Origin of the sequence: Massilia sp. WG5 (assembly GCF_001412595.2) — a bacterium.
Lineage (GTDB): Bacteria > Pseudomonadota > Gammaproteobacteria > Burkholderiales > Burkholderiaceae_D > Telluria.
On the sequence record NZ_CP012640.2, the window covers coordinates 4043614 to 4099140 of the forward strand.

General features: G+C 67.1%; 52 protein-coding genes (1 of these 52 only partly in view). 21 read left to right on the plus strand and 31 right to left on the minus strand.

The genetic code is table 11. The annotated features are described in order from the left end of the window. Nucleotides 1–126: the 3' portion of an ATP-binding protein gene (locus AM586_RS18070; RefSeq protein WP_047826523.1), read on the plus strand. The gene continues 2703 nt to the left of window position 1, outside the view; 126 of the gene's 2829 nt are visible here — the last part of the coding sequence; its start codon lies beyond the left edge, outside the window; the stop codon is at nt 124–126. Between the two features lie 53 nt (nt 127–179). Here the strand turns inward: AM586_RS18070 and AM586_RS18075 are convergent, their stop codons facing one another. From AM586_RS18075 to AM586_RS18085, 3 genes are all read right to left on the minus strand, one after another. Further along, nucleotides 180–1106, minus strand: a complete 927-nt coding sequence (locus AM586_RS18075) for a DUF535 family protein (RefSeq protein ID WP_052234452.1) — start codon at nt 1104–1106, stop codon at nt 180–182. 92 nt (nt 1107–1198) lie between these two features. After that, entirely contained in the window at nt 1199–1705 is a 507-nt protein-coding gene (locus tag AM586_RS18080) for a hypothetical protein (RefSeq protein WP_047826524.1), read from the minus strand. Then, nucleotides 1702–2220, minus strand: a complete 519-nt coding sequence (locus AM586_RS18085; protein WP_047826525.1) for a hypothetical protein — start codon at nt 2218–2220, stop codon at nt 1702–1704. The genes AM586_RS18080 and AM586_RS18085 overlap by 4 nt, the downstream gene beginning before the upstream one ends. A 101-nt stretch (nt 2221–2321) precedes the next feature. On the opposite strand from AM586_RS18085, the gene AM586_RS28615 reads away from it, so the two are divergent. After that, on the plus strand, nt 2322–2492 hold the full coding sequence (locus AM586_RS28615) for a hypothetical protein (RefSeq protein WP_197416512.1): 171 nt from the start codon (nt 2322–2324) through the stop codon (nt 2490–2492). A 77-nt stretch (nt 2493–2569) separates the two neighbouring features. Here AM586_RS28615 and AM586_RS18090 read toward each other — a convergent pair whose 3' ends face one another. Next, nucleotides 2570–7033, minus strand: a complete 4464-nt coding sequence (locus tag AM586_RS18090) for a translocation/assembly module TamB domain-containing protein (RefSeq protein WP_047826526.1) — start codon at nt 7031–7033, stop codon at nt 2570–2572. Next, nucleotides 7033–9009: an autotransporter assembly complex family protein gene (locus AM586_RS18095; protein ID WP_229411278.1), complete on the minus strand. Its 1977-nt coding sequence runs from the start codon at nt 9007–9009 to the stop codon at nt 7033–7035. Before AM586_RS18095 ends, AM586_RS18090 begins: the two co-directional genes overlap by 1 nt. Nucleotides 9010–9091: 82 nt before the next feature. Here AM586_RS18095 and queC point away from each other — a divergent pair, with 82 nt between their 5' ends. Together queC and AM586_RS18105 are read left to right on the plus strand one after the other, a co-directional pair. After that, entirely contained in the window at nt 9092–9805 is a 714-nt protein-coding gene (queC, locus tag AM586_RS18100; protein WP_047826527.1) for a 7-cyano-7-deazaguanine synthase QueC, read from the plus strand. Between the two features lie 4 nt (nt 9806–9809). Further along, nucleotides 9810–10553 carry a metallophosphoesterase gene (locus AM586_RS18105; protein WP_047826528.1) on the plus strand — a complete coding sequence of 248 codons (744 nt, stop codon included), beginning with the start codon at nt 9810–9812 and terminating at the stop codon, nt 10551–10553. Here AM586_RS18105 and AM586_RS18110 read toward each other — a convergent pair whose 3' ends face one another. Further along, nucleotides 10554–10940, minus strand: a complete 387-nt coding sequence (locus AM586_RS18110; protein ID WP_047826529.1) for a hypothetical protein — start codon at nt 10938–10940, stop codon at nt 10554–10556. A 255-nt stretch (nt 10941–11195) separates the two neighbouring features. Between AM586_RS18110 and AM586_RS18115 the strand changes: the two genes are divergently transcribed. The 3 genes from AM586_RS18115 to AM586_RS18125 all read left to right on the plus strand — a co-directional run bounded on the left by AM586_RS18115 (nt 11196) and on the right by AM586_RS18125 (nt 14065). After that, nucleotides 11196–11405, plus strand: coding sequence for a hypothetical protein (locus AM586_RS18115; RefSeq protein ID WP_047826530.1), 210 nt, complete (start codon nt 11196–11198; stop codon nt 11403–11405). Nucleotides 11406–11506: 101 nt separating this feature from the next. After that, nucleotides 11507–11998: a hypothetical protein gene (locus tag AM586_RS18120; RefSeq protein WP_047826612.1), complete on the plus strand. Its 492-nt coding sequence runs from the start codon at nt 11507–11509 to the stop codon at nt 11996–11998. Nucleotides 11999–12100: 102 nt separating this feature from the next. Further along, nucleotides 12101–14065, plus strand: coding sequence for a GAF domain-containing protein (locus tag AM586_RS18125; RefSeq protein WP_047826531.1), 1965 nt, complete (start codon nt 12101–12103; stop codon nt 14063–14065). Between the two features lie 18 nt (nt 14066–14083). On the opposite strand, the gene AM586_RS18130 is transcribed toward AM586_RS18125, so the two are convergent. From AM586_RS18130 to AM586_RS18140, 3 genes are all read right to left on the minus strand, one after another. Further along, a complete protein-coding gene (locus AM586_RS18130; RefSeq protein ID WP_052234453.1) occupies nt 14084–16288 on the minus strand; it encodes an ATP-binding protein in 2205 nt (734 codons plus the stop codon). 88 nt (nt 16289–16376) lie between these two features. Continuing rightward, entirely contained in the window at nt 16377–17882 is a 1506-nt protein-coding gene (locus AM586_RS18135) for an HD domain-containing phosphohydrolase (protein WP_047826532.1), read from the minus strand. Between the two features lie 187 nt (nt 17883–18069). Next, nucleotides 18070–18807, minus strand: coding sequence for a DNA-formamidopyrimidine glycosylase family protein (locus AM586_RS18140; protein ID WP_047826533.1), 738 nt, complete (start codon nt 18805–18807; stop codon nt 18070–18072). A gap of 159 nt (nt 18808–18966) precedes the next feature. On the opposite strand from AM586_RS18140, the gene AM586_RS18145 reads away from it, so the two are divergent. The 3 genes from AM586_RS18145 to AM586_RS18155 all read left to right on the plus strand — a co-directional run bounded on the left by AM586_RS18145 (nt 18967) and on the right by AM586_RS18155 (nt 22578). Beyond that, the gene (locus tag AM586_RS18145) at nt 18967–19464 is read left to right on the plus strand and encodes a DUF3016 domain-containing protein (protein WP_047826534.1); all 498 of its coding nucleotides are present in this window, start codon (nt 18967–18969) and stop codon (nt 19462–19464) included. A gap of 126 nt (nt 19465–19590) precedes the next feature. Further along, a complete protein-coding gene (locus AM586_RS18150; RefSeq protein WP_047826535.1) occupies nt 19591–21981 on the plus strand; it encodes a catalase in 2391 nt (796 codons plus the stop codon). Nucleotides 21982–22092: 111 nt separating this feature from the next. Then, entirely contained in the window at nt 22093–22578 is a 486-nt protein-coding gene (locus AM586_RS18155) for a DUF3016 domain-containing protein (protein ID WP_229411279.1), read from the plus strand. A gap of 16 nt (nt 22579–22594) precedes the next feature. Here the strand turns inward: AM586_RS18155 and AM586_RS18160 are convergent, their stop codons facing one another. From AM586_RS18160 to AM586_RS18200, 9 genes are all read right to left on the minus strand, one after another. Further along, nucleotides 22595–23551, minus strand: a complete 957-nt coding sequence (locus tag AM586_RS18160; RefSeq protein WP_156328270.1) for a hypothetical protein — start codon at nt 23549–23551, stop codon at nt 22595–22597. Nucleotides 23552–23566: 15 nt separating this feature from the next. Continuing rightward, entirely contained in the window at nt 23567–24058 is a 492-nt protein-coding gene (locus AM586_RS18165; RefSeq protein ID WP_047826537.1) for a hypothetical protein, read from the minus strand. Nucleotides 24059–24072: 14 nt separating this feature from the next. Next, entirely contained in the window at nt 24073–24678 is a 606-nt protein-coding gene (locus AM586_RS18170) for an RNA polymerase sigma factor (RefSeq protein ID WP_047826538.1), read from the minus strand. A 65-nt stretch (nt 24679–24743) separates the two neighbouring features. After that, nucleotides 24744–25187 (minus strand): thioesterase family protein, encoded by a 444-nt coding sequence (locus AM586_RS18175; RefSeq protein WP_047826539.1) that lies wholly within the window; start codon nt 25185–25187, stop codon nt 24744–24746. A 19-nt stretch (nt 25188–25206) separates the two neighbouring features. Then, complete coding sequence (locus tag AM586_RS18180) at nt 25207–26544, minus strand: M20/M25/M40 family metallo-hydrolase (protein WP_052234455.1); 1338 nt, start codon at nt 26542–26544, stop codon at nt 25207–25209. A 74-nt stretch (nt 26545–26618) separates the two neighbouring features. After that, a complete protein-coding gene (locus tag AM586_RS18185; RefSeq protein WP_047826540.1) occupies nt 26619–26936 on the minus strand; it encodes a hypothetical protein in 318 nt (105 codons plus the stop codon). After that, on the minus strand, nt 26933–27769 hold the full coding sequence (locus AM586_RS18190) for a hypothetical protein (protein ID WP_373887953.1): 837 nt from the start codon (nt 27767–27769) through the stop codon (nt 26933–26935). The genes AM586_RS18185 and AM586_RS18190 overlap by 4 nt, the downstream gene beginning before the upstream one ends. A gap of 10 nt (nt 27770–27779) precedes the next feature. Continuing rightward, a complete protein-coding gene (locus AM586_RS18195; RefSeq protein ID WP_047826542.1) occupies nt 27780–28337 on the minus strand; it encodes a DUF882 domain-containing protein in 558 nt (185 codons plus the stop codon). Between the two features lie 112 nt (nt 28338–28449). Continuing rightward, nucleotides 28450–30546: an MASE4 domain-containing protein gene (locus AM586_RS18200; RefSeq protein WP_052234456.1), complete on the minus strand. Its 2097-nt coding sequence runs from the start codon at nt 30544–30546 to the stop codon at nt 28450–28452. Between the two features lie 205 nt (nt 30547–30751). Here AM586_RS18200 and AM586_RS18205 point away from each other — a divergent pair, with 205 nt between their 5' ends. Both AM586_RS18205 and AM586_RS18210 read left to right on the plus strand, forming a co-directional pair. Then, on the plus strand, nt 30752–33511 hold the full coding sequence (locus tag AM586_RS18205; protein ID WP_109370485.1) for a pitrilysin family protein: 2760 nt from the start codon (nt 30752–30754) through the stop codon (nt 33509–33511). Nucleotides 33512–33670: 159 nt separating this feature from the next. Beyond that, nucleotides 33671–34063: a hypothetical protein gene (locus AM586_RS18210; RefSeq protein WP_047826543.1), complete on the plus strand. Its 393-nt coding sequence runs from the start codon at nt 33671–33673 to the stop codon at nt 34061–34063. Nucleotides 34064–34102: 39 nt separating this feature from the next. Here AM586_RS18210 and AM586_RS18215 read toward each other — a convergent pair whose 3' ends face one another. Next, complete coding sequence (locus AM586_RS18215) at nt 34103–35809, minus strand: M1 family metallopeptidase (protein WP_047826544.1); 1707 nt, start codon at nt 35807–35809, stop codon at nt 34103–34105. Between the two features lie 146 nt (nt 35810–35955). Here AM586_RS18215 and AM586_RS18220 point away from each other — a divergent pair, with 146 nt between their 5' ends. Then, the gene (locus tag AM586_RS18220; protein ID WP_047826545.1) at nt 35956–36546 is read left to right on the plus strand and encodes an isochorismatase family protein; all 591 of its coding nucleotides are present in this window, start codon (nt 35956–35958) and stop codon (nt 36544–36546) included. A gap of 27 nt (nt 36547–36573) precedes the next feature. Here AM586_RS18220 and AM586_RS18225 read toward each other — a convergent pair whose 3' ends face one another. Together AM586_RS18225 and AM586_RS18230 are read right to left on the minus strand one after the other, a co-directional pair. After that, the gene (locus AM586_RS18225) at nt 36574–36858 is read right to left on the minus strand and encodes a hypothetical protein (RefSeq protein ID WP_047826546.1); all 285 of its coding nucleotides are present in this window, start codon (nt 36856–36858) and stop codon (nt 36574–36576) included. 128 nt (nt 36859–36986) lie between these two features. Continuing rightward, complete coding sequence (locus AM586_RS18230; RefSeq protein ID WP_047826547.1) at nt 36987–37973, minus strand: LLM class flavin-dependent oxidoreductase; 987 nt, start codon at nt 37971–37973, stop codon at nt 36987–36989. A gap of 123 nt (nt 37974–38096) precedes the next feature. Between AM586_RS18230 and AM586_RS18235 the strand changes: the two genes are divergently transcribed. Next, nucleotides 38097–39359, plus strand: coding sequence for a serine hydrolase (locus AM586_RS18235; RefSeq protein WP_229411281.1), 1263 nt, complete (start codon nt 38097–38099; stop codon nt 39357–39359). A gap of 147 nt (nt 39360–39506) precedes the next feature. Here the strand turns inward: AM586_RS18235 and AM586_RS28190 are convergent, their stop codons facing one another. Next, complete coding sequence (locus AM586_RS28190) at nt 39507–39896, minus strand: hypothetical protein (protein WP_162600558.1); 390 nt, start codon at nt 39894–39896, stop codon at nt 39507–39509. Between AM586_RS28190 and AM586_RS28195 the strand changes: the two genes are divergently transcribed. Next, the gene (locus tag AM586_RS28195; RefSeq protein WP_162600559.1) at nt 39862–40272 is read left to right on the plus strand and encodes a hypothetical protein; all 411 of its coding nucleotides are present in this window, start codon (nt 39862–39864) and stop codon (nt 40270–40272) included. The genes AM586_RS28190 and AM586_RS28195 overlap by 35 nt on opposite strands. Before the next feature lie 83 nt (nt 40273–40355). Here AM586_RS28195 and AM586_RS18245 read toward each other — a convergent pair whose 3' ends face one another. From AM586_RS18245 to AM586_RS18270, 6 genes are all read right to left on the minus strand, one after another. After that, nucleotides 40356–41321, minus strand: coding sequence for an alpha/beta fold hydrolase (locus AM586_RS18245; RefSeq protein ID WP_047826548.1), 966 nt, complete (start codon nt 41319–41321; stop codon nt 40356–40358). A 54-nt stretch (nt 41322–41375) separates the two neighbouring features. Further along, the gene (locus AM586_RS18250) at nt 41376–42881 is read right to left on the minus strand and encodes an acetyl-CoA hydrolase/transferase family protein (protein WP_047826549.1); all 1506 of its coding nucleotides are present in this window, start codon (nt 42879–42881) and stop codon (nt 41376–41378) included. 4 nt (nt 42882–42885) lie between these two features. Beyond that, nucleotides 42886–43803 carry a bestrophin family protein gene (locus AM586_RS18255; protein ID WP_047826550.1) on the minus strand — a complete coding sequence of 306 codons (918 nt, stop codon included), beginning with the start codon at nt 43801–43803 and terminating at the stop codon, nt 42886–42888. 316 nt (nt 43804–44119) lie between these two features. Further along, nucleotides 44120–45004 (minus strand): UV DNA damage repair endonuclease UvsE, encoded by an 885-nt coding sequence (gene uvsE, locus AM586_RS18260; protein WP_047826551.1) that lies wholly within the window; start codon nt 45002–45004, stop codon nt 44120–44122. Between the two features lie 151 nt (nt 45005–45155). Beyond that, the gene (locus AM586_RS18265) at nt 45156–47549 is read right to left on the minus strand and encodes a PAS domain-containing sensor histidine kinase (RefSeq protein WP_052234459.1); all 2394 of its coding nucleotides are present in this window, start codon (nt 47547–47549) and stop codon (nt 45156–45158) included. 2 nt (nt 47550–47551) lie between these two features. Further along, a complete protein-coding gene (locus tag AM586_RS18270) occupies nt 47552–48745 on the minus strand; it encodes an ABC transporter substrate-binding protein (protein ID WP_047826620.1) in 1194 nt (397 codons plus the stop codon). A gap of 212 nt (nt 48746–48957) precedes the next feature. On the opposite strand from AM586_RS18270, the gene AM586_RS29190 reads away from it, so the two are divergent. The 5 genes from AM586_RS29190 (at nt 48958) to AM586_RS18295 (ending at nt 53019) form a co-directional block, all read left to right on the plus strand. After that, complete coding sequence (locus AM586_RS29190; RefSeq protein WP_047826552.1) at nt 48958–50535, plus strand: methyl-accepting chemotaxis protein; 1578 nt, start codon at nt 48958–48960, stop codon at nt 50533–50535. 158 nt (nt 50536–50693) lie between these two features. Then, on the plus strand, nt 50694–50894 hold the full coding sequence (locus tag AM586_RS18280) for a DUF2905 domain-containing protein (RefSeq protein ID WP_047826621.1): 201 nt from the start codon (nt 50694–50696) through the stop codon (nt 50892–50894). Nucleotides 50895–50947: 53 nt separating this feature from the next. Beyond that, entirely contained in the window at nt 50948–51364 is a 417-nt protein-coding gene (locus AM586_RS18285) for a CopG family transcriptional regulator (protein ID WP_047826553.1), read from the plus strand. Between the two features lie 9 nt (nt 51365–51373). Further along, nucleotides 51374–52432, plus strand: a complete 1059-nt coding sequence (locus tag AM586_RS18290) for a PHB depolymerase family esterase (RefSeq protein WP_047826554.1) — start codon at nt 51374–51376, stop codon at nt 52430–52432. 47 nt (nt 52433–52479) lie between these two features. Then, nucleotides 52480–53019, plus strand: a complete 540-nt coding sequence (locus AM586_RS18295; protein ID WP_047826555.1) for a DUF2058 domain-containing protein — start codon at nt 52480–52482, stop codon at nt 53017–53019. A 6-nt stretch (nt 53020–53025) separates the two neighbouring features. Here AM586_RS18295 and AM586_RS18300 read toward each other — a convergent pair whose 3' ends face one another. The 3 genes from AM586_RS18300 to AM586_RS18310 form a co-directional block, all read right to left on the minus strand. Then, a complete protein-coding gene (locus AM586_RS18300; protein ID WP_052234460.1) occupies nt 53026–53598 on the minus strand; it encodes a lipocalin family protein in 573 nt (190 codons plus the stop codon). A 71-nt stretch (nt 53599–53669) separates the two neighbouring features. Next, on the minus strand, nt 53670–54095 hold the full coding sequence (locus AM586_RS18305) for a hypothetical protein (RefSeq protein WP_047826556.1): 426 nt from the start codon (nt 54093–54095) through the stop codon (nt 53670–53672). A 182-nt stretch (nt 54096–54277) separates the two neighbouring features. After that, nucleotides 54278–54799 (minus strand): host attachment protein, encoded by a 522-nt coding sequence (locus tag AM586_RS18310; RefSeq protein ID WP_047826557.1) that lies wholly within the window; start codon nt 54797–54799, stop codon nt 54278–54280. 193 nt (nt 54800–54992) lie between these two features. On the opposite strand from AM586_RS18310, the gene AM586_RS18315 reads away from it, so the two are divergent. Continuing rightward, on the plus strand, nt 54993–55202 hold the full coding sequence (locus AM586_RS18315) for a DUF2945 domain-containing protein (protein ID WP_047826558.1): 210 nt from the start codon (nt 54993–54995) through the stop codon (nt 55200–55202). The last annotated feature ends 325 nt before the right edge of the window (nt 55203–55527 follow it).

The window sequence follows — 55527 nt, forward strand, 5'->3', positions numbered from 1 at the left end:
ACGGACGTCTACGACCCGTCCGACCTGACCCTCATCACCAGCAAGAAGAAGAAGGACGTGCAGTGGGCGCAGCCGATCTTCGTGCTGCAGAGAAGGCAGGCGGGGAGCGAGGCGAAGGCGGCGTAAGCTGCGCAGCTCGTGATGAAAACGGCCGGCGATCCTGTGGACGCCGGCCGTTTTCATTGGCGGTGCCGGGCCAGCGCCAGCCGCGCCGCCTCGCCGATCGCCTGCCAGTGCCGGCGCCGCAGCGCCGCCCGCTTGCGGTGCTTGGACGGCATCTCCGACAGCGGCTTGAGGTAGAAGGGCAGTGCGATCCTCCAGCAGCAAGCCGCGGTGGGCACGCCGCCGAGGGTCGCCCAGAAGCCGTCGTAGGCGTTCGTGAAATGCCGCGCGTCGGCCGGGGTCCAGGCGCTCTGCCAGGCCGACTTGACGGCCATGACCTCGCTGAAGCCCAGCGCCTGCGCGATGCCCTGTAGGGCGGCGAAGCAGAAGAAGCTGGACGAATTGTTCGGGAACGCCTGCTCGAAGGCGGCGAAGGCATTCGCGGCGTCGGCGCGGCGTCCCTGGTTGCAGGCGATGAAGGGGACGACCGGCGCCGCGCACCCGGCGAAGGCGCCGTCGGCCCAGCTGAAGGACAGGCGGTGCAGAACCACGCCGGCGGCGCCGCCGGCGGGCGCGGTGGCGCGCATCGCGATCGTCAGGTCGCCCTCCGCGCTCAGGCGCGAAGCCATCTCCAGGCGGATCTCGAAGCGCCAGCCGTCGTCCGCATGTTCGTGCCGCCACAGCGCCAGGCCGCCGTCGCGGTAGACCGCCCGCTTGTAGGCGGCATCGAAGGCGGCTTCCTCGAAGCGGTAGTGGGCCAGTACGCAGCGCACCCGCTGGCGCAGCGACATGCCTTTCGCCAGGTAGTGGCGGTGGCTTAGATGGTGGAAGACGTCGTCGTGCGCCAGCGCCACGTAGCCGCGGTGGATGTCCAGCGCCAGCAGCTCCAGGTGCGCGCGCCAGAACAGCAGCACGCGCAGGCTGCGCGCGATGCAGGCCAGCCAGGAGGGAAGGGGATAGTGACGGCGCGCCAGCCAGTGCCTGGCCAGGAGAGAAAAGACCATCGGGGCTCCGGAGAATTGCGTATTGACGAAATTCTCTGTGGACCCCGAGCCGGCGTATTGGAGTGGAACAAGTCCCTCTGTAAAAGCCTGGCCTAGCCCTGTTGTTTGCGCAGGCGCTGGCGCCAGCGCATCAGGCTGGCCGAGAAGGTGGCGAAATAGGCGGCGGTCAGGCCCAGGCAGAAGATCGTCGCCGGGCTGTCGGAAAAGCGCGGGTTCGGCTGGCTGCTGCCCTGGTTCATGTAGATCTCGATGCCCAGGTAGATCACGCGCGCCACCAGCAGCATCGCCACCAGGATTCCCATGCGCATGGGCGGGGTGAAGAAATAGCCTTCGCTGGTCTCTTCGAAGCGGGTGCGGCGCAGGCCGTAGACGCCGAGGCCGATGCCGGCGATCGCGCCCAGCGCCAGCGCCGCCAGCGAAAACGGCTGCTCGCCCAGTTCGGCGCCGGGCACCAGCAGCATGCCGCCGAATACCAGCAGGCCGGTGTAATGGCGCGACATGATCGAGCGCTGGCGCGCCATCTGGGTCTTCAGGCGCTGGTAGATGCGCCAGACCAGTACGGGAACAAGGGCGATGAGGGCAAGTGTGGTAAGGCTCATTGGGTCAGTGCGGGTGCGGCGGCGGGGGCGGTGCGCCTGCGCCAGGCAAGCAGGCCGGCCGCGAAAGTCATGTAGTAACCGGCGAGGATGCCGAAGATGAACAGGGTCAGCGGGCTGGACACGAACTCATGGTGCGCGAACGAGCCCAGCGCATAGTATTCGTAGGCGCGGTAGCCCATGCGGCCGAGGAACAGCAGGGCGACCAGCATGCCGATCGGCGCGTGCGGGGTAAAGTAATACTCGTCGCCGACCTGCTCGAATTTCGTGCGGCCGGTGGCGATCCGCGCCAGGACCAGGCCCAGCGGCAAGCCGGCGCCGAGGGCGGCCAGGGCCATCGGCCCGGTCTTCAGGCTCACGCCCGCCAGCACCAGGACCAGCAGCGGGAAGAAGACCAGGGTAGTGCGGTGGCGCCACACCTTCGAGCGCTGGCGTGTCGTCAGGCGCTTGATGCGGCTGTATACGCGCCACAGGACCAGCGGAACGAGGACGGCGGCAACGACGGGAGTGGGCAACATGACGATTTCCTTGGTGTCGAATCCGCCATTGTAATCCAGCCGGGCGTCGGCAAACTGACCCGCGTGTTAATGTTTTGACTCCGTAAGCAGGAGAAACCGCCATGATGCCAGCCCCGATCTACGCCCACCGCGCTCCCGACCCAGCGCCCATCGAAGAGCCGCCCAGGGATCCGTTCGAGACCCCCGACCCGCACCAGCCGCCGATCCGCACGCCGATGAACGACGAGCCGGATACCGATCCGAACCCGAGTATTGCGCGCACGCTGCACTGATCTGTCTTAGCGCAAACCGGGGTCAGACTCCGGATTTTGGAAATTTCCCAAAATTGGAGTCTGACCCCGGTTTGTTGTTAGTCAAACGCCCAGGAGTACAGCACGTCCAGCGCTGTATTCGTGCCGGTCTGCAGCGCCACCGTGATGCGCGGGGTGAGCTTGTAGCGCAGGCGCACCACGCTGGTGGCGGTGGCGGCGCCCTGTTCGAAGCTCAGGTAGAGGCGCGAGGAGATGCGCTTGCCGACCGTGACCACGGTGTTGGCCAGCCCGGTTTCCTGGCCCTTGCCCTGGCGCACGCCGAATTCGTCGATGCCGAGGGAGTTCGCCAGCTTGCTCTGGATACCGCCGGTGCCGCCCTTGCCGCCCAGCAGGGCGCCGGCGGCCGCGCTCAGGACGTCGGCCTCGCTGCCGGTCGCGGCTTCCATGCCGTGGCCCAGCACCAGCCATGACAGCTTGTCGCTGTCCGACACGTTCGGCGTCGACACCAGCTTGGCGGTCGGCGACAGCGCCGTGCCGCGCACCTGCACCCCGGCTTCGACATTGGTGTCGCTGAGCTGCTCGCCTTCCGGGCGCTTGCGCACGGCCAGCACGTCGATCGCCGGGTTGTCGTAGGCGCCGCTGAAGGTGACCGTGCCGCGCTCGATCGCCAGGCGCTGGCCGTAGGCCGCGTAGGTGCCGCTCACGGTGCTGACCGTGCCGTTGATGCGCGGCGGGCTGTCGCCCACCTTGCGCACGTGGACGCTGCCGGTCAGGTAGGCGTCGGCGCCCATGCCGCGGATGTGGAAATCGTCGCCCAGGTCGGCCGTCAGGTCGATCGTCAGCGGTACCGCCCCCGCCTTCTTGGCCGGCGCATCCTTCGGATTCGCGCGCCCGAGCACGATCACGTCGTCGGACAGGGTCGGGCGGTCCTGCGGCGCGAATTCCACCAGCGCGCGGTCGGCCTTGAAGCTGCCCTCGACGTTGAAGCGGCGCGGATCGCGCACGACGCTGGCCTGGCCGCTCACGATCACCGTGCGGTCCGGACGCGACAGGACTTCGAGCTTGTCGGCCACCAGCTTGAGGTTCATGGCGGCTTCTCCGCCGGCGAAGCGCACGTTGCCGTCGATCAGGGCGCGGCCGCTGTTGCCTTCGAAGGCGAAGCGCTGCAGCTGCAGCTGGTCGCCGGCCAGCACGGCGCGCAGCTGGCCGTTGCGCAAGCGCAGGCCCTGGTCCGGCCAGCTCACCGCGAGCCGGTCGCCGTTCACGGTGCCGTTCAGGATCGGTGCGCCGACCGTGCCGCTGCCGGTCACGGCCAGGTTCAGGGCGCCGTCCACCTCCAGCCCCGGCTGGCCGATCAGCGGCGAAACCCAGGCCAGCGAGCCGAGGTTCGCGCTGGCGGTCAGGCGCAGCGGGCTGTCGTTGTCGAGGCGGCCATGGATCAACTGCGCGGTGGCGTCGGCTTTCGCCGTGCCGACCCGGCTGCCGTCCACCGCCAGCTGGGCGCGCAGCGCGCCGCCATTGACGTCGGCGCGCAGGTCGAGCTGGCGCAGGCCGAGCGCGACCGGGGCGACGTCGCCGGCGATCAGGTCGCCCTTCTCGCGGAACACATGCAGATTGCCGTCCAGCGCCGGCGCCGCGCCGGCGGCAACGGGCGCGCGCAGGTCGAGCGCCCAGTCGGCACCGAGCGTCAGGTCGCCACGCAGGTTCTGGCGGAGCGCATCGGAGGCTTGTTCGAGGTAGGCGAGGGGGACCCCGGTGGCGCTGCCGCGGCTGGTCCAGCGCGGGCCGTTCTTGGCCAGCGACTGCAGCGTGACCGAACCGGCCGGCAGGCGGATCGTGGCGTTGCTGAAGTCGATCTGCGTTGGATTGGCCAGCCCGGCGATGCCGGAGCCGGGCGCGCCGGCGATGCGCAGCGGGGCCGGCGCCGCCAGCGTCAGCGCGTAGCGGCCGCGGTTCTGCAGCGTGTTCAGGGTGCCGCTCCAGGTGCTCAGCTGCCCCTTCGTCGCGTAGCTGCCGTTGACCGCGACGGCGGCGTCGAAACTGTCGCCGCGGGCCGAGGCCGAAATGGTGTGCGCGCCGCGGGTGCCGGTCGATTGCAGGCGCGCCTGGGCGATACGGGTCTCGCCGCTCGCATATTCGGCGATCTGGACGTCGAGCGCCAGCGGATCGGCGGCGCCGCGTCCGGCGCCGACATTCGCGGTGGCGCGCAGGGACTTCAGGTTCTGCGTGCCCATGAATCGCAGGTTCTGGCCTTCCAGCGAGGCCGTCAGCGAGGGCGTGTCCATGGTGCCGGACAGGGTGCCGGCGCCGCGCAGCACGCCGCCGAAGTCGGGGCCGAGGGCCGCCAGCTGGGGCGCGTCGACGCGCCACTGGAGCGTGTCGCGGCCGCTGCCGAAGGCGCCTTTCGCCGCCACGACGTTGGCGCCCAGGTGCAGGTCGACGTCGGCGTTCGATACATGGCGCTTGTCCGCGCTCAGCTTCGCATAGCCCCACAGCGGCGAGTTCGACAGCGTCGACTGCTGCAGCGTGAGATCGACCGAGCCGCCCATGTTCGCGCCGGTGTGGCCGCTGGCGTCGAAGGCCCCGTTGATGCTGCCGGCGAAGGGCGAGCCGAAGGCGGCCGGGTTCAGCTTCTGCATCGACCCGGTGGCCTTGACCTCGGCGACTTTCGCATCCTTGCTGCCCGACAGCCAGGCTTCACCGCTGGCGTGCAGCAGGCCGTTATTGTTCTTCCTCTCCTTCGGCGCCCAGCCCAGGCCGTTGGCATCGAGCTCGAAGCTGGTGCGCGGCGCGTCCATGGTGCCGCTGACGACGCCGTTCGCCACCAGCGCGCCATACAGGTCCTTGCGCAGGGCCGCGAGCTGGCGGCCGTCGACGCGCCAGGCCAGCTTTTCGCCTGGCTGGCCGAAGGCGCCACGCAGCTCGACCGTGTTCTGGCCCAGCGCCAGGGCCGCGTCCACGCCGTGCACGTGGATGCCGCCATTGGCGACGGCGCCGGCGTCGAGCTTGCCCTTGCCGGACAGCGGCTGGTCGAACAGGCGGCTCGGGCGCAGCGCGAAATCGGCCGCGACCTGCCATTGCGGGGCGAGGGCGCCTGCCGCATTGATCTCGGCATTGATGTCGGCCTGCGGGAAGTCGCCGAAGGCGGCCGGGTCCAGGTGGCTGGCGACCAGGTTCGCCTTGAACGGTTTTTTATCCAGCAGATTCGCGTTGCCAGTCACCCGCACGCTGCCCTTGCCGGCCGTGATGCGCGCCTCGCGCACGTCCAGCACATTGTTCTTCAGGGCGGCTTCGGCCACCAGGCGCATGCCGGCGTCAAGCAGGTTGACGTTCAGCGTCTGCGTGTCCTGGGTGTTCGCCACCACCACGTCGCCGGCGATGGCGGTCTTCTTCATGCTGCCGTGGATCTGCTTGAGGTCGATGCGATCGGTGTGCAGCGCGAAGCGTGCGGTGCCGAGGCCTTTCTCGTCCGGGCCGCGCTCGACGCTGCCGCTGCCCGTGAAGCGGCCGGCGCCGCCGAGGTCGAGCAGCACGTCGCTGATCTTCATCGACGCCAGGTTCCCTCCCAACTGGCCGCGCATCGCCCGCAGCGGCAGGCGCTGCTGGTCGATGGTGCCTTCCGGGCCGTCGTTCGTCAGATTCACGGAGCCGCTGATGTTGCGGTTCGGGTCCAGGCGCGCGGCTACCGCCAGGTTCAGGTCGGCCGTCGGCAGCGTGGGATTGAAGAAGCCCGGATCGATGTTCCTGGCATTGAGCGTAAAGGCTTGCAGCGGGACCTCGGCGAAGGGCGACAGCACCAGGTTCGCCGTGCCCTCGGCGCGCGCGGCCTGGCCGCTGGCGTCGATGACCGTTTTCTGCAGGTCGCCGCCGGCGTGCAGCTTCAGTTGCGGAGCGATGGCCCCAGCCTGCTGTGTGCCTGTCGTCTGGCTCAGGCTGGCGTCCGCGTTCAGCTTGTAGGGCAGGGTATTCGCGATGGTGCCGCTGGCCGCCGCCTGGCCCCAGGGCGTGTCCGCCTTCGCATGGTCGAGCTTCCAGCGCGCCTTGTCGCCGTGCAGGGCGAGGCGGATGTCGTCGATCTGGGTCTCGGCGCCCTTGTTCACGAACACGGCCCTGGCCAGGCGCGCATCGTCCACCGCCACCTTGAAGGGCGGCGCCAGGCGGGTCGGCATGGTGGACGGCTCGGTGCTCTGCTTCAGCGTTTCCATGCGCAGCGACTTCGCGTACAGCTTCTGGATCTCGACGCCGTGCGACAGGTATTGCCAGGGCTTCCAGTCGATGTCGATGTCGTCCGCCGTCACTACCTGCGTCTCGGTGCGGAACACCGCGTGGCCGATATGCATGTGGCCGTACAGCGAGCCGGACACGCCGCTCAGGGTCAGCTTGCCGCCGCTGGCATTGGCGACGCGCTGGGCGATCATCTGCAGGGTGGTCTCGCGCCCCAGGTACCAGACCGCGCCGCCGAGGACCACGCCGGTGACGGCCACGCCGATCGCGACCCGGCGCGGCCAGCGGCGCGGCTTGTCTTTCTCCTGCGGTTCAGGGGTTTGTGCGTCGACGCTCATCAGAAAGTGAATCCCAGGGAGAAGTGCAGGCGGACCTCGTGCACCGCCTTGCCGTAGGCGACGTCGACGGCGATCGGGCCGACCGGGCTGCGCCAGCGCGCGCCCACGCCATAGCCGACCTTGGGCTTCAGGTCCGAGAAGTTGTCGGCCGCATTGCCGACGTCATAGAACACGGCCGCGCCCCAGGGCGGCTTGAACCACCAGTCGTATTCGGCGCTGGCGGTCATCAGGTAGCGGCCGCCGGTGATGGCGCCGGCCACCGGCACGCCCAGCTGCTGGTAGGCATAGCCGCGCACCGACTGGTCGCCGCCGGCGCGGAACAGGAAGGTCGACGGCACCTTGTCCTTGTCCTTCGAACCGACCGCGCCGAATTCGCCGCGCACGATCAGGGAGCCCGACGCGCCCACCGGGTGGTAGCCGACCGCGCGGATGTAGGCGCGCACGAAGGGCTCGTCGGTCAGCAGCCGTACCGGGGCCGCGCCCAGTTGCAGGTTGGCGGCGTAGCCGCGGGTCGGCAGCACCAGGCTGTCCAGGCTGCGCTTGGTGATCGAGAAGGTCAGCGGCAGGGCTTTCGTGCGCCTGGCCGGCTGCTCGTCGATGGTGAGCTGTTCGGTCAGCGCTTCCAGCCGCAGGCTGCGTTCCAGCAGCGGCGTGCCCCAGGCGCGGGTGGCGTGGATGCTGGTGGTGCGGGTGATCTGGCCGCGCAGGTCCTCGCGGTCGTAGCTGGCGCCGACGCTGTTGTTGTAGCCGCTCGACGTGGTCGGCCAGTAGAAATCGGTGCGCGCCGACTGGTGCAGCTGTTCGTACAGGATGCTGCTCTTCATGCGCTTGCCGAACACGTTCAGGTTGTCGTAGTTGGCCTGGGCGCGGGCGCCGGTGTTGGTCGAGAAGCCGAGGCCGACCGACACGTTCTTGCGCTTGTTCTCGGTGACGCGCACCAGCACCGGCATGCTGACCGGGCGTGACGATGCCTCGGGTTGCGCGCCCTGTCCCTGATTCAGTCCGCTGACCTGCTCCTGCAGGGCCGAGGACATGTCGACGCTCACTTCCACGCTGCTGAAGTAGCCGGTGTCCTGCAGGCGGCCCTGCAAGGCCTGCAGCGCGGCTTCGCTGTACTGGTCGCCCGGGTGGATCTGGTTCAGGTTGGTGATCACCTCGGGGCGGTAGCGCTGCAGGCCTTCGATCTTCAGGGCGCCGAAGTGCACGTCCGGGCCACTGTCGATGACGACCTTCAGCTTGGCGCGGTGACTGTCCGGATCGACGGTGGCGCTGGAGTCGAGCAGCTGGGCGCGCGGAAAGCGCGACTGCGCGATCTGGCGCACCATGCCGCGCTTGGCCGACTCCCAGTCGGCGGTGCGGAAGCGCGCACCGACCGGCAGGGTCCAGCGGTTGCGCAGCGCGGCCGCATCGACCGGGGCTTCGCCCTTGTCGAACGGGACGAAGCCGCGCAGTTCGATGTCGACGTCGCCGACGGTTGTCGGTACGCCCGGATCGACGATCACGCGCGCGACCGGTTCGGCGCCGGAGGTGTCCAGCCCGCTCGAGATCCTGGGGCTGTAATAGCCTTCGGTGGCGACCAGGGTCTTCGCTTCCTCGGGCGCGTTGCGCACCAGGCGCTGGAGCTGTTCGAGGTCGACGCGCGGGTTGCCGCGCCAGCGCAGCAGGTCGAGGTTGTTTTCCAGCAGTTCGCGCAGGGCGCGCGGGGCGTCGATCTTCACCGAGTAGCGCACCGCGGGATGCTCGGGCGCTTCCACCGGCAGCGGGGCGGCCGGCTCGCGTTCCTGTTCCTGCAGCTGCTTCTGGGTCTGGTCCTTGGAGGTGGTCGGCGCCGGGACCTGGGCCTCAGGCTGCGCCTTTACCTGGCCTGCAGCGCCCACGGAGACGCACAGCGCGTTCACGGCCAGCACGATTTGTGCCAAAATTCGTGGTCGCGCCAGCGCAATGTGCTCCATCTGATGGGGTCGTGCAGGCAACATCTCTCTCCATTCTTAATCTGCCGGGCACATCTTAACGGATTGTCAAAACTGACGGCGGACGCTTTACTTCAGGAATATCAACATGCACCAAGCTGACTCCGCGCTCGTCCTGTTCAGCGGCGGACAAGACTCCACCACCTGCCTGGCCTGGGCCCTGCAACGCTACGAACGCGTCGAAACGATCGGCTTCGACTATGGCCAGCGCCATGCGATCGAACTCGAAGTGCGGCCGACGGTGCTGTCGAAGATGCGCGCCCTGTCGCCGGAATGGGACCGCCGCCTGGGCGAGGACCACATGATCGACCTGTCGCTGATCTCGAAGATCTCGGACACCGCGCTGACCAGCAATGTCGAGATCCAGATGCAGGAAAACGGCTTGCCGAACACGTTCGTGCCGGGACGCAATCTTCTGTTCATGACGGTGGCGGCGACGGTAGCCTACCGCCGCGGCCTGAACGTGCTGGTGGGCGGCATGTGCGAGACCGACTTCTCCGGCTACCCGGACTGCCGCGACGACACCATGAAGGCGCTGCAGGTCGCCCTCAACCTGGGCATGGCCACGCGCCTGAAGGTCGAGACCCCGCTGATGTGGATCGACAAGAAGCAGACCTGGGAACTGGCCGAGCAGTGCGGCGGCGAAGCCCTGGTCGACCTGATCCGCTTCGACACCCACACCTGCTACCTGGGTGAGCGCGGCGCCGCGCACGCCTGGGGCCACGGTTGCGGCACCTGCCCGGCCTGCGCGCTGCGCGCGCGCGGCTACGCGCAGTACGCCGCGGCGCGGCGCGGCGCTTGAACCGATGCGCCTGGCGCTGCTGACCGACCTGCACGCGAACCGCGAAGCCGTCGAGGCCTGCCTGGCGCACGCCGAAGGCCGGCAGGTCGACCAGTATGCCTTCACCGGCGACTTCGTCGGCTACGGCGCCGACCCGGCCTGGGTGGTGCGCACGGTGATGGACTACGTGGGACGCGGCGCGGTGGCGGTGCAGGGCAACCACGATTATTCGGTGACCCGTCCCACAAGGCCGCAGATGCATGCGGAAGCACGGGAGACGATCGAGTGGACCCGCGGCCAGCTGGACCCGGAGCAGATGGCCTTCCTGGCCGACCTGCCGCTGACGCAGAAGCACGGCAACGCCTTCTTCGTGCACGCCAGCGCTTACGATCCGATCCGCTGGGAATACGTCACCGGCACCGAGGAGGCGGAGCGTTCGCTGAAGGCCAGCCGCAGCCGCATCGTGTTCTCGGGCCACGTGCATGCGCCGGCCCTGTACCGCCGCGCCGATGACGGCCGCATGGGTCGCCACGTACCGCAGGCCGGCCAGCGCATCGACCTGCAGCCCCAGCACCAGTACCTCGTGCTGCCTGGCGCCGTGGGCCAGCCCCGTGACCAGAACAACGCCGCCTGCTATGCGGTGTTCGACGACGAGGCCAGGGACATCACTTACTTCAGGGTGCCCTACGATCACGGTGCGGCGGCGCGCAAGGTGATCGCCGCGGGTTTGCCGATCGTGTTTGCGATGCGCTTGATCGAAGGCCTGTAGTCAAACGGCCTGGGCGCGCACCATGCGGTGCCTGCGCGAACGGCTCACCAGGTACCAGATCACGGCCAGCGGCAGCAGCAGGGGCAGCAGCAGCGGCGAGACCGCCAGCGCCAGCACCACGGCGCCGATGCCCAGTCCACCGATCAGGATGATGCCGACGCCGGCGAACACCACCGCCAGCACCGCGCCCACCACCAGCAGGATCAGGCCGGCCAGCAGCGTGCCGCCGCCTGCGAACAGTATCGCCAGCAGGGCGCCCAGCGGGCCGCCGACCTCCTCGCCGTCGACATTGAAGGCCATGTCGCCGCCGTTCAGGCCGAATGCGAAGACGTTCCACAGGAGCAGGGCGAACAGAAACAGGATGACGAAAGCGGCGGTCTTTTTCATGATGGTCCTCGTGCGATTCAGTAGGGATGCAGGTTTGTTTGGTCGTATGTCCTTGCCGGCATGGTTCCAATGTATCTGTACCGGGAAGCCGCCTCCATCGGCATGCGACAGGCTGCAATTTTCGGGGGACCGGCGTGCCCCGGCGCGCGACGAACGGTGGCCGGATGTGGCTGGAATCGTTGGCGGAAATCAAGCCTTGCAATGGAGGGCACGCGGTCTATACTGACAGCCTGCTCTGTCGCAGGAGGGAAGCTTATGCATTGCATCCAGGACCATCCGGCCCATGCGCAAGCCGTTCGGGCCGACAGGGGTGGCCACAAGAATCCGCCATCGGCGCCGCCGGCCATTCCGCCTATCATCATTACGCCGTTCAACAAACAGATCCCGAATCCGGCGATCGATCCGCGCAGCAATCCGCCGGGACCGCCCATCGTCCCGCCGCGCAGGCCCGACCTGCGCATGTAGCGCGCTCTTGTCGTACGTAGTTCCCGCGTGGTGCTTGTCCAGAGCGCCGGAATTTCCTATGATCTGGCCTTTGGGCGTTGTGCCCGATGGGATCGAACGACATGAACGAAGCACCAGACCAGCATGACGAGGACGCGCCGGTACAGGAGGCGCGGCTGTGGAAGGACAATGGCTGGACCGCGCGCGTGATCAAGAACGAGGACGACGAGGGCTGGGCCGTCGCCATGTACAAGGATGGCGAGGCCGAGCCGGCCCTGGTCGGCCCGTGGACGATGGGCCGCGACAAGAAGAACCCGAAGCCGCTCGACGTGAACGCCTTCAACACCCTGGTCAAGACCGCCCACGAAGTCTTGCGCCGCCACGAGCAGCAGCTGCACGCGCAGTTGCACAAGAGCACTGTAGTGTCCGGCGCCGATGGCGAAGTGAAGGTCACGCTCGACATCGTGCCGGACGAGGACAATCCATATGCGCTGCTGACCGCGTTCGACGAGATGGGCGAGCGGCTGGCCCAGGTGCGGGTCCAGCCCGGCTTCAAGCTGTCGCCGTCGTCCGCGCAGGCCTGGGTCGAGAACGATTTCCGCGCACCGCGCTGAAATCGCGTTTCAAAAGCTTCTTTTTCGCGACACTTTCTGCTCAGCAAGCTCCCGAGCTGCTAATATTTCCCTGACGCACTATTTCGTGTTTTAGGGGGATCGATGGAAGACCGTCTTGCGCGCCTTGAAGCGGTGCAGGCCATGCTGCTCGAAATCGGGCAGCTGTCCGCCAGTTGTACCGATATCGGTGAATTCATCGGCGCCGTGCATCGCGCGCTGGGCCGCATCATGTATGCGGAAAACTTCTACGTCACCTTGTCGGAGCGCGAAGACAATACCGTGCGCTTCGTCTACTTCGTCGACACCGTCGACCAGGGCCCGAGTCCGGACGAGCGCGTGACCCTGGCTTCGCCCGAGCAGTCGCCAACCGCCTGGGTAATGCTCAACAAGCAGGCGCTGTCGATGACCTCCGAGGAAGAGCGCGCGCGGGAGAACGGCAATACCTGGGGCACGGGCAGCGTGGCCGAGCACTGGATGGGCTGTCCGCTGCTCGACCAGCAGCACGAGCTGCTGGGCGCCATCGTCATCCAGAGCTACCTACCGGAACACACTTACAGCGAAGAAGACCAGGCGCTGTTCGCCCTGATCGCGAACCACGTCTCGAACGCCCTGCAGGGCCTGCAGAGCATGGACCGCCTCGAGCGTGCCGTGCAGGAACGCACCGCGGCGCTGGCGCGCGAAGTGGCCGAGCGCCGCCGCGCCGAACAGGTCCAGCATGCGCTGTACCAGATCGCCGACCTGTCGGCCTCGGCGCTGGACGCGGACGTGCTGGCGGCCAGCCTGCACCGCATCATCGGCGAGCTGATGGTGGCGCAGAACTTCCTGATCGCGCTGACCCACCCGGAAAGCGGCGAACTCAGCGTTCCGTACTATGCCGACGAGAGGGACAGTTACAGCCCGAACCAGCGTTTCCCGCTCGGCGCCGGCATGGTGTCCTATGTGCTGCAGACGCGCCAGGCCCAGCTGCACGACGCCGGCAGCATCGCGCGCCTGCGCGCTGCCGGCAAGGTCCGGGAACCGCTGGGCAACATCGACGTCGCCAGCTGGATCGGCGCGCCGATGCTGGTGCACGACAAGGCCTATGGCGTGATGGTGGTGCAGAGCTACGACCCGGCCATCCTTTATACCAAGACGGAGCTCGACCTGCTGGCCTTCATCGCCAGCCACGTGGCGGTGGCGATTGCCCGCATGCAGGCCGACCGCGCGATCCGCAAGGCCAAGGAGAGCCTGGAAACGCAGAACGCGGCCCTGAACCAGGCCCTTACCCAGCTGCAGGAAGCGCAGTCGGAACTGGTACGCCAGGAAAAGCTCGCTTCGCTCGGCCAGATGGTGGCCGGCGTGGCCCACGAGATCAACACCCCGCTGGGCATCTGCGTGACCGCCACCAGCCACCTGGTGGAAGAACTCAGGCTGACCAAGGAAGAGCTGGCGGCCGGCGAGATGACGGAAGACAGCCTGAACGGCTTTTTCGACGTGGTCGACCAGTCGCTGCGCATCATGACCACCAATACCCAGCGCGCCGCAAGCCTGGTGCGCAGCTTCAAGCAGGTGGCGGTGGACCAGTCCTCGGACAATATCCGCAACTTCAACCTGGGCAAGTACGTGGGCGAGATCCTGCTGTCGCTGCAGCCCAAGCTGAAGGGCAGGCCGGTCAAGGTGCAGGTCGACTGCCCGGCGGACCTGGAGCTGAACAGCTTCCCGGGCGCGGTCTCGCAGATCGTCACCAACATGGTGGTCAACTCGCTGGTGCACGGCTTCGAGCGCGGGCAGCCCGGCCACATCGCGATCCGCGCCCGCCTGGAAGAGGACGACATGGTCGCCTTCGAATACGGCGACGACGGCGCCGGCATGGACGCCGACACGCTGGCCAAGCTGTTCGATCCCTTCTTCACGACCAAGCGCGGCAGCGGCGGCAGCGGCCTCGGCGCGCACATCCTCTACAACCTGGTGACCGGCTCGCTGGGTGGTTCGCTGCGCGTGGAAAGCAGCCCGGGCAAGGGACTGCAGTACTTCCTGCGCTTTCCGCGCAAGGCCCTGCGCAAGGCCCCGGAAGCGCTGGCCGCCTGAGCCCGCGGGTGCTGCGGCTCAGTCCTGGTTCGCCAGGCTTGAGAGCAGCTCGACCAGCTGGCCGATCTCGTAGGGCTTGGCCAGCACCTGCACCCCCGGCACCGTGACGCGCTGGTCGGTGTAGCCGGTCGCCAGCACGACCGGCAGGCCCGGCCGGCGTTCGCGCAGGATACCGGCCAGGTCGATGCCGCTGATCCTGCCCGGCATGACGATGTCGGAAAAGGCGACGTCGACTTCCAATCCTTTCTCGATCATCGCCAGCGCGCGTTCGCCGTCGGCCGCCACCAGCACGTCGAAACCGGCTTCCTCCAGCGCGTGCACGACGGCTTCCCGCACCAGCGCATCGTCCTCGACGAACAGGATGCGGCCGTTGGCCTGCAGCGCTTCCGCCGGCGTGCCGCGGCCGGGCTGCGGCGACAGCGGCAGGTTCGAGCGCGGCAGGTGGAGCTCGACCCGGGTGCCCTGGCCAGGCGTGCTGGACAGCGCCAGCGCGCCCTGCGACTGGGTGGCGAAGGCATAGGCCTGGGCCAGTCCGAGTCCGGTGCCCTTGCCGTGCGCCTTGGTGGTGAAGAAGGGATCGAGGGCGCGCGCCAGCACCTCCGGCGCCATCCCGGTGCCGGTGTCCTGGACCGTCACCAGGACGTAGTCGCCGCCGCTGCGCTCCGCGGTCGGCTCCAGCACGCAGTTGCGCGCGCCGATCGCCAGGTGGCCGCCGTCGGGCATGGCGTCGCGCGCATTGATCGCCAGGTTGAGCATGGCCAGGTCGAACTGCAGCGGATCGACGGTCACCGGCCACAAGTCGTCCTCGCACGCGAGTTCGAGCGCGATGCCCTGGCGCAGCACGTTACGGATCAGTTGCACGGCATTGCGCAGCTGCTCGGACGGGTCGACCGTCAGCAGCCTGGCGTCCTGGACCCGGCCGAAGGAGCCGAGCTGGCCGGTGAGGGCGGTAGCGCGGTTGACGGTGCGCTTGCAGGTCTCGATCAGGCCCTGCACCTTGGGCTGGGTCGAGGTCAGCGCCGCCATCTGCAGGGCCGTGGTCAGGGTCTGCAGCAGGTTGTTGAATTCGTGGGCGATGCCGCCGGTGAGGCGGCCCAGGGCTTCCAGCTTCTGGCCGCGCATCAGCGCTTCCTGTGCGTGTTCGCTGGCGGCGACGGCTTCGGCCACGCGCTGTTCCAGCTCGGCCTGCGCGCGCCGGATCTGGCGGCTGGCGTCGGCCATGCGGTGCGCCACCGCGTCGATCTCGGCGATTCCCTGCGGCGCATAGGCCACTTCGCGGCCCTGGCCCAGGTCTTCGGCGCTGCGGCCCAGGTATTCGATGGGGGCGATGGCGCGCTTGCCGAAGCGGCGCGCCAGCAGCGCCGCCAGCACCAGCAGCGCCGCCATGATCCCCGCCAGGTAGGCCGCCGCATGCAGCGGCACGCGCTGCAGCTCGGACTTCGGAATGCTGACCAGCACCCGCCACTGCGAGTCCGGCACCGTGCTGAAGAAGGCGGTAGCCGGCGTCCCGGAGAGGTTGCGGCCCGCAAACACGCCTTCCACGCGGGCGGCAAAATTCTGCAGCGCCGTCCCGCTCACGGAGCGGCCGCGGAACTGCTCGGCGTCGCGCGAGCGCGCCACGATCCGGCCCTGGCGGTCGATGATCGAGGCCACCCAGGTGGCGGGAAAGCGCTGCTCCGTCATGAGTTCCTGCAGGGTGCTGGCGTTCACGCCCATGCTGAGGAAGTAGCGGATGCTGCCGTCGATGCGCACCGGCACCTGGAGCGCGAAGTCATGGCGGCCCCCCACCGGGGCGAGGAACAGGTCGGACACCAGGGTGCGGTCGGGTCCGTACTTCGCCATCAGCTCGTCCATGTTGGAGATGCGCCGGGTCGGCAGCGGCGTGCCGGGCGCGGCCCGGGTATTCACCAGCTGGCGGCCGTCCGGGCTGTGCAGGATGATCGCGGTTTCCGCCGTCGGCGCCAGGACCCTGGCGTGGCGCTCGAACTCGGCGAGGTCGCCGCGCGCCAGCGAAGGCGAGGTGGCGAGCGCGAGGAGGGTGCCTTCCTTGGTCTCGAGTTCGTTGTCGACCAGCAAGGCGAAGGCGCGCACCGCTTCCTTCACGCCGTTTTCCTGGGCCTGTCTTTCTTCCAGGTAGACGTAGCCGACCGCCAGCGTGGCGGCGGTAAAGGTCGGCACCAGGATCGCCAGGATCAGGACCAGCAGTCGGGTTCGGATGCGCATCGTAGAGTGATGTTTTCCGGGCAATAGTGCACCGGCGCGCGTAGTCTACCGGACAATCATGCGCTTGTCGCTGCCTGGTCCTGCAGGCTCAGTCCGGCCAGCGGCGGTTGATGTCGTCCGCCTTGTCGAGGTGCTGGATCAGGATGTCGACGTAATGCGGATCGAGGTGGTGGCCCGCTACTTCGCGCAGGTAGTCGCGCACCTGCCCGATCGGCCAGGCCTGCTTGTAGCAGCGCTCGTGGGTGAGGGCGTCGAACACGTCGGCCACCGCCACGATGCGCGCATACGGGTGGATCTGCTCGCCCTTCAGGCCCTGCGGATAGCCGCTGCCGTCCCACTTCTCGTGGTGCTGGTGGGCGATCACCGCCGCCGCCTTCAGGATCGGGCGCTGCGAGCCGTCCAGGATCTGCAGCCCGACGGTCGGGTGCTGCTTCATGATTTCCCACTCGTCGGGCGTCAGGCGGCCCGGCTTAAGCAGCACCGCGTCCGGGGTCGCGATCTTGCCGATGTCGTGCATCGGCGCCGCGTGCATCAGCACCGCGGTCTCGTCTTCGGACATGCCGGATTTCTCGGCCAGCAGGTGGCAGACCTGGGCCATGCGGCGCACGTGGTTGCCGGCTTCGTTCGAGCGCGACTCGACCACGTCGCCGAGGCGCAGGATCAGCTCGGCCTGGGTATCGGTGATCTCCTGGTTCAGCAGGATGTTGTCGAAGGCGATCGCGACGCCCGAGCAGAACACGTCGAGCAGCTGGACGTCGATCTCGGAAATCTCCTCGACGCCTTTCAATACCAGCAGCGAGGCTTTGCCGCTGCTGTTCGGGAAGTAGCCGACATAGGTGTCGCCGTGCAGCTTGGAAATGCGGTTGTGGCGCGCCTCGTCGAGCTGGGCCACCAGTTCCGGACCGATGTCGCTCTCGCCCATCTCGCCGATGCGGGCCAGGATCTCGTAGCGGCTCTCGCCGGTGATGACGCTGGCGCCGGTCACGCGCAGCAGCATGCTCTGCTCGAGGCGCAGCAGGGCCACGACCTGCTGCAGCAGGCCGCTGGCGAAGTCTTTCAGGTTGCGCTGCTGGAAGATGTGGGCGGAGGCGGCGATCACGCGCTCCAGGCCTTCGCGGTAGGTCAGCTGTACGCGGCGCGCATCCTCGACCTTCATGATGTCGCGGTAGGCGCGCAGGGCGGCGAAGGTGGTGGTGAACAGCTTCGTGCGGTCGAGCTCGGTCTTTTCCTTGTAGTCGTTGATGTCGTAGTCGACGATCACACGCTCTTCCGGCGCCTGGCCGGGCTGGCCGGTGCGCAGCACGATGCGGGTGAACTGGTTGTCCAGCTCCTGGCGCATCCAGCGCGCCACTTCCAGGCCGCTGTCTTCGCGCTCCATCACCACGTCCAGGAACACCAGTGCGATGTCCTTCTCGCGCGCGAGGACTTGCTTGGCCTCTTCGCCGCTGTAGGCATGCAGGAAGCTGAGGCTGCGGCCGTCCAGACGGAAGCGCGACAGGGTCAGTTTCGTGATGTCGTGGATGTCCGGCTCGTCATCGACGAGCAGTACTTTCCAGGGGGCGAGCTTGGGCGCAGCTGAAGACAGGAATGACATAAGACGATGTCCGTATCGTAAATGTGTCGAAAAGAGCAAAAGCTTGCGCCAGAGCATCAGCGCTCGAAATGATTGTAGTATGAGCAGTAGCCATTAACAACCGGAAATATTGAAACCACGAGGGATAAAGTCACAAAGTTGCAACGTGATAATCAGGCAGTATTTACGCGCTGCTATCAAATTGCGGCTAGACGTGGAGTTTCTGGCAGCGCTCGCACCAGAAACTGCGCCGGTTCGAACGGCCCAGATTGGCTTTATGGAAGGGAATGCGGCAGCGCGGGCAGGTCTTCTGGTTGTGCGCCAGCCAGTGCTGCTTGAGGGTGAATTCCTTCTTCCAGGCGAGGAAGTCGAAACTGTACTGGCGCGCCTGCTCGACCAGGGCGCGCAGCTTGGCGGGCGGCAGGGCGCCGACCCTGCACAGCGGATGCAGGCGGATGCGGAACAGCACCTCGTTCTTGATGATGTTGCCGACGCCGGAAAAGATGGCCTGGTCGAGCAGGGCGTCGCAGGCCAGCATGTCCGGGGCGGCACGCAGCTTCTTGCGCGCCTTCTTCGGGTTCCAGGCATCGGACATGACGTCCGCTTCCCAGTCGTAGAGCGCATCGAGCTCGCAGTCGACTTCCTTGACCGAGCAGGCGTAGAAGTTGAGGAAGCTGCCGTCGGCAAAGTGGAGTGACAGGCGCGGCGGCTTGTCCCGCTCTTCGTTGATGCGGTAGGTGCCGAACAGCAGCATGTGGATGCGCACCGCCATCGTCGGCATCTGGATGAAGAACTGCTTGCCCCAGGTGCGCAGCGCCAGCACCGGCTGGTTGAGCAGGCGCGCGGTGTCGATGGCCCAGGTATTGCCCTCGGCGCGCACGATGGTCTGGCCGACGAAGCGGGCAGTCTGCTCCTTCAGAATATACAGCGATGGTCCTTCCGGCACGGTCGTCTCCCTTCGGATCGATTGTCCAGCGGAAGAGCCCGGAACCGGTGTGCGCGGACTAACATTTCATTACAAACTGGCGAAACAGGCAGACGGACAGGAGCATCGAATGGGGCGTATATTGATAGCCGGAAGGCGAATTCCACGAAAGGACAGATCATGAAATCGTTCATGCAGAAGATGGCCCTGGCGGGCCTGTTTGCGCTGGCGGCCGGTAGCGCCGGCGCCACCGTTACGGTGACCTATGTGCAACCGGACCGGTTCAGCGATGTGCCCTTCGTGACCGCGGATCGTGAAGACACGCTGAAGACCCTGACCGACCACTTCACCTGGCTGGGCAGCAGCCTGCCGCCGGGCCAGGACTTGCGCATCGAGGTGCTGGACATCGACCTGGCCGGCCGCCTGATCCCCAACGCGCGCATGGGCCGCGACCTGCGCGTGCTGCGTGGCCAGGCCGACTGGCCGCGCATCGACCTGCGCTATTCGCTGGAGCAGAACGGGCAGGTGCTCAAGAGCGGCGAGGCGCAGCTGTCGGACATGAATTACCTGAACCACACCAACCGCTACTTCGACGGCGAACCGCTGCGCTACGAAAAGGCGATGATCGACGACTGGTTTGAAAAGACCATCGGCCCGCTGCCGCGTAATAGGCGTTGAGTATCGGTCCCTTAGGGAATATTCATGAGAATCGTCGGTCATAAGTTAGTGAGCTAACCAAGCGGGGCTGCTTCGTCGGCTATGTTGATCCTCTGATCAATCCACAGTCGAACCAACGAGGACAGCATGACCGCATCCAAGAAGAGCCCCGGCGCCGACGGCGCCGGTTCCGTACTCGGCACCGTCGCCGGCCCGGCCGACGCATCGCCGCCCAGCGCACGCCCCCACAATCCGGTCGAAAAACGCCTGTTTGAAAAATCCGTCGCGGAGAAGGCGCTGGCTGCGGCCATGCCCTTCAATCCGACCAAGGCCGGTGAACATGGCGAGGCGGCCCGCTCGCCGGCCGAAGGCGCGCACCACCAGCCTTCCACGCCGGCCGCCACCGGCAGCACCGCCAGCGAGATCGCCAGCTCGGACAAGGTCGGCAGCGGCAAGCCGCAGCCGGGCAGCAACCCGACCGTGGCGCCGCTCGACCGCGTGCGCGTCGATCCGGCCGACCGGCACCTGACGACCAACCAGGGCGTCCCGGTGGCGGACAACCAGAACTCGCTGAAGATCGGCCTGCGCGGACCGACCGCGATGGAAGATTTCATCCTGCGCGAGAAACTGACCCACTTCGACCATGAGCGCATTCCCGAGCGCGTGGTCCACGCACGCGGCTCGGCCGCGCACGGATTCTTCGAAGCCTACGACGATTTCAGCGCCCTGACCCGTGCCACGCCGTTCGCCGCGAAGGGCAAGCGCACCCCGGTATTCGTGCGCTTCTCGACCGTGGCCGGCGAGCGTGGCTCGACCGACACGGCGCGCGACGTACGCGGTTTCGCCGTCAAGTTCTATACCGAGGAAGGCAACTGGGACCTGGTCGGCAACAACATCCCGGTGTTCTTCATCCAGGATGCGATGAAGTTCCCCGACCTGGTCCACGCCGCCAAGCCGGAGCCCCACCATGCGATGCCGCAGGCGGCCACCGCCCACGACACCTTCTGGGACTTCGTCGGCCTGTCGCCGGAATCGGCGCACATGCTGATGTGGACCATGTCCGACCGCGCCATCCCGCGCAGCTACCGCACCATGCAGGGTTTCGGCGTCCACACCTTCCGCCTGGTGAACGCCGAGGGTGAATCGCGCTTCGTGAAATTCCACTGGAACCCGACCGCCGGCACGCACTCGCTGGTGTGGGACGAAGCCGTGCGCATCTCGGGCGCCGACCCGGACTTCCACCGGCGCGACCTGTGGGAAGCCATCGAGTCCGGCAATTTCCCGGAGTGGGAACTGGGCCTGCAGGTCTTCACCGAGGAAGAGGCGGCGTCGTTCGGCTTCGACATCCTCGATCCGACCAAGCTGGTGCCGGAAGAGCTGGTGCCGGTGCGCCCGGTCGGACGCATGGTGCTGGATCGCAACCCGGACAACTTCTTTGCCGAGACCGAGCAGGTCGCGTTCTGCACGGCCCACGTCGTGCCCGGCATCGACTTCACCAACGATCCGCTGCTGCAGGGACGCATCCACTCCTACCTCGACACCCAGATCACCCGCCTGGGCGGACCGAACTTCCACGAGATCCCGATCAATTCGCCGATCGTGCAGGTCCAGAACAACCAGCGCGATGGCATGCACCGCCAGGCCATCCATCGCGGGCGTGTCAACTATGAGCCGAATTCGCTGGGCGGCGGCTGTCCTTTCCAGTCGGGCCGGATGGGCTTCACCAGCTTCCCCGAGCGCTTCGCCAACGAGGACAAGGTACGCGGCAAGCCCGAACTGTTCGCCGAGCACTACGGCCAGGCGCGCCAGTTCTACCAGAGCCAGACCGCCGCCGAGCAGACGCATATCGCGAACGCCTTCCGCTTCGAGCTGACCCGTGTGCAGACCCCGGCCGTGCGCCAGCGCATCCTGGCCCTGCTCGGCAACGTCGACGCCGGGCTGGCCGCCAAGGTGGCCGAAGGCCTGGGCATGGAGGTGCCGGAGCCGCTGCCGCGCGCCAGCGACGGTCCGGTGCCCGACTACCCGCCGTCGCCGGCCTTGTCGCTGCTGAGCCGGCAGGGCGAGACCGGGATCCGCACGCGCCGCGTCGCCATCCTGGTGGCGCCAGGCGTGGACGGCGCCCAGGTCAACAGCCTGTATGCCGGCCTGCTGAAGGAGGGCGCCGTGCCGCGCCTGGTCGGCAGCATGCTGGGCAAGGTCAAGCCGGCCAGCGGCGCGGCGCTCGACGTCGAGATTTCGCTGGAAGCCGGCCCGTCCGTCATGTACGACGGCATGATCGTGCCGGACGGCGCCGCGGCCGAGGCCCTGGCGCGCAATGCCCATGCGATCGACTTCGTGCGCGAGCAGTACCGCCACTGCAAGCCGATCCTGGTCATGGGCGCCGGCGCGGAGCTGCTCGCCAGGGCCATGGTGCCGACCGCGCTGCCGGATGGCGCGGCCGACCCGGCGCTGCTGGTCGACGGCACGCTGGACGCCTTCACGGCAGCGCTGGCGGCGCACCGCGCCTACGTGCGCGAGACCGATCCGCCGATGGTGTAAGCCTGCGGCGGGAAAGGCGGCGGGCAGGGGCCAGGCGAGCGCAAGCGGCAAGCCTGGCGTATATTGGCGGTCTTGGCGACAATTAACGAAAGGGCAACCATGAAATCCGTCATGCATACAATAGCTCTGGCAGGCATGTTGGCATTTGCCACCGGCAGTGCCGGCGCCGCCGTCACGGTTACCTACGTGCAGCCGGACAATTTCACCGACCTGCCTGCCGCGCCCGGGGAGCGCGAGGATGCGCTGAAGGACCTGACCGAGCACTTCACCAGGCTGGGCAACAGCCTGCCGCCGGGCCAGGACCTGCGCATCGAGGTGCTGGACGTCGACCTGGCCGGGCGCGCGATCCCGCGCGCGGGTGCGCTGCGCGAAGTGCGCGTGTTGCGCAATGCCGACTGGCCGCGCATGGAACTTCGCTATTCGCTGGAGCAGGGCGGGCAGGTGATCAAGAGCGGCGAGGCGCAACTGTCCGACATGGCTTTCCTCGATCACCGCAGCCGCTACTTCGAGAATGTCACCCTGCGTTACGACAAGCAGATGATCGACGACTGGTATGTGAAGACCATCGGCCCGCTTCCCCCCAAGGCCCGCCGCTGAGCTCGCATCCAGGCGCCTAGCGCGCCTTGTCGACCTTGCCGGCCAGCCTGGCCAGCGGATCCCTGACGGTATAGTCGGCGGGCACCGCGAACAGGCTGGCGGCCGGTTCCTCGCGCTTGAGATGGTCCAGGCGGAACACGGTGTCGCCGCTGCGCGGGTCGCTGTGCTTCGTGAACACGGTTACCTGCAGCTCGGGTGCATACCAGGTCTCGTCCGAGACCACGATCGGATTGCGGTTGCCGATCTCGCCGGCCGGGATCTCGTAGCTGCGCAGCTTGCCCTCGGCCTTGACGCCGTTGAAGTCGCGCGTGCCCAGCTCCCTGGTGACTGCCTTCGAGGCCCATTTTATGTCGCCGAACGCACCGGCGGTCAGCGGCGCCAGGCGGATCCGGGCGTCGCGCAGGGCCTCGCCGTTCGCTTCCAGCGCCTTCGATACGTGGATGCGCACGTCCTCCTGGATGTCCTGGCGGGCTTCGGCGTCCGCGCGCACGATGCGCTTGACGATGATCTCTTCCTTGCCGTCCTCCAGCTTGCGCCGTTCGACGGTCGGCAGGGCGCCGTCCTTGCGCATCTGCTCGACCTGTGCGCGCGCCGTTTCGGCCGCCTTGCGCGCCGCCTCCGCAGGACGGGCGATCTTCGTCGCGCTGCGTTCCTGCGGCTTCAGGATCCAGGTGATGCCGGCGACCGGATCGTGGATGGTGACGATCCTCAGCTCGCCCTTCGGATCGGCGATTTCCTGGCGGGTGCGGCCGGCGCTGTCGCGGTAGGCCATGGTGCTGTGGCGGTCGGCGATCTGGTTGCCGTCCGCCAGGTTCTGCTGGCGCTCCGTCACCATCTGCGCGCTGTAGGGGGCGTTCCTGATCGGGCGCACTTCGGCGCCGCGCATGACGAAGGTGGCCGGCCCTTCCTGCGCCAGGACGGGAAAGGCCAGGCCGGCCAGCAGTGCTGCAAGAACGGGTTTGTTGGTCTTCATGCTCATCCTCACTTGTCATTCAATGGACGTCAGGCGGACCGCCAGCGGCCGGCCGTCGGCGCCGAGCAGCATCTCGGCCTTGACGGTGTCGCCGGCGTTTTCCGGGGTCAGCGGGACCCCCAGCGGCGCCAGGCTGCTGCGGGATACTTCGGTTTCGACCATGCGCGGCGCCGGCTCCTGCTCGATGCGCTCGGGCGATTCGAGGGCGATGAACAGGCCGCCGTCGTGTGAGGCCAGGGGCCGGCCGCGGGCGTCCGGATCGGCGGCCAGGCGCGGGTCGTGCAGCATCAGGCCGAGCACCGTCACGGCCGTCACCGCGCTCGACAGGCCGCCGGCCAGCGCCCAGCGGCGCACTGCCGGCTTCCGGTACCAGGCTTGTCGCGGAAACTGGCGCGCAAAGGCCTGCAGCAGTTCCTTTTCGACGCCGCGCGGGGCGTCCAGCTTCGCCATCTCGCCGCGCAGGGCGTCGAACAGCGGGTCCAGCGGTTCTCGGTCGTGGGATTCCATGGGAGCGGTCCTTTTCATGCCTGCGCGAGGTCGGGCGCGGCGCGCCAGCCGGCCAGGCGCCTGGCCAGGGCCGCGCGGCCGCGCGACAGGCGCGAGCGCACGGTGCCGATGTCGACCTGGCAGATGTCGGCGATCTCGGCATAGGAGAGTTCGTGCATTTCGTACAGGATGACGACGTCGCGGTAGTGCGGCGCCAGGTGGGCCAGGGCGCGCCGCACCTGCTCCGCGGCTTCGTTGTCCAGCAGCCGCGCCAGCGGGCCGCCCTCGTCCAGCGGCAGTTCGGGCCCGTCGTCGGCGCCGTCTTCATGGTCAAGCGCGTCAGGCAGGGCGACGTGGCGCCGGCGGCCTTCTTCCAGTTTCAGGATCAGCATGCGCGCCACGCCGAACAGGAAGGCCTGCAGCGTGCCGCGCAGCGGATCGAAGCAGAAGCGCCCGGTCATCAGGCCCATGAATACTTCCTGCACCACGTCGGCGGCGCTGGCCGGCGAGCCGCAGCGCAGCGCCGCGAAGCGGTACAGCGGACCCTGGTGGCGCCGGTACAGGGCCGCGAAGGCGTCTGCCGCACCGCCGCGCATGGCGCGCAGCAGGTCGGAGTCGGAAGTGGCGGAAGTGGTATTCATGGGCGTCGGTATTTACCCATATTCCGCCGGGACAGCAGAAAAGTTCCAGCTTTTTTCGGCGGCCCTCAGTCGATCCAGTTCACGCGCTCGAACTTGGCGCGGAATTCGTCCGGCATCGCGACCACCTGGCTGGTCTTGTAGTTGAAGAAGACGAAGCCCTGCTTGGCCATCGCCACCAGCTTCTTGTCGCGCGGGCGGGTGATGCGGAAGATGATGTCGCCGCCGTATTTGTTGAAGTCCATGACCCCGACCTCGAACAGCAGCTGGTCGCGCGCATGGGCTTCGGCGCGGTAGGTGGTGGCCAGGTCGGTGACGATGATGCCGGTGCCGTCGCGCTCGGTTTCGGGGACGCCGAACTCGAACAGGAAGCGGGCGCGCGCCTCGGAAATCATCGAGATCATCGAGTCGTTGCCGAGGTGGTTGGCGGCATTGATGTCGGTGACGCGCACCGTCAGCAAGCTCGTATAGTAGTACTGGTCTTCGGGGAAGTTGAGTTGTAAGCGTGCCATAGTCGGTAAAGCTAAAACATTATTGCTGGCGGGTCAGGCGGTACATCAAAAGAGCGGCGCGGATCGCGCCGCGTTCGATCGAGGCAACGTCCAGGCTTTCGTTCGGCGAATGCGTGCCGCTGCCGCCGGCGCCCAGGCCGTCGAGGCTGTCGACATGGGGTGCGGCGAACTGGATGTCGCCGGCGCCGCGCGATTCCGGCGGAACCACGTCGATCGGGCCCAGGCCGGCATCCTGGCTGGCCTGCGAATACTGCGCCAGCACTTTCAGGTTGCCGGGCGTGACCGCCATCGGCGGGTAGGATTCGCGGAAGTCGATTTTGGCGCTGGCGCCCGGCAGGCTGTGGGCGACGATCTCGCGCATGCGCGCCTGGGCGCGGTCGCGCTGGGCCGGGTCGAGGGCGCGCAGGTCGCCCTTCACGGTCACGGTGTTCGCGATGATGTTGGTCTTGCCGAAGGCGCTGCCGCGCGAGCCGGCCTCGTCGAAGGACACCTCGGTGCCGCCCAGGATCACGCCGGGATTGAAGGTCAGGCCGGGTTCGACCACCTGCTGGCGGAAGGCGTCGAGGATGCGCGCCGCCTCGTACACGGCGCCGTAGCCGTTCGCCCCGAACACGGCCATCGAATGTCCCTGGCGCGCCTTGACCTCGAGATCGAAGGAGCCGGACGAGCGCCGTCCCACAGTGGCGGCCGGCACGCCGTTCTTGCCCGGCATGCTGCTCTCGAAGCTCAGGGCAACGTCGCTGCGCTTGGCCAGTTCGACCATGTCGCCGCGTGCGACGCTCTTCGGGTTGCCGGCATTTTCCTCGTCGCCGGTCAGCACCACGGCGATGCGGGCGCCGTCGAGCACGCCCGCGCGCTGCAGCGCGCGCAAGGCTTCGATCATGATCACGTCGCCACCCTTCATGTCGGCGACGCCCTGGCCCCTGATCTGGCTGACTTTGCCGTCGGGGCCGGCCTGCGGTTCCCAGGCCGGGGTGGCGTTGCCCGGCTCGAAGACGGTGTCGAGGTGACCCAGCAGCAGCAGGCGCTTGCCGCCGCCCTGGCGCTGGCCGGACTCGCGCTCGGCCAGCAGGTGGCCGGCGCGCCGCATCTCAGGCGGCATCTCGATCCAGCGCGTCTTGAAGCCGAGTTCGTCGAACTGGTCGCGGAACAGCTTGCCGACCGCGCGCACGCCCTGGTGGTTCATCGTGCCGCTGTTGATGAGGACGCTTTGCCGCAGCAGTTCCAGGGCTTGCGGCGCATGGGCGTGGACTTCGGCCACGATCCGCTGTTCCACCGGACTCAGTGCCTGCGCACCCGCCACGTTCACCATCACGCCTGCCGCCAGCCCCAGCACTGCCTTCACCGTTCCGCGCATCGCTATCTTTCTAAAAAATAATGATGCTCAACTGTACACCGATTCGGTGCTGCAAGCTGTATGGACAGGGCGATTCAAGGCCGCGGATCGGTCGGGTAGGGCGGCCGGCGGCGCATTTTCCGGACGATGCCGTCGCGGTCGAGCAGCAGCACCAGCTCGGCGTGGCGGCCGGCGCCGGCATCCGCTTCGTACAGCCAGGTTTCATACCCGCTGTCGAAGCGCACGGTCTGGGTCGGGCCGAAGGCGGCCAGCAGCTCGGCGCGGGTGGTGCGGCCGGGGACGACCAGTTGCGCAAGGCGGTCTTCGGCGACGATCCTGCCGGGCTCGTTCGAACCGGTGGCGCAGCCGCCCAGTGCCAGCAGCGTGCCCAGGATGGCAGTCAGGCGCTTCATGGCCGGGCCTCCGGCGCGGGCGAGGCGTCGTCCATGTACTCGAAGCTGACCAGGGTATCGTCCGGCCAGCTGCGGTCCCAGATCGGCGCGTAATAGGTGCGGTCGAGCAGGACCTGGCAGTCGCAGAAGCGCAGCATGTCGCCGGTCTGGTCGCCGCCGGCGTAGAGCATGCGGAAGGGGAGTATTTCGGTGCGTTCGCCGGCGTGCAGGGTCACCGAGAAGATCGAGCGCTCCGTGAAAAACAAGAAATTTCCTTGTGGGCTATTACACACCTGTTCCGGGCTGGTGAGGGCGTCCGAGATCCAGCTCAACAGGGGCGAGCTGTTCGACACCAGGCCGGCCTCCATGCCGACCAGGCACTCCAGGCGCAGGTCGCCCAGGCGCCGCGCGCCGGGCGGCAAGCCCGGCGTAATGACCTGAGCGCGCCAGGTCATGCTGGTGGTCTTGCGGTTGGCGACCACGGCGGCGTCCTCGCGCAGCGCCTGCTCGTTACGCGGCAGCACGAAGGTATTGTCCTCGGTCACCGTCACCGGAATCGCGATGTGGTCGCCGAGCACGCGCAGCGTGATGCCGTGCATGTTCACGCCGGGCGTGCGCGGCAGCAAGCGGAAACGCAGGACGGCCTGGGGCGCCAGCGCATGCTCGCGCTCGAAGCGTTCCATGCCCCGGATCATCTTGCGGTAGGACTTGTCGACCGGATCGCGGGTCGAGGTCACGGTGACGGTCTGCGGCGCTGGCTCGGCCTGCGCCTGCGGGGCCGGCGCAGCAGCGGCAAGCTGCGCCGATCCGGCGCAGGCCAAAGCTGCAATCAGGAAACTGCGCAAGCGCCGCATGCTGCCGGGCTTACCAGTAGCGGACGCGGCCGACGTCCATGTGGACGAACTGCGAGTCCGGGTAATAGCCGACCCCGCCTGCCTTCTGCGACATGGCGAGCTTGTGCAACTTGGCAAGATCCTGGCCCGGGACGCGCACGTCGATCGCCTTGCCTTCCATGTGCAGGCTGTGTTTCGCCACGCCGTTGGTGTTCTCGTGCAGCATCGCATTCGTTTCCGGTGAGCGGTAGCCGGAAATCACGTGGAGCGTCGGATGGCTGCCGTACTGGGCGCTGATACGGTCGAGCAGCACCAGCAGCTGCGGATCGATGGCCGATACCTTGTTGTTGCGGTGGTCGCGCAGCAGCTTGTTGATGTCCTGCAGCGCTTCAGGGATGAACTGTCCCTCGGCCCAGAAAATGCTGCGCAGGCTCTCGCCCGTGTGAGTGTTGTAGAGGCGCAAGACGCGCTCGTTCGGCGCTGCCGTACCCGGAATGGTTGCGGCCCTGGCCTTGGTGAGAACTGCCGGCGCACCGATCACGGAGGCCAGCATGGCGGAGCTTTTGAGGAAGGAGCGTCGTTGATTCATGAGCTTTCCTTTCGCTGTTCGTCAAGAAGACATGATACACCTCATGCGAAATGTGTGCAGAAGCAAGACTTTAATGGTGCGTAATCTGGAAATGTCAGCAAAAGGAAACATTTCAGTTTGTATAAGCTTGTCTGTTTCCATTCAGCGCCGCACGGATCGCACGCGCCAGCTCCTCATCGCTGTACGGTTTGTTCAGCAGGTTGACACCCTGCTTCAGTTTGCCGTCCTGGATGACTGCGTTTTCCGAATAGCCGGAGGTGAACAGCACGCGGATCTCCGGATGCATCTCGCGGGCGACGGCGGCCAGCTGCGGGCTGTTCATCGTGCCCGGCATGATGACGTCGGTGAACAGGAGATCGATTTGGCGGTGCTGGCGCAGCACGGCGGCGCCTTCGTCGGCGCTGCTGGCGCGCAGGATCCGGTAGCCGCGCGCCGACAGGATTTCGGCAACGTTGTCCTGGATCGCGACTTCGTCGTCGACCACGAGGATGGTTTCGCTGCCACCCGCGACCGGCGCCGCCGGTGCCGCGCTCTTTTCGACCGCCGCTTCGGCAGTGCGCGGCAGCAGGATGGTCACGGTCGCGCCGCTTCCCGGTTCGCTGTCAATCGCGATATGGCCGCCGCTTTGCTTGACGAAGCCATAGGCCATGCTGAGGCCGAGTCCGGTTCCCTTGCCGACGCCCTTGGTCGTGAAGAAGGGCTCGAAGGCGCGCTCGCGGACTTCCATGCTCATGCCGCTGCCGCTATCGATGAAGGCCACGCATACATAATCCTTGCCGCCGAGCTCGAGACGTTCGGCTTCGCTGTCGGACAGGACGGTATTCGATACCTGGAGGGCGAGGACGCCGCCGCCCTGCATCGCATCGCTCGCATTCAAGGTGAGGTTCAGGATGACGTTTTCCAGTTGCTGCTGGTCGACCTTGACGTTCCAGCTGTCGGGCGCGATCGCCAGCTCGATGCGGACGCGTTCGCCGACGGCGCGCTTGAGCAGTTCGTCCATGTCGGCCAGCACCAGCGCCATGCTGGTCGGCGCCGGCTGCAGGGGCTGCTTGCGGGCGAAGGACAGCAGTTGCGAGGACAGGCGGGCGCCGCGCCGGACCGCATCGCGCGCCGAGCTGCAGCGCTGCAGCACCTTGTCGTTGGCGGGCGACAGCATGCGGATCAGGTCGAGATTGCCGCTGATAATGTGCAGCACGTTATTGAAATCGTGGGCGACCCCGCCGGTCAGCTTGCCCATGGCTTCCAGCTTCTGGGCGTGCAGCAGCGCGTTCTGGGCGTCTTCGAGCGAGCGCGTGCGTTCCTTGACGAGGAGTTCCAGCCGCTCCTGGTGGCGTTCGAGCTTGTCCTTGGCGAGCGCGAGCTCGTCGGCGTTGGAGGCGGCCTTCAGGTAGACGCGGTGGATGGTCTGCATGTACAGCACCAGCATGACCAGCGCGGACAGCAGGGCGTTCAGGCGGCCGACATACCAGCCGACCGACAGCCGCGCCCCGCCGGCCATGGTGATGATGTTATCGAAGGCCAGGGCCAGGATGGCCACGCCCAGCCAGGCGCTGATGGGCGTGCGGAAGCGGCTGGCGCGCCACAGGAAGAACAGGGCGGCGAACAGGATCGCCTGGATCAGCGGGCCGTAGCCGGTCCTGGTCACCAGGCTGTAATCGTCGCCGACGTTCTGGACCGGCAGGAAGTCGTGCAGGACCGTCACCGCCGCCAGGGTCGCGGCCAGCGCCACGGCCATGATGGCGGCGGCGCGGGCGAAACTGCGGCGGGCGTCCGCCACGGTCCGGCCCGCCCCGCGCCATTCCGCCACGGCATAGCCGAGCAACATGCCGCCCGCGCCCAGGTGCCAGAAGAACCACAGCCAGATGGTCGTCTGCGCGCCGCCCAGCAGGCGCTCCCCGGCGACGAAGGCGCCGGGGAGGGACAGGAATTGCGCGGCCAGCACCGCCGCCGTATACACGCAACCGGACCAGAGCCACAGCAGCGAACGGATGCGGGTCTGCAGGAAATAACCGTAGACGAGGTAGGACGCCAGCAGATAGGTCGCGATCAGCGTCGCCTGGTAGGCCGGCACGAAGGCCGCGACGTTCTGCCACTTGTGGCTGGCGATCGGCATCAAGAGCAGCGTGACGACGGTGACGGCCAGGGCCAGGGCAAAGGCGCCGAGCTGGTAGGGGGCGAAAGGGGTGCGGAAAGAGGGATGGGCGATCATAGAGCTGCCTGGTTACGATGCTCGACGGGCGCAGGAGCAGCGTCAACAGGGAGCAGGGGTCAGGAAGAATAGCACGCTACCCGCTGCAAAGGTGAAATAAGGCCTTCTTTGTGGAAACATTTGCGCCGGTCGTGGCGTCTTATCGTGCATCCGTGCGCATGCCCCGCTGGCATAGAATGATCGGCCGGATTCCAGGAGGCACCGCATGCGTCTGTCGATTCTTCCACGAATGCTCTTCGCCGTATGGCTGGCCGCGCTGAGTGCATTCGCCGCCGCCGCGCCGCCGCCCGCCGTCGCCATCCCCATCCCCGACATCCCCTACACCAAATTCGTGCTGAGGAACGGCCTGACCGTACTTGTGCATGAGGATCACAAATCGCCCGTGGTGGCGGTGAACACCTGGTATCACGTCGGTTCCAAAAACGAAAAACCGGGCAAGACCGGTTTCGCCCACCTGTTCGAACACCTGATGTTTTCGGGCAGCGCGAACTTCAACAAGACCTTCCTGTCGGCGCTGGAAGGCATCGGCGCGAGCGACTTGAACGGCACCACGAACCGGGACCGCACGAATTATTTCGAGACCGTGCCGACCTCGATGCTCGACTACGTCCTGTTCGCCGAGAGCGACCGCATGGGCCACCTGCTGGGCGTGCTCGACCAGAAGAAGCTGGACCTGCAGCGCGGCGTGGTGCAGAACGAGAAGCGCCAGCGCGAGAACCAGCCCTACGGCGTGGTCGAACAGATCGTGACCGACAATACCTGGCCGGCCAATCACCCGTATTCCTGGACCACGATCGGCTCGATGGACGACCTCGATGCGGCGTCCATGGCGGACGTGACGAAATGGTTCAAAGACAATTACGGTCCGAACAATGTGGTGCTGGTGCTGGCCGGCGACATCACGCCCGCGCAGGCCCGCGAGAAGGTCGAGAAATACTATGGCGATATTCCTCCCGGCCCGCCGGTGGCAACCCAGCGCGCCTGGGTCGCGAAGCGCAGCGGCAGCCATCGCAGCAGCGTGCAGGACCGGGTGCCGCAGGCGCGCATCTACCGGGTCTGGAACGTACCCGGCGCCGACACGCCGGAAGAGGCGCTGCTCGACCTGGCGGCCCACGTGCTGGGCGGCAGCAAGACTTCGCGCCTGTACCAGCGCCTGGTGGTGAAGGAACAGCTCGCGACCTCGGCCTTCGCCGGCGACGACTCGAGCGAGATCGCCGGCCAGTTCGGCATCAACCTGAGCGCCAGGCCGGGCGCCGATGTGGCGCGCATGGAGCGCGCCGCCGACGAGGAACTGCAGGCGCTGCTGGCGAGCGGTCCGCGCGAGGACGAGCTGCGCCTGGCGAAGACGGCGATCCTGGCGCAGTACGCGCGCAGCGTCGAACGCGTCGGCGGCTTCGGCGGCAAGAGCGACATGCTGGCGCGCTGCATGAGCTTTACCGGCGACCCGGACTGCTACCAGACCTACCTGAAGCGCATCCAGGCGGCGACCCCGGCGATGGTACGCCAGGCCATGCGCACCTGGCTGGGCGATGGCGACTACGTCCTCGAAGTCGATCCTTTCCCGGGCGGCCTGTCTCCTTCGCTCACGACGCTGGACCGCAGCAAGGGAGCGCCCCTGGGCCGGCCGGAAGCGCTGCACCTGCCGCCGATGCAGACGGGCACGCTGTCGAACGGCCTGAAGGTGGTGCTGGCCGAGCGCCATGGCGCGCCGGTAGTGAACCTGTCGATGATGATCGACGCCGGCTTCGCTTCCGACCCCCATGCGCTGCCGGGCCTGGCCAGCCTGACGCTGCGCATGCTGGAAGAGGGCGCCGGCACGCGCTCGTCGCTGCAGGTCAGCGCCGAGCTGGAAGCGCTGGGCGCCTCCTTCGGTTCCGCCACCAACCTCGACGGCGCCTTCGTCAACATGAACGTGCTGAGCCCGACGCTGCCGCAGGCGCTGGGGCTGTATGCCGACCTGGTCCTGCACCCATCCTTTCCGCAGGCCGACTTCGCGCGCCTGCAGCGCGAACGCATCGCCGCCATCGGGCGCGAAAAGACGGCGCCGCGCGCGATGGCGCTGCGCGTGCTGCCGGGGCTGCTGTACGGCAAGGATCACGCCTATGGCCTGCCGCTGACCGGCACCGGCACCGAGGCCGGGGTGGCGCGCATGCGGCGGGAAGACCTGGTGCGCTACCACCAGGCCTGGTTCAAGCCCAACAATGCGACCCTGCTGGTGGTGGGCGACACCACGATGGCGGCCTTGGCGCCGCTGCTGGAGAAGGCCTTCGCCGGCTGGCGGCCGGGCGCGGTGCCGCGCAAGGACGTGGCCCGGGTGGCGCAGCCGGACAAGACCGTGGTCTACCTGATCGACCGTCCCGGCGCCCTGCAGAGCGAGATCGTCGCGGCCCAGCTCGCGCCGCCGCGCAACAGCCCGGATGCGGTGGCGCTGAACCTGCTGAACGACGTGTTCGGCGGCACCTTCAGCTCGCGCCTGAACATGGATCTGCGCGAGGACAAGCACTGGTCGTATGGGGTCGGCTCCTCGCTGGTGGCGGCGGTCGGGCAGCGCATCCTGTTCAGCGCTTCGCCCGTGCAGACCGACAAGACCGCGCCGGCGCTGCGCGAGCTGATGCGGGAATACGCGGACATCGCCGGCGCCCGCCCCATCACCCGGCCGGAACTGAAAGCCGCGCAGGACAACGAGACCCTGGGCCTGCCGGGCGCCTTCGAGACCATCGTCCAGCTCAGCAACGGCTACGCCACCATCCTGCAGTACGGCCTGCCCGAGGACTACTACAACACGGTCACCGACAAGGTGCTGGCCGTGGACCCGGCGGCGCTGAACGCGCTGGCGGCCCGCACCATGTCGCCACAGCAATTGTGGATCGTGGTCGGCGACATGGGCAAGATCGAGGCCGAGGTGCGTGCGCTGGGTGTGGGCGAGGTGCGCAAGATCGATGCGGATGGGAATCCGGCGCCTTGAGCAGGGCATTTGCAAACAGATGTAACGGCCGGGCTGGGTCAGCTTTGGGGAGGCCGTGATTTTTTGTTACGGTTTGGCACAATTGCCAATCGTGCGTATGGACGAGGGGTGTAAGATACGCTCACAGTATTTCATTTTTGATAATAAAAGGAGCCCTTCATGAAGACCACGACCCTTTCGATTTCGAGCATCCTGTTTGCTGTCGCCGTGCTGGCCACCGGTTGCCACAAGACGGAAAAGACGACCGTCGAGACCAACGGCATGGGCCCGGCCCAGACCGCCGGCAAGACCGTCGACGACGCCGGTGCGCACGCAGCCGCTGAAACCCGCCAGGCGGCCGCCGACGCCAACGCCGCGGCCGACCGCGCTGGCGCGAAGATCGATGCCGCCACTGACCGTGCCGCCGTGAAAGCCGATGCCGCCGCCGAGCGCGCCGGCGAAAACATGCGCGAAGCCGGCGCCAACGTGAAAGAAGGCGCCAAGGATGCGACCGCCGCTACCGGCCGCGCGCTGGAGCGTACCGGCGAGAAGATGCAGAATTCGTCGAAATAAGCGCCACGTCGTCCCCGCCTTCGCGGGGACGACGCGCAATCAGGCTTTCGCCTTCTTCTTTTTCTGCTCTTCCTGCCACTCGTGATACCGCTCGATGTGCCGCTCCCTGCGCAGCACTTTCGAATGCGGATCCAGCGTATAGCTCGTCCCTGCCGGCAGATCGACGCTGCCGCGCCCATCCGTCATCGCAAGCTTCACCAGTTGATTGCCCACCTGCACCTCGACCGGCATCGGGAAAGGCGTGTCCTTGTCCGTCTTCCAAGCCAGTTGTAGGGTGTTGCCGGTGCGCGTGGCCTGCAGTTCCGGCAGTTCCTTCTGATACAGATAGGCCTGGAAGAACCAGTCCAGGTCGCGTCCGCTCACGCGCTTGACGATGGCCATGAATTCCGGCGTCGTGCCATAGCGCGGCGCGAAATTGCCGGGCCGCGGGTCGGCGGTGCCGTAGACCTCTTCGCGCACCGCGCGGAAGAAGGCTTCGTCGCCGATCAGGCCGCGCAGCGTGTGCATGACCAGCGAACCCTTGTTGTAGATATCCTGCCCCGGACCACCGCGCTTGGTATCGTAGACGTCTTCTTCCAGCTTCGGCTTGCCGGAGACGATCGGCGCCTTGTTCTCGATCATCGCGCGCTGGCGCATCAGGGAGGCGAAATATTCCATGTCGCCGCGCAGGCTCTGCATGTACAGCGGCTGCATATAGCTGCCCAGGCCTTCGTGCAGCCACATGTCGTCCCAGTTGGCGTTGGTCAGCTGGTTGCCGAACCACTCGTGGGCGAATTCGTGCTGCAGCAGCTCGTCGTAGCCATACGCCGTCTTCGCGTAGTTGTTGCCGTAGGCATTGATGGTCTGGTGTTCCATGCCCTTGTGCGGCGTCTCCACCACGCCCATCTTCTCGTCGCCGAAGGGGTAGGGGCCGATCGTGCTCTCGAAGAAATCCAGCATCTGCGGGAACTCGGCGAACAGTTCCTGCGCGCCTTTCTCGTTCTGCGGCAGGTACCACATGCGCAGCGGGATCACGTTGCCGTAGCGGCTGCGGTATTCACCGCTCAGCAGTTTATAAGGCGCGACGTTGATCGAGATGCCGTAGGTGCTCGGGTTCTTCGTGCGCCAGTGGTAAGTGCGCCAGCCGTCCTGTTCATCCATGCCCATGGCGATGCCGTTGCCGGCCGCCACCAGCGGGCTCGGGACCGTGATGTGCTCGTCGACCAGTTTCGCCTTGCCGGTCGGGTGATCGATGCAGGGCCAGAACAGGTCGCAGCCTTCGCCCTGCACCGCACTCGCCACCCAGGGCTGGCCGTCGGGCGTCTGCGACCACACGAAGCCGCCATCCCACGGCGCTTTCTTGGCCACGTGGGGCTGGCCGTGGTACTGCACGCGCACCGCCACCTGCTTGCCCGGCTGCAGGGTCTGCGGCAAGTCGATGCTCAGCTTGCCTTCCGGATTGCGCCAGCTGGTGGCGGCCAGCGGCTGGCCGTCGACGGCGATGGCGTCGATCGGCAGGTTGCGGTCGAGGTCGAGCTCGATGCTGCGCACGGGCGCGCGGGCGCCGAAGGTGAGCGTGACGTCGCCGCGGATGCTGCGCGACGCCGGCTCGATGCGCAGCTTGAGGTCGGCCTTGTCGAAGTCGAGCGCCTGCTGGTCCGCGCTGCGCTGGGCGCCGGAACCGAGTGTGTAGGCGGTAAGGGGAGGCTGGGTGGTGCTGCAGGCCGCCAGCAGTGCGCTTGCGCCGGCGATGGCGATTTTCTTCATGGTCTGCGGCGTATGCCGTCTCTGTGTATTATTCGGGCAATTTATCACAGTGGCCACGCCGGGTCTGTATTCACAGCCGGCCGCAGGCGGCTCGCCGCGCGCCGCGAAAACCGTGCCTGGTGAATACTTGCGCCAAGGAGGATTTCATGAACAAGCTAACTATCGACATCGCTCGCACGGCCCTCGTGCAGATCGACTTGCAAAACTTTAATGTGCAAAGGGAACTGGCGCCGCACCCGGCCGAGCGCGTGGTCGGCAATTGCGTGCAACTGGCCGGCGAGATGCGCGACCGCGGCGGCATGGTGATTTTCGTGCGCGTGCAGCTGGACGAGCTGCAAATGCCGGTGGCCGACAATCCGATGTTCAAGCCAGGCACGCCGACCCCGCCGCCGGAAGCGTCGTATATGGCGGAATCGGCCCAGGTGCAGGCGAGCGACCACGTGGTGACCAAGCGCCAGTGGGGCGCCTTCTACGCTACCGAGCTCGACCAGTTGCTGCGCCGGCGCGGCATCAAGACCCTGATCATGACCGGCATCGCCACCAACTATGGCGTCGAGTCGACCGCGCGCGCGGCCTTCGACCGCGGGTACGAGCTGATCTTCGTGGAAGATGCGATGAGCTCCGGCAATGCCGAAGCGCACAAGACCTGCTGCGAGAATGTGTTCCGCAACATGGGCCGGGTGCGTTCGGCGCGCGATCTCATCGACGCGCTGCAGGCCGGCACCGGCGACGCCTGAGCGTCGATCAGGGCGCCGGCCGGCGCATCACTTGTGGGTGGCCTGCGCCTGGTTGGTGCGGGTCTGGTTTGCCTGGGCTTGCGCCTGGGCGTTGGCCTGGGCCTGTTCACGTTCCTGCCTTTCCTGCTTCTTGGACATGTGGTGGCCCACCGCGCAGCCGACGGCCGCGCCCAGCACGTGATGCTTGCCCAGGAAGTGGCCGCCGACGGCGCCCGCAGCCGCGCCTTTCAGGCAGCTCGGTTTGGCATAGGCGCCGGCCGAGGCCAGCGACAGCGACATCAGCAGGGATGCTGCAACGAGTTGAGCTTTCATGATCTGTCTCCGATAAAAGGTCGATGCGAACAGCCTAGGCCTGGCAGGCCCATCCGACTGTTCGCCAGTCAACGGAGACAACGATTTCATCATCTGCCCGGTTGACCACGGGCAGGTGACCAAATGTATCAAGCAGCGCGGGCGATGTCGGCCGTGATCTCGTAGGAGCGCAGGCGCGCGGCGTGGTCGAAGATCTGCGAAGTAATCATCAGCTCGTCCGCGCCGGTGTGGTCAATGAAGGCCTTCAGCTGCGTGGCGACGGTCTCCGGCGCCCCGATGGCCGAGCACGACAGGACCGAATCCAGCATCGAGCGTTCGGGCGGACTCAGCAGATCGAGATAGCCTTCGACCGGCGGCTTCAGCTTGGTCGGACGGCCGCTGCGCAGGTTGATGAAGGCCTGCTGCATCGAAGTCGCGCGGAAGTGCGCTTCGGCATCCGTGTCGGCGGCAAAGACGTTGAAGCCGAGCATCACGTAGGGCTTGTCGAGCTGGGCCGAAGGGCGGAAGGTGGCGCGGTACAGTTCGATTGCCTGCATCATCATCTGCGGCGCGAAGTGCGATGCGAAGGCATACGGCAGGCCGAGAGCGGCCGCCAGTTGCGCACCGAACAGGCTGGAGCCGAGGATCCAGACCGGCACCTCGAGGCCGGCGCCGGGCACTGCACGGACCTGGCGGCGCGGCGAGTCCGCAAAGTAATCCATCAGTTCCACCACGTCCTGCGGGAACTCGTCGGCGTCCGACGCCAGGTTGCGCCGCAGCGCACGCGCCGTGGTGTGGTCGGACCCGGGCGCGCGGCCCAGGCCGAGGTCGATACGGCCGGGGAACAGCGAGGCGAGGGTGCCGAACTGTTCGGCGATCACGAGCGGAGAATGGTTCGGCAGCATGATGCCGCCGGCGCCGATGCGGATCGTCGAGGTGCCGTTGGCAACATGGCACATCAGGACGGAAGTCGCCGCACTGGCGATGCCCGGCATGCCGTGGTGTTCGGCCAGCCAGAAGCGGTTGTAGCCCCAGCGCTCGCCATGCTGGGCGAGGTCGAGCGAGTTGCGGAAGGAATCGGAAGCGGTGCCGCCCTCAACAATGGGGGCGAGGTCGAGTATCGAGAGAGGAATCATGGACCCATGATACGCCGATCGGATTTTTCTCGCCGAGCGTGCCCCGCTTGACCCCGCCTGGTGGCCTGCCTATGATTGCCTTCTGTTAAATCCCTGCCCAGGCCGTCCGCGCCGGTGCCATCCATGCCCGCTTTCCCGTCACGTTTCCTGCTTGCCACTGCCTGCGCCGCCGTCGTGCTGAGCGGCTGCGCCACGCCGCCGCGCTCCCCGATGGCCGAGGGCGACCAGCCCGCCGGGCTGGATGCCGCGCGCTTCGCCGAGATCGACGACGCCGTCCTGCAAGCCGTCGATGCCCATCAACTGCCGGGCGCCGTGCTGCACCTCGAGCGCGGCGGCCAGTCCCGGGAACGGGCCTACGGCAAGCTCAGCTACGAGCCGGACGCGGCGCAGGTGGCCACCACCACGCTGTTCGATGCCGCTTCGCTGAGCAAGGTGCTGGCCACGGCGCCGTCCGTCCTGAAGCTGGCGGAAGAGGGCAGGATCGACCTCGACGCGAAGCTGGTGAGCTACTTCCCGGAATGCGCGAACGGCGGCAAGGACGCCATCACGATCCGTCACCTGCTGACCCACAGCTCGGGCCTGCCCGCCGGCCTGCCGGCAAAGCCCGCCTGGCATGGCGACGCCGCCGCCCACGCGCTGGCTTGCCGGCAGGTCGTGACGCATGCGCCCGGCACTTTCTTCCGTTATTCCGACATCAACTACATCCTGCTGGGCCAGCTGGTCCAGAAAGTGTCCGGCATGCCGCTCGACGAGTTCGCGCGCACCCGCATCTTCGAGCCGCTGAAGATGCGCGATACCGGCTATGCGCCGCTGCGCCGCCTGGGCAGCGGCGCCGCCGCCTCGATCGCGCCGACCCAGAAGGGCGGCGCGGAAGGCTCGGCGCACGGCGACCTGGCGCCCGGGCAGCTGCTGCAGGGTGTGGTGCACGATCCGACCGCGCGCCGCATGGATGGGGTGGCCGGATCGGCCGGCGTGTTCACCACCGCCCGCGACGTCGCGCGCTATGCCCGCATGCTGCTGCAGGGCGGCGAACTGGACGGCGTGCGCATCCTCAGCCCGGACAGCGTGCGCCTGATGACCACGCCGCAATCGCCGGCCGGCATCGCGGCGCTGCGCGGGCTCGGCATGGACATCGCTTCGCCGTATGCGGTGCGTCCGCGCGGCGCCCTGTTCCCGGTCGGCAGCTACGGCCACACGGGTTTCACGGGTTGCGTGCTGTGGATCGACCCCGGTTCGCGCACCTTCTATGTGCTGCTGTCGAACCGGGTCTACCCCGACGACAAGAGCAATGTGCTGGCGCTGTACACCAGGCTGGGTACGCTCGCCGCCCAGGCCGGCGGCGTGAGCGCCGCGCCCGGTTCGCCGGCGCTGACGGCAATGCACTGACTGGCTTGCTGGCTCGAATAAAGTGTCGCTTTCCCGTTCAGGAATTTTGCCGTACGGCTAACGCGCGCACGCTTCTCTGCGGCCGTTTTACACTGCGAACCCTCAATTTATCTTATTGATATTGTTGAGCTTTTTGCCCCAAATCCATTAGGAGAGCGACATGAAAATGAATAAGTTACTGAAAGGCTTGCTGGGTGCATCCGTTGCGATGGCGATGTTCGGTGTCGGTAGCGCCCAGGCGCAAAGCAGCAATGCATCGACCACCGGCGATACCAATGCCAGCGCGCAGGCGGTCCAGTCCACCAGCAAATCCTCGACGCACAAGTCCAGCAAAAAGAAACACGCGAAGAAGCATAGCGGCAGCTCGGGCTCGAGCAGCACCGGCAGCACCGGATCGAGCAGCAGCATGGGCGGCACCAGCGGCACCTCGAGCAGCGGCAGCAGCAGCATGGGCAGCGGCAGCGGCTCCTCGGGCTCGAGCGGCACTTCGGGCAGCGGCAGCATGGGCACCAGCGGCACCTCGGGCAGCGGCAGCATGGGCACCGGCACCGGCACCTCGGGTTCGTCGGGCAGCAGCGGCAGCATGGGCACCGGCACCTCGGGCACCTCGGGCAGCGGCAGCATGGGCACCGGCACCGGCACCTCGGGTTCGTCGGGCACCAGCGGCAGCATGGGCACCGGTACCTCGGGCTCGTCCGGCACCAGCGGCATGAGCGGCAGCACCGGCGCCGGCGGCACCGGCACCGGCACCAGCTCGTCCGGCATGAGCGGTTCGTCGGGCATGAGCGGCTCGTCCGGCATGAGCGGCACCGGCTCGGGTTCGGGCACCGGCAGCAGCGCCACCGGCACCACCGGCACCGGCACCACCGGCACCACCAGCACCCCGCCCGCCAGCGGCACCCGCGGCTACTGATCGCCTGCCGGACCGCCGGCGAGAAGCCGGCGCAACAGACGACACCAGCCCGCGGGCTGGTGTTTTTTTATTCCCGAACTCGCTTAATGCTGCGCGAGGAAGTCGGCGATCTGCGGATGCGTCGCGGCCGGATCCTCGACTACCGGCAGGTGCCCGAGGCCGGGCAGCGAGACGAACTGTGCCTGCGGGATCGCGCGCTGCACATCCAGGTGCTCGGTGTAGGGGACGGTCCGGTCGGCGTCGCCCCATACCAGCAGCACCGGCAGGCCGCTTTTGCCGACCTTCTCGAAGTCGGGCACCGAGGAGGCGTTCGACAGGTGGCGGATGGTCGACAGGATCGCGCGCCCGAAGCCGTCGTAGCGCATCTGCGGCTGGAAGCGCTCGGCCCAGCCGCTCACGCGTTCGGGATGCGCAAAGTCGTCGAGCTGGCTGGCAGCGAGCGAGGGCAGGAACCAGGCGCGGTTCAGCCACTCGCCCACGCCCGGCCAGGCCATCACGCTGATGTCGTGTGCGCGTGTGAGCGGGGAGACCAGCACCACGCTGCGCACCCGCTCCGGATGCTCGGCCGCGAAGCGCCCGACGATCGCCCCGCCCATCGACAGGCCGAGCAGGTCGGCCTTGGGAATCTGCAGCGTATCCATGAGTTCCAGCAGCTGGTTGGCGAACAGCTCGCGGTCATAGTCGAGGGCGGGACGGTCGCTCCAGCCGCGCCCGTAGAGGTCGAAGCGGATCACACGGAAACCCTTTGCGGCCAGGTCCGCGCTGGTCTGGTCGAACACGTAGCTGGGCACTGAAAAGCCATGCACCAGCACCACCGGGCGGCCCTGCTCGGGTCCGGCGACGCGCACGTGGACGATCCCGTGCGACAGCGTGACGAACTGCCCGGGCGCCGCGCGCCGCGCGGTGGCGTCGAGCGGGCCGTGTTCCTGGTTGCGGACCAGCGGGACGATGATCAGAACCAGCGCGAGGGCGAGGGCGATGAAGCCGCCGACGGCAAGCAGGATCTTGCGCAGGCGGCGTTTCGGAGCAGGGGCAGGAGCGGCGGTCATGGAAGCGGCAGGGGCAAAAAAGATTGCCTATTGCACAGCAAACCGCCGGCAGCGTCAATCGGCGGGCAGCATCGACCCGGTTTCGCGGTAGCGCGCATGCCAGGAAAACGCCTTCTCCAGCACGTGCGGGGTCTGGCCGCCGCGCTGCTGCGCTTCCCGCACGTACTCGCGCAGCATCGCCTTGTACGGTTCGGCCGTACATTGTTCGATGACGACGTCGGCGCGTTCGCGCGGCGCCAGGCCGCGCAGGTCGGCCAGGCCCAGTTCGGTGACGACGATGTCGACGTCGTGCTCGGTATGGTCGACGTGCGAGACCATCGGCACGATCGAGGACACGCGGCCGCCCTTCGCCGTCGACTTGGTGGCGAACACCGACAGGTAGGCGTTGCGCGCGAAGTCGCCCGAGCCGCCGATCCCGTTCATCATGTGGGTGCCGCTCACATGCGTCGAGTTGATGTTGCCGTAGATGTCGGCTTCCAGCGCGGTGTTGATCGCGATGATGCCGAGGCGCCGGATCACTTCCGGATGGTTCGACACTTCCTGCGGGCGCAGCACCAGCCGGTCCCTGTAGCGCGCGAAGTCACGGAACACCTGCGCGCTCTTTTCCGGGGACAGGGTGATCGAGGAGCCGGACGCGAATTCGAGCTTGCCGGCGTCGAACAGGTCGAAGGTCGAATCCTGCAGCACCTCGGAATACATGGTGAGGTGGTGGAAGGGGCTGTCGACGAAGCCGGCCAGCACCGCGTTGGCGATGGTGCCGATGCCGGCCTGCAGCGGCAGCAGGCTGCTGGTCAGGCGGCCCTTGATGATCTCGTCCTCGAAGAAGCGCACCAGGTGGCCGGCGATGGCGGCCGTCTCCTCGTCCGGCGGCAGCACGGACGAGGTGCTGTCCGGCTGGTCGGTGATCACGATGGCGACGATCTTTTCGGGCGGGATCTCGATGAAGGGCGTGCCGGCGCGCTGCTCGACCGACATGATCGGGATCGGCTCGCGCATCGGCCGCTTCTTGGGAATCCAGATGTCGTGCAGGCCTTCGAGGCCGGTGGCCTGGGCCAGGTTGATCTCGACGATGACCTTGTCGGCCAGGATCGCGAAGCTGGCGCTGTTGCCGACCGAGGTCGTGGGGACGATCGCCCCCGTCTCGGTGATCGCCACCGCTTCGACCACCGCCACGTCGACCGGCTTGATGTGGCGGCTGCGCAGCTGCTCGACGGTCTCGGACAGGTGCTGGTCGATGTACATCACTTCGCCGCGGTTGATCGCCGAGCGCAATACCGGGTCGACCTGGAAGGGCATGCGGCGCGCCAGCGCACCCGCTTCGGTGAGCAGCTTATCCGTGTCGTTGCCGAGCGAGGCGCCGGTGAGCAGGGTGATCTTCATGGGTTCGCGGCGCGCGCGCTCGGCCAGCGCGGCCGGCACCAGCTTGACGTCGCCGGCGCGGGTGAAGCCGCTCATGCCGACGGTCATGCCGTCCTTGATCCAGCTTGCTGCTTCGGCAGCGCCGGTGACGCGATTGCGCAGCCGTGCGCAACGGATTCGATCCAGATATTCAGTCTTCATTTTTCTAGCTGAGCCGGTAGTCGACCGGCAGTAGGGGTGGGGGAAGCTTGGTGTCGCCGAGGGCGGTGCGCAGGTCGATCTCGATGGTGCGGCAGATGGCCTCGAGCGGCAGGTCGTGGTCGGACGTGCCGAACGGTTCCTCGATCTCGTCGCCGAGGGCGTCCAGGCCGAAGAAGGTGTAGGCGACGAGGGCGGTTACCACCGGGGTCAGGTCGCCGATCGCGTCGACCAGTCCGAAGGGCAGCAGCACGCAGTACAGGTAGGCGGTGCGGTGCAGCAGCAGGGTGTAGGAAAAGGGAATCGGCGTACCCTGGATGCGCTCGCAGGCGGCGGCCACGCCCGTCATCGCCGACAGGCTGGCGTCGATGCTGGGGGCGAGGCAGGGATCGAGGCGGCGCTCGCGCAGCAGCAGGCCGAGGTCGGCGCCCATCTCCAGTATCAGCGCGTACGGCAGGTTGGGCAGGGAGCGCACGCGTTCCCATTCCTGCGCCTCGAGCCAGGGCGCGACATCGGGCTCAGGATCGCCGCATCGCAGGCGGTGGCGCAGCGCGTGCGCATAGGCGATCGCGCGCCGAATCATGCGCGTGCGCAGTTGGTCCGCGCCGCCGTCCGCCAGCGACAGGCACTGGCGCGCCAGGTTGCGGCTGCGCAGGACGAGTTCTCCCCACTGCTTGCGGCCTTCCCAGTAGCGGTCGTAGGCGGCGTTGTTGCGAAAGCCCAGGAAGATCGCGAGGGGCAGGCCCATCAGCGTGAAGGGGACCGCGCCGATGGCGATCTTGTGGTTCCACAGGGTGCCATGCGTGAAGGTGACGGCGATTGCCAGCAGGGTGGTGCCGAGCAGGCTCTTCCAGATATTCGGCAGGACCGAACCGCGCATGACCAGGAACAGGCGCAGTGCGGAGGGGCGGCCGCGGACGATCATGCCGATTCCGCCGCGCGCCGGCGTGGCGGGGAGAAGATGGAATCGGACTGGCGCTGCATCATAGGATTCGAAAACTGCCTGAACGCCATCATTGTGCTACAGGCGCGAAAACTGCCGCGTCCAGCTGAGCGATGGCAAATCCCATTCTGAACTTGGTTGAAGGAAATGACTAATTCTCATTCCTGATGCCCGCTATGCATACGATGAATGGTGCGGTGCAGCGAATTTGCCGCGTGTGGCATGTTGTCGCCATGCCGGCAGCACCAAGTGGAGTTACTGGAAGCTGTGGGATTTTCGCTGGAGGGCATCACCACGCTCAGCCGGCTGCCTGCCACGGACGCAGCCCGGCGATCGCTTCTTCCTTGTTCTTGGCCTCGATCTCGATCCACGGCGCCTGCATGTAACACGCGGGCATCGTCGCGATCAGGTCCGAGTGCTGGCGGTCGTTGAAGCCCTCGCGCCCGTTCGAGATGTGCACCATCTGCTGCGCCGGATCCGGCCAGGTCGCGCGCGCCTTTTCCAGCATCTCGGCCACGCTCGGGTCGTCGTAGCTGGACAGCTTTTCGCTGACGATGTGATGGTGGGCATCGAACACCATCGGCACCCCGCTGCGCACGCAGACGTCGTGGATCTGGGCCGCGCTGTACGAATATTCATCGTTCTCCAGGCACAGGCGCAGGCGGATCGGATCGGGCAGCGCCCTGATGCGCTCGACCAGCGCGTCGCTGCGGTTGGCCTTGCCGCCGTGGATCTCGAGCACGGCCCAGGGCGAGCGCGGCTGCTCCAGCAAGTCCATGATGTCGGCGTGCATCTGCAGGATCTTGATGCTGTTGGCCACCACGTCCGGCGAATCGGAACTCAGGACCACGAACTGGTCGGGATGCATTACCAGGCGCATGCCCAGTTCGGTGGCGCGCCGGCCGGTGCGGGCCAGGCTGGGCGCCAGGTCCCGCATCACTTCGCGCCCGATGTCCTCGTCGAAGAAGGGGAAGATCGAGGACGGCAGGCGGTACAGGCGGATGCCTTCACGCTTGCAGTACTGCAGGGCGCCGTCGAGGGTCTGGAGGTTGTCGCGGTAGATATCGTCGAGGATCTTGCGCTGGCCGGCATCGGACTGCTCGAGCAGCCGCTTGCGGGTGACGGTGCGGTAGCGGACGTCCTTCGACACAGTAATGCAGACCAACCCGAGTTCAGGAGACATGGTGCGACAGAATCGTTGAGGGGCCGGCCATGTTCCAACGATTCGCTGCTACCGTCAAACCAGTGCCGTGCCGCAATTTCCTGAAACCGGGGTCAGACTCCCGGTTTTGGAAATTGCCCAAATTCGGAGTCTGACCCCGGTTTGAGGGAAATCAAAGCAGGGGGAGGGTAACGGTAAAGATACTGCCCAGGCCCTGGCCGGCGCTGCTGGCGGTGACCTGGCCGCCGTGTAGTTCGACCAGCTTGCGCACCAGCGCCAGGCCGAGGCCGAGACCGCCCTGGGCGCGGTCGAGGGTGCGCGAGCCCTGGGTGAACAGGTCGAACACCACCGGCAGCAGGTCGGGGCCGATGCCGGTGCCGTTGTCACGCACCGTCACGCGCGCTTGGGCCCCGTGTACGTCCAGCGTGGCTTCGATGCGCCCGCCTTCGTGGGTGTACTTGGCGGCGTTGTTGAGCAGGTTGGCCACCACCTGCACCAGCCGCGTATGGTCGCCGCCGACCGTCAGGGCATGCTCCGGCAGCCTCACCTCGAGCTGGTGGCGGCGCGCCTCGACCAGGGGCCGCGACTGCTCGACCGCCTCGCTCACCACGCGCCGCAGGTCGATCGCCTGGCGGTTGATCGTGACCAGGCCGCGCGTCACCCGCGAGACGTCCAGCAGGTCGTCGACAAGGTGGCGCATATGGGCCACCTGGCGCGCGATGATCTCGCTGATCTGCTTCACCCGCGGCTCGCCCGAATAGGCGATGCGCAGCATGTCGGCCGCGCTGCCGATCGGCGCCAGCGGATTGCGCAGCTCGTGCGCCAGCATCGCCAGGAATTCGTCCTTGCGGCGGTCCGCCAGCTGCAGCGCTTCCTCGGCGTGCTTGCGTTCCGTGATGTCGATCGCGATCGCGTGCACCACCTTGCTGCGGCCGTCCGGGCCGAGGCCGAGGCGGCCGCGGATATCGACCCAGATGATGCGGCCGTCGTCGGGGCGGCGCAGGCGCGGCGTGGCGCGGTAGACGCCGCCTTCGCGCATTGCGTGCTCGACCGTCTCGCGCAGCGCCGCGCGGTCGTCGGGATGAATCAGTTCCCACAGCTCATCGAGCCTGTTCCAGCTGGTGCCGAACACACTGTGCAGGTTGGCCGAGAAGCTGAGCGTGCCTTCGACCGGATCGCGCTCCCATACCGCCATGCGCGCCGCCACCAGTCCCAGCTGCAGGCGCTCCTCGCTGTGGCGCACCGCGCGCTCGGCTTCCTCGAGCTGGCTGACGTCGGTGCAGGTGCCGAACCATTGGACGATCCGCCCGCCGGCGTCGCGCAGCGGCGCGATCGAACAGAAGAAGCTGCGGTAACGCCCGCTCGCGCCGCGCAGCGGAAAGGTCATCTGGTCCGGCTGGCCGCTGACGATGGCCTGGCGCCAGCGCCGCATCACATCCGGCAGCAGGTTCGGGTCGTGCAGCTTCTGCCAGTCGTCGATCGAGACCGAGCCTGGCGCGATCCCGGCGAACTCGTACCAGCGGTCGTTGAACCAGACGATCCTGCCGTCCGGGTCGGCCATCCACACCATCTGCGGGATGTTGTTCGACAGCTGGTGGAACTTGCGGCGCTCGGCCTCCAGGTTCGTGTGCTGCTCGTACAGGCGGTCGAGCATGCGGTTGAGGGCGCCGGCCAGGCTGACCACTTCGCGGCTGCCGGCCAGCGGCGCGCGCTGGCTGCTGATGCCGGCATCGCCCAGGCTGGCGGAAAAGGCTTCCAGGCCGCGCAGGTCGCGCGTCAGCCCCAGCGCCAGGCGCTGCGCCAGCAGGAACACCAGCAGCGCCAGCGCGGCCGTGCTGGCGCCGATCAGCAGGTATTGCGGCGCAGGCGTCTCGAGCGGCGCCGCCAGCCGGCGCTCGTCCTCGCGCAATACCAGGCCGAGGTGCGCCAGGCGGGGCGGCAGCGGCACCGGCGCGCTGATCTCGCGCGCCTGCGCGCGGCGCACGCCGTCGGGTTCGAGCACGGCCCAGGGCGCCGGCTTGAGGTCGGCCAGCCGGACCTTGTACATCAATGCGCCTTCCGGCGTGCGGGTGCGTGAGTAGCGCAGCAGATAGACGCCGACCAGCTCGCCGTCCAGCAGGGCGGGGCGCTCATCGCCGCTGGCCAGACGCTCGCGCAGCCAGGCGGCCTCGCGCTCGCCGAAGCCGTTGGCGCCGTTGTCGGCGATTTCCTGGCCTTCGAAATCGGTGAACATCACTTGCACCGGGATGCCGTTCATCTGGCGCAGGCCATGCAGGAAGGGCGTCAGGTAGGTTTCCTTGCCGGCGCTGTCGACCAGGGCGTTGGCCAGGATCGGGCTGGCCGCGACATCCGCCAGGCGGGTGCTCAGCGCTTGCAGGTTGTGGCCGACGGTGGCCGCATGAAAGGTCACTTCACGCTGCTGCAGCAGGTCGTTGGCGCGCTCGCGCTGGCGGTCGATCAGCCAGAACGAAACGATCGAGATCAGCAGCATCGCGGCCGCGGTCAGGATCGCGGCGGCGATCGCGAAGCGCCGCGACAGTCCGGCGGGCCGGGAGGCAGGCGCCATCCTCATTCCTCGGCCGGCACCAGCGCGCCGTCGGCGCGGTAGCGCACCATCAGCAGCTCGGCCGGGCCCAGCGCCTCGTGGCGCGCCGGCGTGAAGGGCGGTGCGTAGTTCTTGATCAGGCCATGCCAGGCCGGCAGATGCTCCAGCGCGTCGCGCACGGCTTTGCGGTCGGTGCTGCCGGCGCGGTCGATCGCCTGCGCCAGGAGATGGGTCAGGTCGTAGGCATGGGCCACGCCGACCGGCCCCTTGATGTCCTCGATCCGCCTGACGTCGGATACCCGGCCGGCGCTGGCCAGGAAGCGCCGCACGCGCGCCGGATCGGCGTGCCAGAAGCTGAAGGTCTGGATCACGGAAAAGTCGACCTGCTGCAGGGCCGGCCCGGCCTGCTTCGCGAACTCGCCGCCGGTCACGCCCCAATGGCTCAGGATCGGCAGCCGCTGTTCCTTCGGCAGCGCGGCCACTTCGCGCACCAGCACCGCCGCCTCGTCGTCGTTCGCCACCAGCACGATGGCCTGGGCGCCGGCCGCGCGCAGCTGCTGGTACCTGCCGACCAGGGAGGTGTCGCGCCAGTTGTACCAGGAGATGCCGGCGATCGTCATGCCGGGAATGGCGGGCACTGCCCGTTCGGCCGCTTCCGCATTGCTGCGGCCCCAGGAGGTATTCGTCAGCAGCAGCCCGACCTTGTCCAGATGGCGCCGGTGGGCCGCCCGCAGCAGCCTGGGCATGGCCAGCGAATCGCGCAAGGACAGGCGGTAGACATAGTTCGGCCGCATGTCGTTGTCGACGATCGCATCGGCCGAGGACCAGGGCGCCATGAACAGGGTGTGCGTGGCCTTCAGGGTCGGCAGCTCCTCGATGATGACCGGACTGAAGCGGCCGCCGAACACCGCCACCAGGCCCGGCATGCGCGCGAATTCCTGGATGTTGCGGATGCCGCGCGCGGGAATCGAGCGGTGGTCCTTGATCACCAGTTCGAGCGGCCGTCCGTGCAGCACGCCGCCGGCTGCATTGATCTCGGCGATGGCGGTGCGCATGCCCAGTTCGACGGCCTGGGCCGAGGTGCTGTTGTCGAGCCCGAATTCGCCGTCCATCCCCAGCAGCACCGGCTGCGGTCCCGCCGCCTGCGCCAGCCCGCCCGACAGCAGGGCGCAGGCGAAGCCGCGGCGCAGCCAGCGGGCGAAACGAAGAGAGGGCATCGGCAGGGTCACGGGCGGGACAAGTTGACAGTCAGAGACCGGATTTTAACGTTTTTGTTCCCGGCATCAGTTTCTTTTGGTCTAGCAAGATTCCTTAATGCAACAAAATTCCTTGGCATGTGACGATCCATCCACAATCATAAAATTTCCTTATGGAATTATATTGACTTCAACTAGAGTGTCGACCTTGCCTCGCACAGCCCATTTCTCCCATGTTTAAGAACACCAGTATCAAAGCGCGCCTCGTTTTCCTCACGTCTTTTCTGGTCGCGGCGCTTATCGCCGTCGGCGTCACCGGCATGGCCAACCTGAAGGCGACCAACGCCGCACTGCAGAGCGTCTACAACGACCGGCTGATCGCGCTCCGGGATCTCAGCCATGCGCTGTCGCTGATGGAGCAGAACCAGACCGCGATCATGCGCGCCGCGCTTGGCGGCATCGACAGCCGCACCCTGAGCGCCCAGTCCGACGACCGGGTCAGGGAAATCACCGGTCTGTGGAAGGCCTACATGGCGACCTACCTGACCGACGAGGAAAAAGCCCTCGCAGCGGATTTCGTGCAAAACCGCACGCAATACCTGGAAAAGGGGTTGAAGCCCGCGATGGCGGCGTTGCGCGACAATGATCTCGACACCCTCAAGGAAGTGGCATCCGGATCGCTGCTGCAGTTCTATGCACCTGTGCAAGCGAGCATGGAGGCGCTGGTCAAGCTGCAGGTGCGGGTTGCCCGGGAGGAGAACGAGGCCGCGCAAGCCCGCTACGCGCGGGCACGCATCGAATCGATCGCACTGGCGGTGGCAGCCTGCCTGCTGGGGAGCGCCGTCGCCTTCTTCCTGATCCGCGGCATCGGCGCCTCGATCGGACAAGCCCTCCACCTGGCGCAAAGCGTGGCCGACGGCGACCTGACCCAGACCATCCGCATCGATTCCAACGACGAGATCGGCCAGCTGCTGGCAACGCTGCAGAAGATGAATGCATCGCTGCTCGGCATCGTCGGCCAGGTGCGCAGCGGCAGCGATGCGATCGGCACCGCCAGCCAGCAGATCGCGGCCGGCAACCAGGACCTGTCGAGCCGCACCGAGCAGCAGGCCAGTTCGCTCGAAGAAACCGCCGCCTCGATGGAAGAACTGACTTCGACCGTCAAGCACAATGCCGACAATGCGCGCCAGGCCAACCTGCTTGCCAAGGCCGCCTCCGGCGTGGCCGAGCGCGGCGGCGCAGTGGTCGAGCAGGTGGTCGGCACCATGCAGGACATCCATGCGGCTTCGGGCAAGATCGCCGACATCATCGGCGTGATCGACGGCATTGCCTTCCAGACCAATATCCTGGCCCTGAACGCGGCGGTGGAAGCGGCACGCGCCGGCGAGCAGGGCCGCGGTTTCGCGGTGGTGGCGGGCGAAGTGCGCAACCTGGCGCACCGCTCGGCCAGTGCGGCGAAGGAAATCAAGGCGCTGATCGATAACTCGGTAGCCAGCGTAGCGGCCGGCAGCCGCCTGGTCGAACAGGCCGGCGAAACCATGCGCGAAGTCGTCGGCAGCGTACAGCGCGTGACCGACATCATGGCCGAGATCACGGCTGCCAGCGCCGAGCAGACCGCGGGCATCGAGCAGGTCAACGTGGCGGTGGTGCAGATGGACGAGGTTACCCAGCAGAACGCTGCCCTGGTCGAGGAAGCGGCCGCCGCCGCCGAGGCGATGCAGGACCAGGCCATGCAACTGGCGCGGGCGGTCAGCGTGTTCCGCACCGGAAAGAATCCTTCCACGTCGCGCCTGCCGATGCTGGCCGGCTAAGGCGCGCCCCGCACGCGCCGGTTTCGGCAGAATGGTCTCCCCGCGCGGGCGGGGAGCCAATGTTCGTCGCGTACCCATGGCATATGATGTCGGCTGTCGACGCAGACTTGGGTTCCGGCCTCCGCGGGAACGACGTTCTGGCGCTGCGATCCAACATCATGCAAAAACTCCTCATCCTCTCCGGCCTCGTCCTCCTCGCCGCCGGTCTCCTGTGGCCCTGGCTGCGCCGCCTGCCGCTGGGCCGCCTGCCCGGCGATATCCACATCGTCCGCGAAGGCTTCAGCTTCAGCTTTCCGATCGTGACCTGCCTCGTGATCTCGGTCGTGGTCTCGCTGCTGTTGTGGTTCTTCCGTCGCTGAGGCCTTGAAATACTCCTCCTATACTCCATATGGAGTATAAGGAGAGTATATTCATGAAACTTGTCGAATCCAAACCCAGATTCCCCGATACCGAAAAGGTCACGATCAACCTCGGCCTGGTCGACCTCGCGCAGATGGACCTGCTGGTCGAGGAGGGCTTCTATACCAACCGCACCGACTTCGTGCGCATGGCGATCCGCAAGCAGCTGGAGCTGCATGGCGAGGCGATCCGCCAGACCGTGACGCGCAAGCGCTACGTGATGGGCATGCAGCGCTATTCGAAGGCCGAGCTGGAAAGGACCGTCGCCGCCGGCGAACGGCTCGAGATCCACGTGCTCGGCCTGGCTTCCATCGACGATGACGTCAGCCCTGAACTGGCGCGCGAGGCGATCGCCTCGCTTCACGTGCTGGGCGCCTTCCTGGCATCCGGCGCCGTCAAGGCGGCGCTCGCCGACCGTATCGCATCCTGAAGGAACACTATGAAACCTTACGAACAATTTGTCGAAAACATACTCGGCGCGGTGCGCTCCGGCCAGGGCAAGGACCCGGCCGCGGCCACGGCACTCATCCAGGAAGCCTTGCAAAAGGCGGGCCTGTTGACGACCGCGCAGCCGGCCGCACGCACGGGCGGCATGCCTTTTCCCGACCTGAAGGGCATGCCGGCCTGGAACCGCGCTACGGCAAGGACGGAACGCGGCGCGGACACGCTCGGCGCCGGCGCCTTCCTGCACGGCAGCTATACCAACGAAGCCGGCACCCGCAATTACCGCCTCTACGTGCCTTCCAGCCCCAGCCCCGGACCGCGTCCGCTGCTGGTGATGCTGCATGGCTGCACGCAGGACCCGGAGGATTTCGCCGCCGGCACCACGATGAACCTGGCGGCCGAGCAAAGCGGCTGCCTGGTGCTGTACCCGGAGCAGGCCGCCAGCGCCAACCACTCGCAGTGCTGGAACTGGTTCGACAAGGCGCACCAGGAGCGCGGCGCCGGCGAACCGGCGATCATCGCCGGCATGACCCGGCAGGTGTTGCGAGAACATGACGGCGACGCGGCGCGCGTGTACGTGGCCGGCCTGTCGGCGGGCGGCGCGATGGCGGCCGTGATGGCGCAGGCGTATCCCGAGCTGTATGCGGCGGTCGGCGTGCATTCCGGGCTGGCGGCCGGCAGTGCGCGCGACCTGATCACCGGGCTGCAGGCCATGAAGGGCAATCACCAGGGTGCGCGCCGGCAGGCAGCGGCATCCGGCCGGGTCCGCGCGATCGTCTTCCACGGCGACCGCGACGCCACCGTGCACCCGTCGAACGGGCAGGCCGTGTACCGCCAGTTCGGCGGCGATGCCTCCCTGACCGAGATCGAGGAGCAGGGCAAGGGCCATGTCCGGGCGATGGTGCTGGACGCTGCCGGGCAGGTGGTGGCCGAGCACTGGACCTTGCACGGCGCCGGCCACGCCTGGTCGGGCGGCAGCACGGCCGGTTCGTATGCCGATCCTTCCGGGCCGAATGCCTCGGCCGAGATGTTGCGCTTTTTCCTCTCACGTTAAGCAGCGCGTTTGCTATGCTTGCGGCTTCACACATATGGAGTCACAAGATGGTTTCCCTGCAAGAGCAGCTGCTGAAGGCCGGCCTGGTCGACAAGAAAAAGGTCAAGCTGGCCAACCAGGAAAAGAGCAAGCAGCACAAGATCGAGCTGCGCACCGGCGTCGAGAAGCAGAACGAATCGCGCGAGGCCGCGCTCGAGGCGCAGCGCAAGCAGGCCGAGCGCGCCCGCGAGCTGAACGCCCAGCGCGACGCCGCCGCCGCGCAGAAGGCCGTCGCCGCCCAGATCGCGCAGATGGTCGCCACCAACCGCCAGCCCAAGGGCAATGGCGACATCGCCTACAACTTCACGATCGGCAGCAAGATCGAACGCATCTACGTATCGGAAAAGGTGCGCGACCACCTGGTGGCCGGGCGCCTGGCCATCATCGGCCAGGGCGGCGGCTTCGAGCTGGTGCCGCGCGTGATCGCCGACAAGATCGCCGAGCGCGCGCCCGAGATCGTGGTGCGCGTGACCAAGGCCGCGCCGCAGGCGGTCGAGGAAGACGATCCCTACGCCGACTTCAAGATCCCGGACGATTTCACCTGGTAAGCGGGATCAGCGTGCCTGCCGGGTCGCCTCCAGCCGGCCGAGGTCGAAACCCTGGCGTTCGAGCCGGTCGAGCAGGCTGGCCAGGGCCTGGCGCGGCACGGTCGGGGTGCGCGACAGGATCCACAAATACTCCCGCTTCGGTTCGCTCACCGCCGCCAGCTGGTAATCCGGATCGAGGTCGATCACCCAGTAGTCGCCCCAGACCTGCGGCAGGAAGGACAGCCAGCCCGGCGCGAAGCGCACCTGCAGCTTCGGCGAATCGGCGGGGCCGAGCTGGCGCGCGCTGCCGACCGCTTCATCGAAACGGCCGTCGGCGCGGCGGCAGCGGTTGATCACCTGGATGTTGCCGTCCCGCTGCAGGCTGTAGTGGGCGGTGGTGAAGCCGTCGCACTGCTTCTGGAAGCGGTTCGGGTACTTCGCGATCTCGTACCAGGTGCCGAGGTAGCGCGGCACGTCGAGGGAAGGAATCGGTACGAGCTCGGGCGCCTCATGGCGCTCGCGTCCGGCGGCCAGCACGGTGATGGTGGCGCCGAGCAGGCCGAGGGCGAGGATGGCGAGGCGGGAAACAGGAACAGGCATGGCATCGGTCGGGTTGCGCGTTGAACCGCCATCCTAGCAGGGTGGCGGCATCCACGGCGCAGCCGAGCTGCTCAGCCTGGCGCCGGCGCGTTCCCGAGCTGCACGGCGGGCAGCGCATAGCTCACGCTGGCCGCGGCGGTGGCGCCGACCGCGACGCTCACGGTCTGGGTGGCGGGCGAGGGAAACCAGGTGCCGGCACCGACCGCGACCGGCTGGGCGCTGATCGTGTAATCGCCCGGCACGAGGCCGGACAGGATCTGCGTGCCGGCGAGATCGGCGGCGTAATTGCCGGGCCCGCTCACATGCACCGCGGCACGGATCCCGGACGGCAGGTTGACGACCGTGACGCTCAGATTGCCGGTGCTGACGCCCTGCAGCTGGATGTTGGTGTTGGTCTGGCCCGGACTGCCCCCGCCGCCGCCGCAGGCGGCCAGCGAGCCCAGGAACAGCGCCAGGAACAGGATGACCAGCAGGGTCCGCACGCGCTCGGGCTGCATGACAGCTCCTCGGACGACACGATGTGATGTCATTGTCTGGCCGGGCGCCCGGGTGCACGCGAGGGAGTCGGGTCGAGTTGAGACAGGCTTAGTGACGTACGTGTCGGGTGAACTTCGAGCGCCTGCCATGAAAAACGCCAGCCGCTTCAGGCTGGCGTTGTCGGCGCAATGCAGCGGGGCGTTTATTGCAGCTTGTTGGCGCGCTGGGCCTGCAGCTGCTCGCGGATCTGCTCGCGCAGCTGCTGCGCGTTCGAGTGCGTGTAGTCCTTGTTGACCTCGAGCTTGATCAGCGGCTTGATGTGCGGATCGAGATAGGTGCGCAGGGCGCCGAGGAACTGCGGCGAGGCGGAAATGACCAGTTGCTGGTAACGGCCTTCCTGGTGCGCGTCCATCAGGTATTTCGAGATGTCTTTCGCGAATTGTTCGGCTTCGTGCTCCTGCGGCGTCTGGGCCGGCTGGTAGGCCTTGTTCGGTGCGCCGGCCTTGGCGTTGTGCGCAAAGCCCGCCGCTTCGTTGCCGCCGATGCCGTGGCTGCTGCTGCCGGCGGCCGTGCGCCCGACCTCGTCCGTGTTGATCTCCGATGTCCGCAGGCGCGCAGCGGTGCTCACCAGGTCATCGATTTCTTCCAGCGGTTCCGCCGGGTCGTAATCCGAAAAAATCCGAGCGCGGCCGGCGTTGGCCGACACAATCCAGGTCGTCTGCATGTTACCCCCTGTCAGTCTGTGAAGCATGAAGGATGGACCGGCGACAGCAAGCGCGATGGCATTGCGTACCGATCATGGCTTGAATTCAGTATAGCCAAGCTTCCGAATGGCTGGCGTCACGTATCCGCCGGGTAAGGTACGGCGGGGGAAGCGCTCCCATGTTCAAATGGCTGTCCTGGACAAAGGAGGCATCATGACCCAGACATTCAAGCCCGGCGAGAAAGTCGAATGGCATGCGGCGCAGGGCGTGGTGCGCGGCACGGTCAAGAAGAAACTGACCTCGCCGATCGAGATCAAGGGCCACCACGTGGCCGCGTCGGAAGAGAATCCGGAGTACCTGGTCGTCAGCGACGAGACTGGCGCCGAGGCTGCGCACAAGCCCTCGGCGCTCAGGAAAGTGTAGACAGCGTCCATTCATCCAGCCGTACCGGCTGGCCCTGCAAGCTCCCCTGCCGCCATCGCCGATGGCCGCAGGGGAGCTTTTTTATTCGTCTCCGGCAACAGGAAAAACGGCGGCCCCGACAAGATCGTGTTTACGAAAACACGGCTAAACTGCGCCCGTTTTTTCAAAATCTGTTGAGCTCGTATCGACAACTTTTGTATAACTTCTACAGGGCGAAGTGCGATACCCGACGGCGCAGGGCTGCCAAAACAAGCGTTTAGTAAATGTCCCCAGGCCTGCCACCAAGTCAATACAAGAAGCCCATCGATAGGGCACGATAAGGAGA

Excerpts from the sequence above, each read along its gene's own strand:
- AM586_RS18075 (WP_052234452.1), bottom strand. The coding sequence starts at position 1,106 with ATGGTCTTTTCTCTCCTGGCCAGGCACTGGCTGGCGCGCCGTCACTAT.
- AM586_RS18080 (WP_047826524.1), bottom strand. The coding sequence starts at position 1,705 with ATGAGCCTTACCACACTTGCCCTCATCGCCCTTGTTCCCGTACTGGTC.
- AM586_RS18085 (WP_047826525.1), bottom strand. The coding sequence starts at position 2,220 with ATGTTGCCCACTCCCGTCGTTGCCGCCGTCCTCGTTCCGCTGGTCCTG.
- AM586_RS28615 (WP_197416512.1), top strand. The coding sequence starts at position 2,322 with ATGATGCCAGCCCCGATCTACGCCCACCGCGCTCCCGACCCAGCGCCC.
- AM586_RS18090 (WP_047826526.1), bottom strand. The coding sequence starts at position 7,033 with ATGAGCGTCGACGCACAAACCCCTGAACCGCAGGAGAAAGACAAGCCG.
- AM586_RS18095 (WP_229411278.1), bottom strand. The coding sequence starts at position 9,009 with ATGTTGCCTGCACGACCCCATCAGATGGAGCACATTGCGCTGGCGCGA.
- queC (WP_047826527.1), top strand. The coding sequence starts at position 9,092 with ATGCACCAAGCTGACTCCGCGCTCGTCCTGTTCAGCGGCGGACAAGAC.
- AM586_RS18105 (WP_047826528.1), top strand. The coding sequence starts at position 9,810 with ATGCGCCTGGCGCTGCTGACCGACCTGCACGCGAACCGCGAAGCCGTC.
- AM586_RS18110 (WP_047826529.1), bottom strand. The coding sequence starts at position 10,940 with ATGAAAAAGACCGCCGCTTTCGTCATCCTGTTTCTGTTCGCCCTGCTC.
- AM586_RS18115 (WP_047826530.1), top strand. The coding sequence starts at position 11,196 with ATGCATTGCATCCAGGACCATCCGGCCCATGCGCAAGCCGTTCGGGCC.
- AM586_RS18120 (WP_047826612.1), top strand. The coding sequence starts at position 11,507 with ATGAACGAAGCACCAGACCAGCATGACGAGGACGCGCCGGTACAGGAG.
- AM586_RS18125 (WP_047826531.1), top strand. The coding sequence starts at position 12,101 with ATGGAAGACCGTCTTGCGCGCCTTGAAGCGGTGCAGGCCATGCTGCTC.
- AM586_RS18130 (WP_052234453.1), bottom strand. The coding sequence starts at position 16,288 with ATGCGCATCCGAACCCGACTGCTGGTCCTGATCCTGGCGATCCTGGTG.
- AM586_RS18135 (WP_047826532.1), bottom strand. The coding sequence starts at position 17,882 with ATGTCATTCCTGTCTTCAGCTGCGCCCAAGCTCGCCCCCTGGAAAGTA.
- AM586_RS18145 (WP_047826534.1), top strand. The coding sequence starts at position 18,967 with ATGAAATCGTTCATGCAGAAGATGGCCCTGGCGGGCCTGTTTGCGCTG.
- AM586_RS18150 (WP_047826535.1), top strand. The coding sequence starts at position 19,591 with ATGACCGCATCCAAGAAGAGCCCCGGCGCCGACGGCGCCGGTTCCGTA.
- AM586_RS18155 (WP_229411279.1), top strand. The coding sequence starts at position 22,093 with ATGCATACAATAGCTCTGGCAGGCATGTTGGCATTTGCCACCGGCAGT.
- AM586_RS18160 (WP_156328270.1), bottom strand. The coding sequence starts at position 23,551 with ATGAAGACCAACAAACCCGTTCTTGCAGCACTGCTGGCCGGCCTGGCC.
- AM586_RS18165 (WP_047826537.1), bottom strand. The coding sequence starts at position 24,058 with ATGGAATCCCACGACCGAGAACCGCTGGACCCGCTGTTCGACGCCCTG.
- AM586_RS18170 (WP_047826538.1), bottom strand. The coding sequence starts at position 24,678 with ATGAATACCACTTCCGCCACTTCCGACTCCGACCTGCTGCGCGCCATG.
- AM586_RS18175 (WP_047826539.1), bottom strand. The coding sequence starts at position 25,187 with ATGGCACGCTTACAACTCAACTTCCCCGAAGACCAGTACTACTATACG.
- AM586_RS18180 (WP_052234455.1), bottom strand. The coding sequence starts at position 26,544 with ATGCGCGGAACGGTGAAGGCAGTGCTGGGGCTGGCGGCAGGCGTGATG.
- AM586_RS18185 (WP_047826540.1), bottom strand. The coding sequence starts at position 26,936 with ATGAAGCGCCTGACTGCCATCCTGGGCACGCTGCTGGCACTGGGCGGC.
- AM586_RS18190 (WP_373887953.1), bottom strand. The coding sequence starts at position 27,769 with ATGCGGCGCTTGCGCAGTTTCCTGATTGCAGCTTTGGCCTGCGCCGGA.
- AM586_RS18195 (WP_047826542.1), bottom strand. The coding sequence starts at position 28,337 with ATGAATCAACGACGCTCCTTCCTCAAAAGCTCCGCCATGCTGGCCTCC.
- AM586_RS18200 (WP_052234456.1), bottom strand. The coding sequence starts at position 30,546 with ATGATCGCCCATCCCTCTTTCCGCACCCCTTTCGCCCCCTACCAGCTC.
- AM586_RS18205 (WP_109370485.1), top strand. The coding sequence starts at position 30,752 with ATGCGTCTGTCGATTCTTCCACGAATGCTCTTCGCCGTATGGCTGGCC.
- AM586_RS18210 (WP_047826543.1), top strand. The coding sequence starts at position 33,671 with ATGAAGACCACGACCCTTTCGATTTCGAGCATCCTGTTTGCTGTCGCC.
- AM586_RS18215 (WP_047826544.1), bottom strand. The coding sequence starts at position 35,809 with ATGAAGAAAATCGCCATCGCCGGCGCAAGCGCACTGCTGGCGGCCTGC.
- AM586_RS18220 (WP_047826545.1), top strand. The coding sequence starts at position 35,956 with ATGAACAAGCTAACTATCGACATCGCTCGCACGGCCCTCGTGCAGATC.
- AM586_RS18225 (WP_047826546.1), bottom strand. The coding sequence starts at position 36,858 with ATGAAAGCTCAACTCGTTGCAGCATCCCTGCTGATGTCGCTGTCGCTG.
- AM586_RS18230 (WP_047826547.1), bottom strand. The coding sequence starts at position 37,973 with ATGATTCCTCTCTCGATACTCGACCTCGCCCCCATTGTTGAGGGCGGC.
- AM586_RS18235 (WP_229411281.1), top strand. The coding sequence starts at position 38,097 with ATGCCCGCTTTCCCGTCACGTTTCCTGCTTGCCACTGCCTGCGCCGCC.
- AM586_RS28195 (WP_162600559.1), top strand. The coding sequence starts at position 39,862 with ATGGGCACCAGCGGCACCTCGGGCAGCGGCAGCATGGGCACCGGCACC.
- AM586_RS28190 (WP_162600558.1), bottom strand. The coding sequence starts at position 39,896 with ATGCTGCCGCTGCCCGAGGTGCCGCTGGTGCCCATGCTGCCGCTGCCC.
- AM586_RS18245 (WP_047826548.1), bottom strand. The coding sequence starts at position 41,321 with ATGACCGCCGCTCCTGCCCCTGCTCCGAAACGCCGCCTGCGCAAGATC.
- AM586_RS18250 (WP_047826549.1), bottom strand. The coding sequence starts at position 42,881 with ATGAAGACTGAATATCTGGATCGAATCCGTTGCGCACGGCTGCGCAAT.
- AM586_RS18255 (WP_047826550.1), bottom strand. The coding sequence starts at position 43,803 with ATGATCGTCCGCGGCCGCCCCTCCGCACTGCGCCTGTTCCTGGTCATG.
- uvsE (WP_047826551.1), bottom strand. The coding sequence starts at position 45,004 with ATGTCTCCTGAACTCGGGTTGGTCTGCATTACTGTGTCGAAGGACGTC.
- AM586_RS18265 (WP_052234459.1), bottom strand. The coding sequence starts at position 47,549 with ATGGCGCCTGCCTCCCGGCCCGCCGGACTGTCGCGGCGCTTCGCGATC.
- AM586_RS18270 (WP_047826620.1), bottom strand. The coding sequence starts at position 48,745 with ATGCCCTCTCTTCGTTTCGCCCGCTGGCTGCGCCGCGGCTTCGCCTGC.
- AM586_RS29190 (WP_047826552.1), top strand. The coding sequence starts at position 48,958 with ATGTTTAAGAACACCAGTATCAAAGCGCGCCTCGTTTTCCTCACGTCT.
- AM586_RS18280 (WP_047826621.1), top strand. The coding sequence starts at position 50,694 with ATGCAAAAACTCCTCATCCTCTCCGGCCTCGTCCTCCTCGCCGCCGGT.
- AM586_RS18285 (WP_047826553.1), top strand. The coding sequence starts at position 50,948 with ATGAAACTTGTCGAATCCAAACCCAGATTCCCCGATACCGAAAAGGTC.
- AM586_RS18290 (WP_047826554.1), top strand. The coding sequence starts at position 51,374 with ATGAAACCTTACGAACAATTTGTCGAAAACATACTCGGCGCGGTGCGC.
- AM586_RS18295 (WP_047826555.1), top strand. The coding sequence starts at position 52,480 with ATGGTTTCCCTGCAAGAGCAGCTGCTGAAGGCCGGCCTGGTCGACAAG.
- AM586_RS18300 (WP_052234460.1), bottom strand. The coding sequence starts at position 53,598 with ATGCCTGTTCCTGTTTCCCGCCTCGCCATCCTCGCCCTCGGCCTGCTC.
- AM586_RS18305 (WP_047826556.1), bottom strand. The coding sequence starts at position 54,095 with ATGCAGCCCGAGCGCGTGCGGACCCTGCTGGTCATCCTGTTCCTGGCG.
- AM586_RS18310 (WP_047826557.1), bottom strand. The coding sequence starts at position 54,799 with ATGCAGACGACCTGGATTGTGTCGGCCAACGCCGGCCGCGCTCGGATT.
- AM586_RS18315 (WP_047826558.1), top strand. The coding sequence starts at position 54,993 with ATGACCCAGACATTCAAGCCCGGCGAGAAAGTCGAATGGCATGCGGCG.